52 protein-coding genes and 2 pseudogenes (1 of these 54 only partly in view) are annotated in these 56636 nt (G+C 61.3%); 21 read left to right on the forward strand and 33 right to left on the reverse strand.

Annotated elements, in window-relative coordinates; all coding sequences use genetic code 11:
• The 4 genes from cyoB to hmpA all read right to left on the reverse strand — a co-directional run.
• Positions 1–1660: the 5' portion of a cytochrome o ubiquinol oxidase subunit I gene (cyoB, locus tag ACW9IN_RS10805; protein WP_457365848.1), read on the reverse strand. The gene continues 359 nt to the left of window position 1, outside the view; the window shows 1660 of its 2019 coding nt (coding positions 1–1660); the start codon lies at positions 1658–1660; the stop codon falls past the left edge of the window.
• 3 nt (positions 1661–1663) lie between these two features.
• Complete coding sequence (cyoA, locus tag ACW9IN_RS10810; RefSeq protein ID WP_457365849.1) at positions 1664–2605, reverse strand: ubiquinol oxidase subunit II; 942 nt, start codon at positions 2603–2605, stop codon at positions 1664–1666.
• Between the two features lie 793 nt (positions 2606–3398).
• Positions 3399–3905, reverse strand: a complete 507-nt coding sequence (locus tag ACW9IN_RS10815) for a disulfide bond formation protein B (RefSeq protein ID WP_457365850.1) — start codon at positions 3903–3905, stop codon at positions 3399–3401.
• Between the two features lie 321 nt (positions 3906–4226).
• Positions 4227–5408: an NO-inducible flavohemoprotein gene (gene hmpA, locus ACW9IN_RS10820; protein WP_457365851.1), complete on the reverse strand. Its 1182-nt coding sequence runs from the start codon at positions 5406–5408 to the stop codon at positions 4227–4229.
• Between the two features lie 147 nt (positions 5409–5555).
• On the opposite strand from hmpA, the gene norR reads away from it, so the two are divergent.
• A complete protein-coding gene (norR, locus tag ACW9IN_RS10825) occupies positions 5556–7100 on the forward strand; it encodes a nitric oxide reductase transcriptional regulator NorR (RefSeq protein ID WP_457365852.1) in 1545 nt (514 codons plus the stop codon).
• Between the two features lie 253 nt (positions 7101–7353).
• Here the strand turns inward: norR and ACW9IN_RS10830 are convergent, their stop codons facing one another.
• The gene (locus ACW9IN_RS10830) at positions 7354–8256 is read right to left on the reverse strand and encodes a DMT family transporter (RefSeq protein WP_457365853.1); all 903 of its coding nucleotides are present in this window, start codon (positions 8254–8256) and stop codon (positions 7354–7356) included.
• A 138-nt stretch (positions 8257–8394) separates the two neighbouring features.
• Here ACW9IN_RS10830 and ACW9IN_RS10835 point away from each other — a divergent pair, with 138 nt between their 5' ends.
• Positions 8395–9273 carry a helix-turn-helix domain-containing protein gene (locus tag ACW9IN_RS10835; RefSeq protein ID WP_457365854.1) on the forward strand — a complete coding sequence of 293 codons (879 nt, stop codon included), beginning with the start codon at positions 8395–8397 and terminating at the stop codon, positions 9271–9273.
• A gap of 4 nt (positions 9274–9277) precedes the next feature.
• Here ACW9IN_RS10835 and ACW9IN_RS10840 read toward each other — a convergent pair.
• From ACW9IN_RS10840 to ACW9IN_RS10875, 8 genes and pseudogenes are all read right to left on the reverse strand, one after another.
• Positions 9278–11537: pseudogene (locus ACW9IN_RS10840) on the reverse strand (LuxR C-terminal-related transcriptional regulator).
• A 190-nt stretch (positions 11538–11727) separates the two neighbouring features.
• On the reverse strand, positions 11728–13086 hold the full coding sequence (locus ACW9IN_RS10845) for a DUF1329 domain-containing protein (RefSeq protein WP_457365855.1): 1359 nt from the start codon (positions 13084–13086) through the stop codon (positions 11728–11730).
• 27 nt (positions 13087–13113) lie between these two features.
• The gene (locus ACW9IN_RS10850; protein ID WP_457365916.1) at positions 13114–14886 is read right to left on the reverse strand and encodes a DUF1302 domain-containing protein; all 1773 of its coding nucleotides are present in this window, start codon (positions 14884–14886) and stop codon (positions 13114–13116) included.
• Positions 14887–15383: 497 nt separating this feature from the next.
• Positions 15384–16295: an SDR family oxidoreductase gene (locus tag ACW9IN_RS10855; RefSeq protein ID WP_457365856.1), complete on the reverse strand. Its 912-nt coding sequence runs from the start codon at positions 16293–16295 to the stop codon at positions 15384–15386.
• A 173-nt stretch (positions 16296–16468) separates the two neighbouring features.
• Positions 16469–17374: an alpha/beta fold hydrolase gene (locus ACW9IN_RS10860; RefSeq protein WP_457365857.1), complete on the reverse strand. Its 906-nt coding sequence runs from the start codon at positions 17372–17374 to the stop codon at positions 16469–16471.
• Complete coding sequence (locus ACW9IN_RS10865; protein ID WP_457365858.1) at positions 17374–18156, reverse strand: class II aldolase/adducin family protein; 783 nt, start codon at positions 18154–18156, stop codon at positions 17374–17376. The genes ACW9IN_RS10860 and ACW9IN_RS10865 overlap by 1 nt, the downstream gene beginning before the upstream one ends.
• Before the next feature lie 150 nt (positions 18157–18306).
• Complete coding sequence (locus ACW9IN_RS10870) at positions 18307–18993, reverse strand: LrgB family protein (protein ID WP_457365859.1); 687 nt, start codon at positions 18991–18993, stop codon at positions 18307–18309.
• Entirely contained in the window at positions 18983–19369 is a 387-nt protein-coding gene (locus ACW9IN_RS10875; RefSeq protein ID WP_457365860.1) for a CidA/LrgA family protein, read from the reverse strand. The genes ACW9IN_RS10870 and ACW9IN_RS10875 overlap by 11 nt, the downstream gene beginning before the upstream one ends.
• A 98-nt stretch (positions 19370–19467) precedes the next feature.
• Here ACW9IN_RS10875 and ACW9IN_RS10880 point away from each other — a divergent pair, with 98 nt between their 5' ends.
• Positions 19468–20364, forward strand: coding sequence for a LysR family transcriptional regulator (locus ACW9IN_RS10880; RefSeq protein ID WP_457365861.1), 897 nt, complete (start codon positions 19468–19470; stop codon positions 20362–20364).
• On the opposite strand, the gene ACW9IN_RS10885 is transcribed toward ACW9IN_RS10880, so the two are convergent.
• Entirely contained in the window at positions 20345–20800 is a 456-nt protein-coding gene (locus tag ACW9IN_RS10885; RefSeq protein WP_457365862.1) for a flavodoxin, read from the reverse strand. The two genes, ACW9IN_RS10880 and ACW9IN_RS10885, sit on opposite strands and share 20 nt — an antisense overlap.
• 138 nt (positions 20801–20938) lie before the next feature.
• Between ACW9IN_RS10885 and ACW9IN_RS10890 the strand changes: the two genes are divergently transcribed.
• A complete protein-coding gene (locus tag ACW9IN_RS10890) occupies positions 20939–21406 on the forward strand; it encodes a PAS domain-containing protein (RefSeq protein ID WP_457365863.1) in 468 nt (155 codons plus the stop codon).
• A gap of 58 nt (positions 21407–21464) precedes the next feature.
• Positions 21465–22070 carry a hypothetical protein gene (locus ACW9IN_RS10895; RefSeq protein WP_457365864.1) on the forward strand — a complete coding sequence of 202 codons (606 nt, stop codon included), beginning with the start codon at positions 21465–21467 and terminating at the stop codon, positions 22068–22070.
• A gap of 2 nt (positions 22071–22072) precedes the next feature.
• Here the strand turns inward: ACW9IN_RS10895 and ACW9IN_RS10900 are convergent, their stop codons facing one another.
• Positions 22073–23029 carry a MerR family transcriptional regulator gene (locus tag ACW9IN_RS10900; protein WP_457365865.1) on the reverse strand — a complete coding sequence of 319 codons (957 nt, stop codon included), beginning with the start codon at positions 23027–23029 and terminating at the stop codon, positions 22073–22075.
• Between the two features lie 215 nt (positions 23030–23244).
• Between ACW9IN_RS10900 and ACW9IN_RS10905 the strand changes: the two genes are divergently transcribed.
• Genes ACW9IN_RS10905 through ACW9IN_RS10930 form a run of 6 tightly spaced genes read left to right on the forward strand, consistent with a single transcriptional unit; the run spans position 23245 to position 26180 of the window.
• Positions 23245–23805: an antibiotic biosynthesis monooxygenase gene (locus ACW9IN_RS10905; protein ID WP_457365866.1), complete on the forward strand. Its 561-nt coding sequence runs from the start codon at positions 23245–23247 to the stop codon at positions 23803–23805.
• Between the two features lie 56 nt (positions 23806–23861).
• Entirely contained in the window at positions 23862–24572 is a 711-nt protein-coding gene (gene folM, locus ACW9IN_RS10910; RefSeq protein ID WP_457365867.1) for a dihydromonapterin reductase, read from the forward strand.
• A 20-nt stretch (positions 24573–24592) separates the two neighbouring features.
• The gene (gene folE / locus ACW9IN_RS10915) at positions 24593–25153 is read left to right on the forward strand and encodes a GTP cyclohydrolase I FolE (protein ID WP_457365868.1); all 561 of its coding nucleotides are present in this window, start codon (positions 24593–24595) and stop codon (positions 25151–25153) included.
• 2 nt (positions 25154–25155) lie between these two features.
• A complete protein-coding gene (gene folX / locus ACW9IN_RS10920) occupies positions 25156–25527 on the forward strand; it encodes a dihydroneopterin triphosphate 2'-epimerase (protein WP_003176029.1) in 372 nt (123 codons plus the stop codon).
• A 22-nt stretch (positions 25528–25549) separates the two neighbouring features.
• Positions 25550–25846 (forward strand): DUF1244 domain-containing protein, encoded by a 297-nt coding sequence (locus ACW9IN_RS10925; protein ID WP_457365869.1) that lies wholly within the window; start codon positions 25550–25552, stop codon positions 25844–25846.
• Positions 25839–26180, forward strand: coding sequence for a HopJ type III effector protein (locus ACW9IN_RS10930; protein WP_457365870.1), 342 nt, complete (start codon positions 25839–25841; stop codon positions 26178–26180). The genes ACW9IN_RS10925 and ACW9IN_RS10930 overlap by 8 nt, the downstream gene beginning before the upstream one ends.
• Before the next feature lie 181 nt (positions 26181–26361).
• Here the strand turns inward: ACW9IN_RS10930 and trxB are convergent, their stop codons facing one another.
• Positions 26362–27324 carry a thioredoxin-disulfide reductase gene (gene trxB, locus ACW9IN_RS10935; RefSeq protein ID WP_457365871.1) on the reverse strand — a complete coding sequence of 321 codons (963 nt, stop codon included), beginning with the start codon at positions 27322–27324 and terminating at the stop codon, positions 26362–26364.
• Between the two features lie 293 nt (positions 27325–27617).
• Between trxB and cysZ the strand changes: the two genes are divergently transcribed.
• From cysZ to ACW9IN_RS10950, 3 genes are all read left to right on the forward strand, one after another.
• The gene (cysZ, locus tag ACW9IN_RS10940; protein ID WP_457365872.1) at positions 27618–28382 is read left to right on the forward strand and encodes a sulfate transporter CysZ; all 765 of its coding nucleotides are present in this window, start codon (positions 27618–27620) and stop codon (positions 28380–28382) included.
• Positions 28383–28436: 54 nt separating this feature from the next.
• Positions 28437–29615, forward strand: coding sequence for a glycosyltransferase family 4 protein (locus ACW9IN_RS10945; RefSeq protein ID WP_457365873.1), 1179 nt, complete (start codon positions 28437–28439; stop codon positions 29613–29615).
• Between the two features lie 233 nt (positions 29616–29848).
• Entirely contained in the window at positions 29849–30244 is a 396-nt protein-coding gene (locus ACW9IN_RS10950; protein ID WP_457365874.1) for a hypothetical protein, read from the forward strand.
• Positions 30245–30295: 51 nt separating this feature from the next.
• Here ACW9IN_RS10950 and ACW9IN_RS10955 read toward each other — a convergent pair whose 3' ends face one another.
• From ACW9IN_RS10955 to rplU, 7 genes are all read right to left on the reverse strand, one after another.
• Positions 30296–31399 carry an NADH:flavin oxidoreductase gene (locus tag ACW9IN_RS10955; protein ID WP_457365875.1) on the reverse strand — a complete coding sequence of 368 codons (1104 nt, stop codon included), beginning with the start codon at positions 31397–31399 and terminating at the stop codon, positions 30296–30298.
• A gap of 160 nt (positions 31400–31559) precedes the next feature.
• Positions 31560–32042, reverse strand: coding sequence for a glutathione peroxidase (locus ACW9IN_RS10960; protein ID WP_457365876.1), 483 nt, complete (start codon positions 32040–32042; stop codon positions 31560–31562).
• A gap of 100 nt (positions 32043–32142) precedes the next feature.
• Positions 32143–32607, reverse strand: a complete 465-nt coding sequence (locus ACW9IN_RS10965) for a CreA family protein (RefSeq protein ID WP_457365877.1) — start codon at positions 32605–32607, stop codon at positions 32143–32145.
• A 16-nt stretch (positions 32608–32623) separates the two neighbouring features.
• A complete protein-coding gene (proB, locus tag ACW9IN_RS10970) occupies positions 32624–33742 on the reverse strand; it encodes a glutamate 5-kinase (protein WP_025999729.1) in 1119 nt (372 codons plus the stop codon).
• A 109-nt stretch (positions 33743–33851) separates the two neighbouring features.
• A complete protein-coding gene (cgtA, locus tag ACW9IN_RS10975) occupies positions 33852–35075 on the reverse strand; it encodes an Obg family GTPase CgtA (protein ID WP_457365878.1) in 1224 nt (407 codons plus the stop codon).
• Between the two features lie 193 nt (positions 35076–35268).
• A complete protein-coding gene (rpmA, locus tag ACW9IN_RS10980; protein ID WP_003205738.1) occupies positions 35269–35526 on the reverse strand; it encodes a 50S ribosomal protein L27 in 258 nt (85 codons plus the stop codon).
• 34 nt (positions 35527–35560) lie between these two features.
• On the reverse strand, positions 35561–35875 hold the full coding sequence (rplU, locus tag ACW9IN_RS10985; RefSeq protein ID WP_007950961.1) for a 50S ribosomal protein L21: 315 nt from the start codon (positions 35873–35875) through the stop codon (positions 35561–35563).
• Positions 35876–36114: 239 nt separating this feature from the next.
• Between rplU and ACW9IN_RS10990 the strand changes: the two genes are divergently transcribed.
• From ACW9IN_RS10990 to ACW9IN_RS11000, 3 genes are all read left to right on the forward strand, one after another.
• A complete protein-coding gene (locus ACW9IN_RS10990) occupies positions 36115–37083 on the forward strand; it encodes a polyprenyl synthetase family protein (RefSeq protein ID WP_457365879.1) in 969 nt (322 codons plus the stop codon).
• Positions 37084–37270: 187 nt separating this feature from the next.
• Positions 37271–37612, forward strand: a complete 342-nt coding sequence (locus tag ACW9IN_RS10995; protein ID WP_457365880.1) for a zinc ribbon domain-containing protein YjdM — start codon at positions 37271–37273, stop codon at positions 37610–37612.
• 161 nt (positions 37613–37773) lie between these two features.
• Positions 37774–38031 (forward strand): PA4570 family protein, encoded by a 258-nt coding sequence (locus tag ACW9IN_RS11000; RefSeq protein WP_457365881.1) that lies wholly within the window; start codon positions 37774–37776, stop codon positions 38029–38031.
• A 103-nt stretch (positions 38032–38134) separates the two neighbouring features.
• Here ACW9IN_RS11000 and ACW9IN_RS11005 read toward each other — a convergent pair whose 3' ends face one another.
• A complete protein-coding gene (locus ACW9IN_RS11005) occupies positions 38135–38752 on the reverse strand; it encodes an FKBP-type peptidyl-prolyl cis-trans isomerase (protein ID WP_106578202.1) in 618 nt (205 codons plus the stop codon).
• A 176-nt stretch (positions 38753–38928) separates the two neighbouring features.
• Between ACW9IN_RS11005 and ACW9IN_RS11010 the strand changes: the two genes are divergently transcribed.
• The 3 genes and pseudogenes from ACW9IN_RS11010 (at position 38929) to ACW9IN_RS11020 (ending at position 46710) form a co-directional block, all read left to right on the forward strand.
• Positions 38929–44625: a membrane-targeted effector domain-containing toxin gene (locus tag ACW9IN_RS11010; protein WP_457365882.1), complete on the forward strand. Its 5697-nt coding sequence runs from the start codon at positions 38929–38931 to the stop codon at positions 44623–44625.
• Between the two features lie 300 nt (positions 44626–44925).
• Positions 44926–45807, forward strand: a pseudogene (locus ACW9IN_RS11015) (methyl-accepting chemotaxis protein); the annotation flags it as partial.
• A gap of 198 nt (positions 45808–46005) precedes the next feature.
• Positions 46006–46710 (forward strand): methyl-accepting chemotaxis protein, encoded by a 705-nt coding sequence (locus tag ACW9IN_RS11020; protein WP_457365917.1) that lies wholly within the window; start codon positions 46006–46008, stop codon positions 46708–46710.
• A 139-nt stretch (positions 46711–46849) separates the two neighbouring features.
• On the opposite strand, the gene ACW9IN_RS11025 is transcribed toward ACW9IN_RS11020, so the two are convergent.
• Genes ACW9IN_RS11025 through ACW9IN_RS11040 form a run of 4 tightly spaced genes read right to left on the reverse strand, consistent with a single transcriptional unit; the run spans position 46850 to position 50935 of the window.
• Complete coding sequence (locus tag ACW9IN_RS11025; protein WP_457365883.1) at positions 46850–47218, reverse strand: glyoxalase superfamily protein; 369 nt, start codon at positions 47216–47218, stop codon at positions 46850–46852.
• 29 nt (positions 47219–47247) lie between these two features.
• Positions 47248–48711, reverse strand: a complete 1464-nt coding sequence (locus ACW9IN_RS11030; RefSeq protein WP_457365884.1) for an N-acyl-D-amino-acid deacylase family protein — start codon at positions 48709–48711, stop codon at positions 47248–47250.
• 1 nt (position 48712) lies between these two features.
• Positions 48713–49573, reverse strand: coding sequence for a MurR/RpiR family transcriptional regulator (locus ACW9IN_RS11035; RefSeq protein WP_457365885.1), 861 nt, complete (start codon positions 49571–49573; stop codon positions 48713–48715).
• Between the two features lie 12 nt (positions 49574–49585).
• The gene (locus tag ACW9IN_RS11040) at positions 49586–50935 is read right to left on the reverse strand and encodes a GntT/GntP/DsdX family permease (protein ID WP_457365886.1); all 1350 of its coding nucleotides are present in this window, start codon (positions 50933–50935) and stop codon (positions 49586–49588) included.
• Positions 50936–51193: 258 nt separating this feature from the next.
• Between ACW9IN_RS11040 and ACW9IN_RS11045 the strand changes: the two genes are divergently transcribed.
• Positions 51194–51586: a lysozyme inhibitor LprI family protein gene (locus ACW9IN_RS11045; RefSeq protein ID WP_457365887.1), complete on the forward strand. Its 393-nt coding sequence runs from the start codon at positions 51194–51196 to the stop codon at positions 51584–51586.
• Here the strand turns inward: ACW9IN_RS11045 and ACW9IN_RS11050 are convergent, their stop codons facing one another.
• The 5 genes from ACW9IN_RS11050 to ACW9IN_RS11070 all read right to left on the reverse strand — a co-directional run bounded on the left by ACW9IN_RS11050 (position 51587) and on the right by ACW9IN_RS11070 (position 56623).
• Positions 51587–53032, reverse strand: coding sequence for a SulP family inorganic anion transporter (locus ACW9IN_RS11050; RefSeq protein WP_457365888.1), 1446 nt, complete (start codon positions 53030–53032; stop codon positions 51587–51589).
• A gap of 186 nt (positions 53033–53218) precedes the next feature.
• The gene (locus ACW9IN_RS11055; protein ID WP_457365889.1) at positions 53219–54112 is read right to left on the reverse strand and encodes an NAD-dependent epimerase/dehydratase family protein; all 894 of its coding nucleotides are present in this window, start codon (positions 54110–54112) and stop codon (positions 53219–53221) included.
• A 103-nt stretch (positions 54113–54215) separates the two neighbouring features.
• Positions 54216–55112, reverse strand: coding sequence for a LysR substrate-binding domain-containing protein (locus ACW9IN_RS11060; protein ID WP_457365890.1), 897 nt, complete (start codon positions 55110–55112; stop codon positions 54216–54218).
• Positions 55113–55143: 31 nt separating this feature from the next.
• Positions 55144–55734, reverse strand: coding sequence for an NAD(P)H-dependent oxidoreductase (locus tag ACW9IN_RS11065; RefSeq protein WP_457365891.1), 591 nt, complete (start codon positions 55732–55734; stop codon positions 55144–55146).
• A 124-nt stretch (positions 55735–55858) separates the two neighbouring features.
• A complete protein-coding gene (locus tag ACW9IN_RS11070; RefSeq protein WP_457365892.1) occupies positions 55859–56623 on the reverse strand; it encodes a sulfite exporter TauE/SafE family protein in 765 nt (254 codons plus the stop codon).
• Positions 56624–56636: the final 13 nt, after the last annotated feature.

Consider the following 56636-nt stretch of genomic DNA (forward strand, 5'->3'; position numbering starts at 1 on the left):
CGGCGAAGTTGTAGAACGGCGGTGGCGACGAAGTCGACCATTCCAGGGTGTGGCCATTCCATGGGTCGCCGGAGTCGCAGGCGTTCTGCTTGCGGTCACGGATACTCACGTACAGCTGGATCAGCTGGCAGGCGATACCTACCGCGATCATCACCGCACCGAACATGGCAACGTACAGGTACGGTACCCACTCAGGGTTGGTCGTGGCGTTCAGACGACGGGTCATGCCCATGAAGCCCAGTGCATAGAGCGGCATGAACGCGACGAAGAAGCCCGAGATCCAGAACCAGAATGCAGCCTTGCCCCAGCCTTCGTGCAGTTTGAAGCCGAACGCTTTCGGGAAGTAGAACGCGAAACCTGCGATGTAACCGAATACAGCACCACCGATGATCACGTTATGGAAGTGCGCGATCACGAACAGGCTGTTGTGCAGCACGAAGTCAGCACCCGGAACGGCCAGCAGTACGCCGGTCATGCCGCCGATGGCGAAGGTCACCATGAAGCCCAGGGTCCACAGCACATGGCTGGTGAAGCGCAGACGACCGTGGTAGATGGTGAACAGCCAGTTGAACAGCTTCACCCCCGTCGGGATGGAAATCAGCATCGTCGCCAGGCCGAAGAAGGCGTTGACGCTGGCACCCGAACCCATGGTGAAGAAGTGGTGCAGCCAAACCATGAAGCCCAGTACGGAGATGGCGCCCGATGCGTAGATCATCGAGTGGTGACCGAACAGGCGCTTGCCGGTAAAGGTCGAGATCACTTCGGAGAAGATACCGAACGCTGGCAAGATCAGGATGTACACCTCAGGGTGACCCCATGCCCAGAACAGGTTCACGTACATCATTGGATTGCCACCAAGTTCGTTGGTGAAAATGTGGAAATCCAGATAACGGTCAAGCGACAGCAACGCCATGGTAGCGGCCAGGATCGGGAACGAAGCCACGATCAGGACGTTTGCCCAGGTGCAGGTCCAGGTGAAGATCGGCATGTCCATCAGTTTCATGCCAGGGGCGCGCATTTTCAGGACGGTGGCCAGGAAGTTGACCCCCGTCAGCGTCGTCCCGAGCCCTGATAGCTGTAGCGCCCAGATGTAGTAGTCCACACCCACGCCCGGACTGTATTGCAGGCCCGACAATGGCGGATACGCAACCCAGCCGGTCTTGGCGAATTCGCCGACGCCCAGGGAAACGTTGATCAGCACAACGCCGGAAACCAGCAGCCAGAAGCTCAGGGAGTTCAGGAACGGGTAGGCAACGTCACGGGCACCGATCTGCAGCGGCAAGGCAAGGTTCATCAAGCCGGTGAAGAATGGCATCGCCATGAAGATGATCATGATCACACCGTGGGCGGTGAAGATCTGGTCATAGTGTTCAGGAGGCAGGTAGCCAGGCGAACCCTCGGTGGCCATGGCCAACTGGGTACGCATCATGATGGCGTCGGCAAAACCACGCAGCAGCATGACCATGGCAACGATGACGTACATGACGCCGATTTTCTTGTGGTCGACCGACGTCAGCCACTCGGTCCACAGGTAGGACCATTTCTTGAAATAGGTGATACCTGCTACGAGCGCCAGACCACCCAGCGCGATCATGGCGATAGTCACCATTACGATCGGCTCGTGGAACGGGACCGCATCCCAACTTAATTTACCAAACATCGTTTACTCCTCTGCCCCAGCAGTTGAATGCGCGCCCGTTTCAGAACCTTCAACCGCGGCCACTTCTTTCTTCTCGTGCTTGACCGGCTTGCCTGGCTTCATACCTTCGTACTTGTCGACGATTTTCTGAAACAGGTTCGGCTCGTACGCGGAGTACAGGGCGACTGGGTTGTTCTGGCTTGGTTTGGTCAGGGCATCGTATTCAGCTTGATCAAGCTGTTTAGGTGCGGCCTTGACTTCGGCTACCCAGGCGTTGAAATCGTCCTGGCTCGTCGAGATCGCTTTGAATTTCATGCCGGTGAAGCCAGCGCCGCTGTAGTTGGCGGAGATGCCTTCCATTTCAGCTTTTTCGTTGGCGATCAGGTGCAGGCGAGTCTGCATGCCTGCCATCGCGTAGATCTGACCGCCCAGGGCCGGGATGAAGAACGAGTTCATCACGGCGTCGGAGGTGATCCGGAAGTTAAGCGGGGTGTTCTCTGGGAACTTGATCTCGTTGACCGTGGCGATACCCTGGTCCGGGTAGATGAACAGCCATTTCCAGTCCAGCGCGACCACTTCGATGTTGATCGGCTTGACGTCGGATTCCAGCGGACGGTAGGGGTCCAGCTCGTGGGTCGACTTATAGGTGATGTAACCCAGGGCGATGATGATGAGGACCGGTACCAGCCACACCGCGACTTCAATCTTGGTGGAGTGCGACCACTTGGGCGCGTAGGTGGCGCTGGTGTTCGACGCGCGGTATTTCCAGGCGAAGGCGAAGGTCATGATGATCACAGGAACCACGACCAGCAGCATCAGCAGAGTAGCGGTGATGATCAGGTTTCGTTGATCCAGACCGATCTGTCCTTTTGGGTCCATCAAGGTCCACTTGCAGCCTCCCAGCATTAACAGCATGCCGAGCAGCGGCAAAAAGCCTAGTAATCGGGGGTACCTGTTTTTACTCATCTCACGACCTCTAAAGCAGCTTGCGCAATGCAGTTGGGTTTTGATCGCCAACACTTCACCCTGCCAAGGGTTGGCATTTCTCTTCGATTGAATAAGAGCCTGCCCGTCACGTCATAACCATGCGTTTCACGAGCCTGCGGTGAGTTCTTATTCGATTTCGTGGTTAAAGGCCTTGTTACAGACCAATTCCATTTGGTGCGGATAGTTGAAAGGCTGCCGGAACCTTGGGGTCGCACGGAGCCTTCCATCTGCCCCTCGACCGCTCCGATGCTCAAATATTGAACAGCACCGGACATTCAGTGCGGGCGATTGTAGTGAGCTGGCGATGTATAAACCATGTCTTATAAAGAAATAATTTTTATCGATTACAGCAATAATCCTTCACCAATATTGCAAAGGTTCGCGATCTTATCGCGTTCGATTCTCAACAAAAACCACAAAAATTGCCGTGCTATTGGGTAAATCGACGCTGTCCTTACGCCGCGTAAGGGCATCGCAAACGGATCCAAGCCCCCAGAAAACAAGGCATTCAGACATCACCGAATGCCACGCGCGCCGCCAGCGCCATAGCGGCGCGCGAACGACGAACTGACAGCACAATTCGAGCGGTTGACGCAAATTTATGCCGCCGTCGATCGAGTCGGAAACGTCCTGCGACAGCATCCGTGTGACAACATGTCGCACACTGCGCACACCTGAAATTGCTCCCCGTCACACCCCTTTCACAATTCCCTACGAACAAAAACGCCCCGTCCTTCACTCTATTAAGGACGGGGCGTTTTCCATGACCGGTTCAGGCGTGGCGTTGACGATTCCGATAGATACCCAACGGCACCAGGATGACCGTCAGCACAAACGCTACCAATGCCCATTGGGCGAGGGACAGGCCCAGGATCGGCGGGTACGGGGTGTCGCAGAAACCGTCGACCTGGAAGCCCAGGGGGAACACCTTGGCCAGGGGCAGGTCATCGACGATCGGCTGCAACACATCGATGCCGCAACTGACCTTGGGGAAATACTGGGTGTACACATGGTGACCCGCCGCCGCCACGCCGCCGAGTGCGCTCAGCACCACCAGCCCCTCGAACAGGGTGATCGCGCCTTTGCTGCGCATGGCTGCGCCAATGAATGCGAAGATCGCGATCAGCAGCAAGGCATAGCGTTGCAGGATGCACAGCGGGCACGGCGCCTCGCCCAACACCACTTGCATGTACAGCGCCCCGCCGATCAGCGCCAGGCAGATGATGCCCAACAACACCAGAAAGCGCCGCTCCCTGCCCAAACGCAATTCGTCACTCATCCCCGTTTCCCTTTGCCTGATTATGGTTTTGCCGATGGCGGCCAGTGTACACACAGAGTGTGGTTTAAACAGAGGGGGGTTAACGGGAGATTAATCGCGGTCAATATGGGGGGAGTTTGCCTCCAAGGACAGCGGACTCTTTGTAGTGAGCGGGCTTGTCGAATCGTCGCACCGCCCGCGCCGGGTGGCGCAGCCGCCCCAATAAAAACGCCGCATCCCTTCAGACAGAATGCGGCGCCTGATCTCAGGGCCGCTTCGCGCCCCAGCGCAGGACAAGCCTGCTCACCACAGCAGCCCCGGCCCCACATGTGAGGAAAAAAACTACTCCAGCGCCGACGCCGGACCAAAGAACTCATAACGCGCCTGCCGCTCTGGCACGCCCAACGCCTTGAGGTGACGCTTCATGGCCGCCATGAAACCCTTGGGCCCCAGGAAATAGGCGTCGAGATCACGCTGCTCGGGCAACCACGCCGCCAGTTGCTCCAGGCTCAGCAGGCCAACCTTGTCCGCCGGCGGGCTCACGCCATCGTCCTCGGCATAGCAGTAGAAGCGCTTGAGCTGCGGGTTTTCGGCCGCCAGGGCGTCGACCCAGTCACGGAACGCATGCACCCCGCCATTGCGCGCGCAATGAATGAAGTGAATGGGCCGTGTGGTGGCCAGGGCCGCTTCGAGCATCGGCAATGTGGGCGTGATGCCCACGCCGCCGCTGATCAACACCAGGGGTTTGTCGCTGGCCGCCAGGGTGAACTCGCCCGAAGGCGGGAACAGGTCGATCCGGGCACCGACATGCATCTGGTCATGCAAGTAGTTGGACACGCGCCCGCCCGCTTCGCGCTTGACGCTGATGCGGTACAGACCGGTATCGCTCAGGGCCGACAGGGAGTAGTTGCGGCGCACTTCTTCACCGTCCAGCACCAGCTTCATGCCGATGTACTGGCCTGGTGCAGCCGAGAGAATCGGACCGTCGTCCACCGGGGCGAAGTAGAACGAGATGATTTCGTCACTCTCCACCACGCGCTTGACCACGATGAAGGGCCGCGCACCGCGCCAGCCGCCAGGAGCCTGGGCTTTCTCGTCATAGATCGCCGCTTCCGCGCCAATCAGGATATCGGCGAGCTGGCCGTAGGCCGCCCCCCAGGCGCTCATCACCTCCGGGGTGGCGATTTCGCTACCGAGCACTTCGGAAATCGCCCGCAGCAGGCAGGCGCCGACGATGGGGTAATGCTCCGGCAGAATCTGCAACGCCACATGCTTGTTGATGATCTTGGCCACCAGGTCGCCGAGCTGGTCCAACTGGTCGATATGCCGCGCATACATCAGCACGCCATTGGCCAGCGCACGGGGCTGGTCGCCGCTGGCCTGGTGGGCCTGGTTGAACAACGGGCGAACCTCGGGGTACTCGGAAAGCATCATGCGGTAGAAATGGGTGATCAGCGCTTCGCCGCCGCTTTCAAGCAGGGGTACGGTGGATTTGACGATGGCACGGTCTTGGGCACTAAGCATGGGAGCCTCCTGGGCTGCTTTACTGTTTACCCTTACCTACTCAGTATTCGTGCCAACTTATAAATCGTTATTTTTCAATGAGTTAATTATTTTGTAGTCAGTATGACTTCCTACACCGTATAGTCACAAGGACTACAAGGAGTCATTATGACTGCACAATCGCTGCTCACCACGCTGCTGCCCCTGGTCGCCGACCTGTCCCGCGAGTTGCCCGAAGGCGAGCGCTATCGCCGCCTGCTGCAAGCCATGCGCGCCCTGCTGCCCTGCGATGCCGCCGCGCTGTTGCGTTTGGATGGCGAATGGCTGGTGCCCCTGGCCGTGGACGGTTTGAGCGCCGACACCCTGGGCCGGCGTTTCAAAATCAGCGAGCACCCGCGCTTCGCCCTGCTGCTGAGCAGCCCCGGCCCTACCCGCTTCGACAGCGACAGCGAATTGCCCGATCCCTATGACGGCCTGGTGGACGGTGTGCACGGTCATCTGGAAGTGCACGACTGCATGGGCTGCCCGCTGTTCATCGACGATCGCCCCTGGGGCCTGCTGACCCTCGATGCCCTCGACAATGAGCGCTTCGAACGCGTGGAACTCGACGCCTTGCAAGCCTTCGCCAGCCTCGCCGCCGCCACGGTCAACGTGGCCGAACGCATCGAGCGCCTGGCCCTGCGCGCCGAAGACGAGCACCAGCGCGCCGAAATCTACCGTCAGGCCAGCGGCCAGCAGCACAAGGAAATGATCGGCCAGAGCAAGGCCCACAAGCGCCTGGTGGAAGAGATCAAGCTGGTCGGCGGCAGTGACCTCACGGTGTTGATCACTGGAGAAACCGGCGTGGGCAAAGAACTGGTGGCCCAGGCCATTCATGCCGCGTCATCCCGTGCGGATAAACCGCTGATCAGCCTCAACTGCGCCGCGCTGCCGGAAACCCTGGTGGAAAGCGAGCTGTTCGGCCATGTGCGCGGCGCCTTCACCGGCGCGCTCAACGAACGTCGGGGCAAATTCGAACTGGCCAATGGCGGCACGCTGTTTCTGGATGAAGTGGGCGAGCTGTCCTTGACCGTACAGGCCAAGCTGTTGCGCGTCCTGCAAAGTGGCCAGTTGCAGCGCCTGGGCTCGGACAAGGAACATCAGGTGGACGTGCGCCTGATCGCCGCCACCAACCGCGACCTTGCCCTGGAAGTGCGCAATGGCCGTTATCGTGCCGACTTCTACCACCGCCTGAGCGTGTACCCGCTGCAAGTGCCGGCGCTGCGTGAACGCGGGCGGGACGTCTTGCTGCTGGCGGGATTCTTCCTTGAGCAGAACCGCTCGCGCATGGGGCTGGGCAGCCTGCGCCTGACCAGTGATGCCCAGACGGCGCTGCTGGCCTACAACTGGCCGGGTAACGTGCGGGAGCTGGAACATTTGATCGGCCGCAGCGCCCTCAAGGCCCTGGGCAACTGCCAGGAGCGGCCGAAGATCTTGAGCCTCAACGCCCTCGACCTGGACCTGCCCGACGTCAGCGCGCCGCTCATCGAAGAACCCACCGATGCGCCGCCCCTTGCCACCGGCGACCTGCGCCAGGCCACCGAACACTACCAGCGCCAGGTGATCACGGCCTGCCTGGAACGCCATCAGCACAACTGGGCCAGCGCCGCCCGCGAGCTGGGCCTGGACCGCGCCAACCTGGGTCGAATGGCCAAGCGCCTGGGCCTTAAATAACCCGATCAACTCGGTCAAATGTGGGCTTGCCTGCGATAGCGGTGATTCAGTGAGCGATGAGTTGGCTGGCACGCTGCAATCGCAGGCAAGCCAGCTCCCACATTGGAGCTCTGTTGTTGGCGAGAAAGCGTTCGGCGCGATGGCCCTACTGACAGAGTTCCACCAGTCACCGCCAATTCCCTGTGGGAGCTGGCTTGCCTGCGAAGACGGCGGCACTGCCGGCATAAAATCTGCCAAGACCGCTGCACCCGGATTAGATTGCCTTCGCCTCTAAAACAGGGTCTGCGGCCCTGGGCTTGCGAAACACCAGCACATTGCCCAGCATCACCAGCACCAACCCCACCAATGCCGGCGCCGTCCATTGGTAGCCCTCGGCAAACGCCGACACATTCAGCGCCACCACCGGGAACAGTACGGTGCAGTACGCGGCGCGTTCCGGCCCCATGCGCCCGACCAGCGTCAAATAGGCGGTAAAGCCAATCACCGAACCCGGGATCACCAGGTACGCCAGGGCGCCGACATACCGCGCGCTCCACTCCATCTCGAAGGGAATCCCGCGTAGCACGCAGTAGGTCGCCAGCATCGCCGAACCATAGGCCATGCCCCAGGCGTTGGTGGTCAACGGCTTGAGCCCGGCCTTCTGCTGCAAGCTCGACAGCATGTTGCCGGCGGAAAAACACAGGGTGCCGAGCAGCGCCAAGCCCAGGCCAAGCAAGGTTTGCGGGCTGGCGGCATGCCCGGCCAGTTCCGGCCAGAACAGGCAGCCCAACCCCAGCAAGCCGAGGCCGCCGCCGAGCAACACGTTACGCGCCACCCGCTGGCCAAAGAACACCCGTGCATTCAGCGCGTTCCACAACGTGGCCGTGGAAAACACCACCGCCACCAGCCCGCTGGGGATCCACTGACTGGCGGTCAGAAAGCACATGAAGTTGACGCAAAACAGGCAGAGCCCCTGGGCCAGGCAGATCAGGTGCCCGCGCCGGTTCATCACTTGCAACTTGCGGCTGACCAGCATCAAGGCGAACAGCACCAGCGCCGCCAGGCCAAAGCGATACACGATCGACACGGGAATCGCCACCACACCCAGTTGCCACTTGAGGGCGATCCAGGTGGTGCCCCAGATCAGCACAGTGAGTAAATACAGGGAAAGGTTCATGGCGGGCTCCGGTGATTGAGCCCCAGTGTCACATCCGTCTCAAAAGCCGCGCTTGCAGATTCTTGCGCTTTTGTCGGCCAACGGCAGCACAGCCCCGCCCGCGCGGAGTAGGATGCAAAGCGTCGGAGAATAACCACCATGCCTGAACTGCAATCCCTGCAAGTCTTTCAAGCCCTTAACCGCTCGCCCAACGCACGCCTCGAAGCCTGCGCCGAGCTCGGTGACGGCTTGTCGGCGGCCTTGTGGAGCAACCATCACGACGCCCAGGATTACCAGGCGCCGAGCCATCACACGCTGTCGTGCTACATCAGTGGCGGCACCGGCACGTTCCGGCGTGGCCAGCCAGGCACCAAGGGCGGTCCCGACAAACAGTGCATCCTGCCCGCCGAGCATCAGTCGGGCTGGGTGATCAACGGCGACATCCGCCTGGCCCACCTGTATTTCAGCCCGGAACAATTCGCCCTCGGCTGCGTCACCCTGCTCGACCGCGAGCCCCGCGAATTGCAGTTGCGGGAAAGCACGTTTCTCGAGGACGCCCATCAGGCCCAACGCTTTCGCCAATTGATCGCACTTAACTGGCACGAGCCCGCCGAACGCTTGCTCACCAGCAGCCTCGCCCATGAATTGATCAACCATACCTTGCTCAACCAGGTCGGCGCCCGCGAGGGACTGCGGGTCAAGGGCGGGCTGGCGCCGTACCAGCGGCGATGGCTGGTGGACTACATCGACCAGCACCTGGACGCAGCCCTCAGCCTCGGGCAACTGGCGGCGCTGTGCGCACTGTCGGAATACCATTTTGCGCGGATGTTCCGCCAAAGCTTCGGCCTGCCGCCTCACCAGTATCTGTTGGCACGGCGGCTGACCCGCGCTCGGTCGCTGTTGCGCAGCGGCGGCTTACCTGTGGGTGAAATCGCCCTGATGTGCGGGTTCTCCAGCGCCAGCCACTTCACCCACCGCTTTCGCCAGACCATGGGCGCGACGCCCGGCGAATACCGCCAGGCGTTCGGCGGCGCCTGACCTCTTATCCGCTCATCAACCCCAGGGTCTTGGCCTTGGCCACCGCCTGGGTACGCCGCTCCACCCCGAGCTTGCTGTGGATACGTCGCGCGTGGGTCTTGACCGTGTGCAGCGAAATAAACAACCGGTCGGCGATTTGCAGGTTGGAGTTACCCAGGGCAATCAACTGCAGCACCTCCAACTCACGTTGGCTCAGCAAGCCGTCCCCACCCGCACCCGAGGCGGCCTGCGGTTCAAGACCCAACTCGCTCAACAGCCCCGGCTGGCGCAAACGCAGCTCACGAATCGCCTGCTGCACCTGGCAACGCCCGGCCAGCTCCAGCCCCGTTTGCAATGAACGACGTGCCAGCGCCGGGTCGCCCAATTGCCAGGTCACCTCCCCCAGCACCAGGTGCAGTTCGGTTTCCAGGCAAAGCATGCCGCGCTGCCGGGTGGCTTCCAGCAAAGCCCGAAGGCGAGCCACGGGTTGCTCCGCGCAGCCCAGCTTCACCTCCGCCAGCACCAGCAGGTATTCAAGACGCGGGATCAGCTCCAGCGTGGCCGGCGGCGCCTGCCGCGCCTGGGGCCCACGGAAATGGCGCAGCACGCGGCGCAAGGCTTGCGCTGTCAGTTCGGCGCGGCCCTGCTGCAACCAGAAATGCCCGCTGACCAACAGCAGCACCGCACGGTACACCGCGTCCGGCACTTGCCGCTGCTGCATCAGCCGCTCGGCTTCGCGCAACTGGAAAAAGGCCTGGGCGTAGTCGCCACGGTTGGCCGCCAGCAGCGCCAGCCCCAGAAACCCGTAAAGCACGCGCTTGTCCTGACTGTGCAGGCACATCACCAAACCAGCGTTGAAGCATTCGCCGGCCAAACTGTCCTGGCCCTGGCGCAACGCCAGGTGACCGCGTCGCAGGGCGATACGCCCGACCAGAGGGCCGCTCTTGAGCCGCTGCCGCGCCAGCATCGCCTGGACATTTTCCAGCAGGCTCTGCGCGCGATACGGCGCACCGCGCTGTTCCAGCAACTGCGCGTGGTCCAGCTCGAGCCAAGTGCCGTTGTTGCACAGGCGTCGGTTGCGGTGCGAAGCGTGCCAATTGATCAATGCACAGCGCTGCCTGGTCGAAACGCCCGGCAAACAGCAACGCCGCCGTGACCAGCCCCACCAACTGCGCCGAGCCGAGCATCAACTCGTCGCCATGCTGCTCATGCAAGGTCAATAGCAGCGCGGCGTTGTGCGGACGGAACAGGTCTTCAAAACTGAAATGCTGCAACAAGCTCACGGCCATTTCGTATTCTTCGGCCTGCAACGCCTGCTCAAAGGCCGCCTGCCAATCCTGCTCGGCGGTGAACCACTGGCAAGCGCGCCGATGCCAGGAGCGCTTGGCCGGCCAGGGCTCATCGCGCATCAACTGCGCCAGCGGCGGGAAAACCTGCAACCAGTCCGTGTCTTCCCACGGCTGGATAAACGCGCCAAGGGCCTGCAGGGCCTTGAGGTACTGATCACCCTCGCCGAAACCGAACAAGTGCTCGCACAGCCCGGTGTTGAAACGCGGCAACTGCGCGAGCACCCGCCAGGCTTCGGCCAGTTCAGGAGGCAAGGCGCTGAACAGCTCGTGCTGCAGGTAGTCGAGCAGGGTTCGTTGCGGGTGGCCGTCGCCGAGCAAGGCGATGCGCACGCCAGCGCACCAGCCGGCGCTGAACTGCTGCACGCTGTCGACGCTGTGCCCGGGCGCCTGGCTGAGCAGGTGCTGGATCTCCACCGGGTTGAACGCCAGCTCCGCCCCACACTCCAGCAGCTCATCGTCGAGCAGCAGCCGTGGCCAATTGCACAGCGGGCGGCGCCGAGCGCCCAACCACCAGGTCAGCACCGGGCTGCTGGCGGTGAGCAAGCGGTCGAGCAAAGCGTCGGTCTGCGGCGCGGGCAGGCGACAGAAATCATCGAGAAACAACCACGCCGGCGCTTGCCAGCGGCTCAAGTCCAGCAGCAGCGTGGCCTCATCGATAAACGCCAGCCCCAGGGTTTGCGCCAGGCGCTGGCATACCTCCACGGGGCTGAGCGGCATGCCGTTCAACGCCAGCCAATGCACCTGGCACCCCGTCGGCGCCTGCAACGCGCATTCGGCGAGTAGCGCACTTTTGCCACTGCCGGCCGGCGCGCACAGCAGCTTCACGCGGGCCGGTGCCGCGAGCAGTGGCTCGGCCAGTCGGGGGCGCAGCAGATGGTGGGCGGACAACCTCGGCATGAAGCCAGGACGGTCCAGGCAGCGAGTCATGGCGGTCATTGCTGCATCCTGCTTTTTTATTGTTTTTACAACCTGACGCCTACCCTAGTCCTGGGGTCGGCGGTTGTTGAAGAAGTATTCAGCAGGGTGATTGCCGGCCATAAAATTCAAGGTATCCACAACCCGATGTGGGAGCGGGCTTGCTCGCTCCCACACACGCCCCACATCGGCACTGCATTTCACAGCGCGGTTATCGAACGCCCGAAGCCCTCAGCGCAGCCGGCGTGTAGTCCGCCGCCTTGGCATCGAAGCCGAACACGAAACTGCTCTTTTCTTCGTTTTTCATGCCCAGGGCGATGTAGCGCCCGGCGATGATGTCGTACAGGGTTTCCACGGTATAAGCCGGGGTCTGGTGGTTGTAGTAGAACTGCGCATGGCCTTCGGCGACACGCCACAGCTGGCCGCGACCGTCGTAATGGTCCACCAGCGCCACCTGCCAGCTGTCTTCATCGATGTACATGTGGCGCTTGGCGTAGATGTGCCGTTCGCTCGGCTTGACCGTGCCGACCACTTCCCACACGCGGTGCAACTCATAGCGAGTGAGATCCTGGTTGATATGGCCAGCCTTGATGATGTCGTCGTACTTGAGCGTCGGCTGATCGAGCTTGTAGCTGTTGTAAGGGATGTACATTTCTTTCTTGCCCACCAGCTTCCAGTCATAGCGATCCGGTGCGCCAGAGAACATGTCGAAGTTGTCGGAGGTGCGCAGGCCGTCGGCGGCAGTGCCCGGGCCGTCGTAGGCCACTTGAGGCGCACGGCGCACGCGACGCTGACCAGCGTTGTAGACCCAGGCCAGGCGCGGCTCCTTCACCTGGTCGAGGGTCTCGTGCACCAGCAGCACGTTACCGGCCAGGCGCGCCGGGGCGGTGACCGACTGCTTGAAGAAGGTCAGCACGTTGGCACCCTTGGCCGGGTCCATGTCCGGGATCAGTTGCGGCACCGCCACTTCCTCTTCGAAGCGGATCGGCGTGTAGCTGCCATTGGTCTGCGGCGTAGCCTGGGTAATGATGCGGCGCAGGTTGCCGCCGTGATAACGGGTGATGTGATTCCAAAGCACTTCCACACCGTTCTTCGGAATCGGGAACGCGTAGTAGCGGTTGCCAGTGAAATTATCCAGACCATTGCCGTCGTTGATCGCCTTGACGTTCAGCGCGCTGCGCTTGATCGACTCGTAGATCTCCGGCGGCAGGTTGACCGTGCGGTGGGTCGGGTACACCGGGATCTTGTAGGTCTCGGGGTAGCGCTTGAACATCGCCACCTGGCCGTCGGAAAGCTTGTCCTTGTATTTGTCGACCGTGGCCGCAGTGATCACGAACAGCGGTTTTTCATTGGCGAACGGGTCGGCGAGGAAACCCTTGCTGTCCACCGCGCCGGCATTTTTGGGGATGCCACCGGTCCAGGCCGGGATGGAGCCGTCGGCATTACCGGCCTTTTCGGCGCCGATGGGGGTCAGGGTCGTGCCGAGCTTGGCGGCTTCTTCCGGTGACACAGCGGCCATCACATGGGTTGCCAGGAGACTGAGGGCCATCACCGCAATCATCTTACGCATAGGTGCTTATCCTTGATTTAAGCCGGATCAGAAGTTCACGCCGAAGCTGAGGGCGAGGAAGTCGCGATCGGTCAGGGTGTTGTAGTCGCCGCCAAAGAAGTCGGTGTAGCTGAGGCTGGCGGTGTAGGTGTTGCGGTAGTCCGCATCCACGCCGACGCTGATGGCCTTGGCGCCCTGGTTGAACAGGCCGTTGGGGCCGTAGCCGTTCACGTCGTGGGACCAGGACAGGTTGGGCTTGAGGTTGATCCCGGCGAACACGTTGTTGTAGTCCAGGATCGCCCGGGCGCGGTACCCCCAGGAAGTAGCGGTGACGAAGCCGCCGGTATCCCCTTGAAAACCGTAGGCGCCGTACACCGAATCACGCCCGTAGCGCAGCCTGGATTTGGCCTCCAGTCCGCCAACATGCACGATGGCCGCTTCACCAACCAAGGTCAGGCGTTCGGCCCCCAGGACCTGGTCGAAGAACTGCGTCATGCTGCTTTGAATCTGGGTGATTTCCTTGCGGCGGTAACCGGCGTTGTCGGCACCCGGCGCCGTGCGGATCGGTGAGGCGGTGCCACCCGCGATCGGGTTGACCAGGGCCAGGGTCAGGTCGGTGGTGTTGAGCTGCACCGGCGCGTTGGGCCGGTAGCTGATTTCGCCGGTCCAGGCCGTACCGGTGGGCAAGGTGGTGGAGAAACTGGCACCGTAAAGACGGATGTCTTCCGGGTAATCGAGGTAGTACTGGCCACGGCCAAGCATGATGCTCTGGGCCAGACCCGAGCGGAAGGCCGCCGGGGCCAGCGGGAGGATGCTGTTCAGGGCGGTAAGGGTGCTTTGGCCGGCGGTGGTGGTGCCTACCGTCGGTGTACGACTGTGATAGTTCATGAAGTACAGGCCGTACTCGGTGTCGTCCCCGAGCCAGCGCAAGGCAGCACCGAACTGGCCACCGTCACGGGCTTCACGGTCTCGCCCGCGCTGTACCACCACGCCTTCGTTGGTCACTTGGAAACCTTGCCCGAACGCCGCGGCCAGGGGCTGCAACGGCGCAATCGCCGGGTTGCCGACCGTGTAGTTGCTGTTGCAACCATGGGCTACCACGTCATTGCCGAAGAAGGTGCCGCAGTTGTCCACCACGGTGTTCTGCCAATTGAGTTGGTAGAAGCCTTCCACAGTCAGTTGGTTGGTCAGGCTTTGCGAGGCGAACAGCATGTTGACCGGAATCAGCCCTTCCTTGATCTCCGCACCCGGGCGACGGAATGCCGAAACGTCGATCGGGTTGATGCTGTTGATGGAGTTGCCGATGAAGGTGCTTTCGCCCCAGCTCACCACCTGCTTGCCCACACGCACGTTGCCCGGCAGGTCGGCGATGGAATAGTTGTGGTAGACGAACGCATCGAGCAATTCATAGCCGGATGAACGCGCGCCTTCGTCACGGTGGTGGTTGCTGATCGGCTTGAATTCGCGGTCTTCATCCTGCAGTTCGAAGTCGTACCAGTACTTGCCGCGCACAAATACACCGCTGTCCCGGTACTTGAGCTCCAGGTCGTGGATACCCTTGAAGATCTTGGAAAAGGTCTCACCCTTCTTGAAGTTCAGTCGCCCGTCATCCCCGGTGGATGCCTGGCCGGTGCCGCCATTGGGCGTGCCCACCAGTTTCTTGTCGGCATCGCGCATGCCCCAACTGGCGCCGACCGACAGCGAAGAGTCGAATTGCCCTTCGATCTCATCGCCTATGTTGAACGAAACAGCCTGTGCCTGGACACAGCAGCCCAGTGCGACGGCAGCAGCCAGCGCCTGTGGCGTGAAGATGGCGCGCATTGTTGTTTTTGTCATGCGTCTTCCCCGGTGAGTGACAGAAGGTCCCACCCTACTGCCGGCCATCAGGGGCGATAAGCGCACCAAGGAGGTATTCGTGTTGTCGCTCGAAAGGATGATCCGGGCTCTGGCACGGGCTCCCAGGGGGGTCATGCATGGGGTGGATGGCGGATTATCAGGACCGTGGATAATCTCGGTCGCCACTGTTTCATTATCTGTAACAGTCCTTGTCTGGATTGGGTATTACTCATTCGTCGTCCAGGGGCTATGCTTGCCGGGCTTTCAGGGCAGACCGCCCGCTTCCAGGTTCGGAAGAAAAGCCGAATTCCGATGGATTGATCTCTATTTTCAATCTGTTACCCGCGCTCAATGACGTTGATTTATCGCTCCTTGATCCAACGTCTTACTTCGGCCGCTGCGTTTGCAGCGGCCTTTTTTATGCCTCGAATAAAACGGGGCGCCCTGGGCGCCCCGCGTCATTGGATCCTTTTCAGCAATGATCAGAGGCTGAATTTCTGCAAGTTGGCCATCATTTCCTTCAAAGCCTCGATATTGTCCCTGGGGTGGGCCGCCCCCTCGAAGTCGCAGATCTGCTGCCAGTGCGCGGCCACGTCGTCGGGCGAGAACCCGACCTCTGGATCGAAGCCCACACCCAGGCTGCGCTCCCAGCGGGTCTTGCCGATCCAGCCACCGCCCACTTCGAACAACCCGGAGGTTTCCTGGCAGGCCTCGCTGCCCAGGTACACCACCAGCGGGCTGACCAGTTCGGGCTTGAGACGCTCGAACACCTGCGGCGGGATCAGGCCTTCGGTCATGCGCGTGCCGCCGGTGGGCGCGATGGCGTTGACCAGGATGTTGTTCTTGCGCCCTTCCAGCGCCAGGGTGCGGGTCAAGCCATACAGCCCGAGCTTGGCCATGCCGTAGTTGGATTGGCCAAAGTTGCCGTAGATACCCGAGGTGGAGGCCGTGAAGATCACCCGTCCGTAACCTTGTTCACGCAGATGCGGCCACGCGGCGCGGGTGACTTTATAGGCACCTTCGACATGCACCCGGTAAACCAGGTCCCAGTCGCTGTCATCCATCTTGTGAAAGGTTTTGTCCCGCAGGATCCCGGCATTATTGACCACCACATCGACGCGCCCGAAAGCGTCCAGCGCGTTCTGCACGATCTTGTCGCCGTCGGTGACGGAGTCATGGTTGGCCTCGGCGATGCCGCCTGCCTCACGGATCTCGGCCACCACGCGGTCGGCGGCCGAAGCATTGGCACCTTCACCCTGGGCCGAGCCGCCCAGGTCATTCACCAATACCCGCGCGCCGTGCCGGGCGAACAGCAGCGCATGGGCCCGGCCCAACCCGCCGCCGGCGCCGGTGACAATCACGACCTTATCTTGAAACTGCACCGACTCACTCATACCGAACTCCAAGGACGACAATGGGAATAGGTCGAGTGTCGGGCACGGGTGCGCGGGTCACAATCAACACGGCCGAGGCTGAATGGTGCGCGATAAGGCAGGGGGATGATCCTGTGGCCGCAGGCTCGCCTGCGATGCAAACGCCTCGGCGTTTCAGTTGAGCCGCAGCGATGCTAGCGCAGGCACGCCACTTCCCACACTGGGCCGGCAATGCGCTCGCGAAACGCCAGGTAGTGCCTGAGCACCTGCACGGGCGCTTCGATCTGCGGGTAGTGGCCGATGTTGGCCAGCAGTACCGTGTCGGCGTGGGGCACCAGCTCGCGGTAGCGCGCCACCATATGGGCGCCGGAGATCGGGTCCAGCTCGCCATCGATGACCCGCATCGGCACCTCATCACGCTGCATCGCCGTCACCCAGCGTTCACGCAGGCGCCGGCGCTGGGGAATGTAGGCAATGAGTTTGTGCAGGATGCGCGTGCCATCGTTGCAGTCGATCAGGCTCCAGAAATCATCCAGGGCGCTTTCGCTGGGGCGCGTGTCGGGGCCGAAAATCTGGCTGAAGCTGTTCGACAGCGCGTTGCGCCCGAAGGCGCGTCCGATCATCCAGCCCAGGGGGCTGAGCAAGAGTTTCTGCACCAGTGCCGGGCGATGGGTTTCGGGAAACAGCCCGCCATTGAGGAACACACAGCTGGCCATGTGAAAACGCCCCTCGTAATGCCGGGCCAGCAACTCTTGCGCGACGCTGTCGCCGTAGTCGTGGGCCAGCACATGCACCGGTTGCCGCACGCACAGGTGTTCCAGCAACGCCTGCTGCAAATCCGCCTGCTCCAGCAGGCAATAGCCGTGATCCAGCGGCTTGTCCGAGTCGCCGAAACCGAGCATGTCGCAAGCGATCACCAGGTTGCGCTGGGCCAATGGTTGCCACAGGTAGTGCCAGTCCCAACTGGCGGTGGGGAAGCCATGGATCAGCAGCAGCGGCTCGCCCTGCCCGGCCACCCAGTAACGGATGGTGCGGTCACGAAAGACGAAACTCTGGGCGCGCTTGCGCCAGGCTCTGAGCGGGATCTCGGCGAGTGGCATCAGCTTTTATACCCCGGGTCCTGGCTGTCCAGCTTGCGCAGCAACGCCGGCCAGGCCAGCGCGCCGCCCATGCCCTGGGCGCTCTTGGTGACCGCCGCCACCATCGCCTTGGCACCGGCGAGAATCGGAGGGCCGATCGGGATCAACTCGGCTGCGCCACTTTGCGCCAGCACCTGGATTTCGCAGGCACGCTGGAAGGTGAACATCATCAGGAAAGTGTCGGCGATGGTCCCGCCGCAGGTCAGCAGGCCATGGTTGTGCAGCATCAGGAAGTTGTTCTCACCGAGGTCGGCCTGCAAGCGGGCCTTTTCTTCGTGGTTCAACGCTACGCCTTCGTAGGCGTGATAGGCCAGGCTGGACAGCACGAAGATCGATTGCTGACTGATGGGCAGCACGCCTTGCTTCTGCGCCGCCACCGCGACGCCGGCGGCGGTGTGGGTATGCAGCACGCAAGTCACGTCGTGGCGTACTTCATGGATGGCACTGTGGATGGTGTAGCCTGCTGGATTGATCTCGTAGGGGCTGTCCATCAGCTTGTTGCCGGCCCCGTCGATCTTGACCAGGCTCGATGCGGTGATCTCGTGGAACATCAGCCCGTAGGGGTTGATCAGGAAGTCTTCGGTCCCCGGCACCTTGGCCGAAATGTGCGTGAAGATCAGGTCATCCCAGCCATGCAGCGCCACCAGGCGATAGCAGGCTGCCAGGTCGACACGGGCTTGCCATTCGGCAGCGCTGACCTGGTCTTTGACATTCTGTGTCGATAGAACGGGGGCTAGGCTCACGGCAATGACCTCCTTGGCGCACTTTCTTATTGTTTTTTTGAGTGAAGGGCCAGTCTAGTCAGACGTCGTGGTTGCCGGAGTTGCCTTCGCAGCCAGCTTGATGACCGAGCGAGTCAGTCTCGAGAATAGTTCAAATACAGGCGCAGCGTGTCAGAGAAGTGCCGCCAATAAAGGCACGGCAAACAGGTTGAGCAAGCCGGTCAACACCATCACCAGCCCCGCTACCGAGCCCTCCTCGCCACCCACCTCCCGGGCCCGGCTGACGCCCGCGCCATGGGCGCCCACGCCAAACAATGCACCGCGTGCCAGGGGCGTACGCAACGGCAGCCACTTGAGCAGGATGCCGCCGAGCATGGCGCCGAACACGCCGGTGAACATCACGAACACGGCGGTGAGTTCAGGCACGCCGCCGAGGTCGGACGATACTGGCATGGCGAACGGTGTGGTGATCGAACGCGGCACCAGGGACATCGTCACCGCGCTGTCCAGCGCCAGCGCCCTGGCCAGGCCGAACGAGGTGGCGATGGACGCCACGCTGCCGGCCACCATGCCCAGCAACAAGGCCGACCAATGCCGCGCCAACAACCGCCGCTGCTGCCAGATCGGCACTGCGAAGGCCACGGTGACCGGGCCCAGCACCAGCATCAGCCAGTGGGTGTCGGCCGCGTATTCGGCGTAGGCGGTCTTCATCGGCACCGCCACCGCCAGCAACAGCGCCGGCACCAGGATCAACGGCGATAACAGGTAACGCCCGGTACGCTGGTAGATCCAGCGGCTGAAGATGTAGGCGCCCAGGGTCAAGGCGAGCCAGAACACCGGCATCAGCTCAAGCTTCACGACGCAGCCTCCAGCGACAGACCATTTCCACGGTGAAGGCGGTCACCAGCATCACCGCCAGGGTGCTGAAGCCGATCACCAGCAGGATGCGCCAGCCGTCATTGCGCAGCAGCCCGCCGTAATCCAGCAGACTCATGAGGGCCGGGATAAAAAACAGCAGCATCTCGGCCATCAGCACGCCGGCGCCCAGTTGCAGCGCCGCCGGCTTGAGCAGGCCGCTGGCAAACGTCGCCAACAGCAGGCCCAGGCCCACCACTCCGCCCGGAATCGGCCAGGCCAGCCACACGGCCAACCGGCAGCCGAGCAAATAGATCGCCAGCAGTACGACCAGCTCGATGAGCAGCCGGCCAAGGTGTTTGAGGGTGAGACGGTTCATGGGCTTTGGGTCCTCGCAGGCGTCCATTTTAGAGAGGCCGTGCCCATCCCCGAAGCGAATTGTTAGACTTGCAACTATTCCAGACTGGAATTTCGATCATGGAACTCAAACAACTGCGCAGCTTCGTCGAAGTCATTCATCGGGGCGGTTTCACCCAGGCCGGAAAGACCCTGTACATCAGCCAGTCCGCCGTCAGCAAGCAAGTGGCCCAGCTGGAACAGAGCCTGGGCACGCCGCTGCTGGAGCGCTCCGGCTCGCAGATCCGCCTGACCGCCGCCGGCCAGGTGGTGTTGCACAAGGCCGAAGCGATGCTGCGGCTACAGACCGAATTGCTCAGCGAGCTGGATGACATGCAGCAGCTCACCCGCGGCGAGTTGCGCCTGGGCCTGCCGCAACTGGGCGGCGACACGCTGTTTGCCGGCTTGTTCGCCGAATACCGGCGGCGCTATCCGAACGTCAACATTCAATTGCTCGAAGGCGGCAGCCGTCACATCGAACAGGCGATTCTCAGCGGTGAACTGGAAGTCGGCGGCGGCCTGACGCCCAGCGATCCAGCCTTCGCCTGGCAAGCGTTTTGCGATGAGCCTTTGGATGCACTGCTGCCGATGGACCACCCGCTGGCGGAAAACGCGCACGTGCGCCTTGAGGAATTGGCCGACACGCCCTTTCTGATGTACCAGCGCAGTTTTGTGCTGAACGACCGCCTGATGCAGGCGTGTCAGCGAGAAGGCTTTACCCCGAAGGAAGTCGGGCGCAGCGGGCAGGCGGATTTTCTCGCCGCCCTGGTCGCCGCCGGCCAGGGCGTGGTGCTGTTGCCCAGCGTGGTCGCGCGCGGGCTGGTGCGGCCGGGCGTGGTACGGCTGACCCTCAAGGCACCGGACTATCTGCGCTGGGACATCGCCTTTATCTGGCGCGAGGGCGCCTATCTGTCGAAGGCCGCCCAGGCGTGGCTGGCGTTGCTGCGCGAGTTTCCGGTCAACCGCGCAGTGCAGTGACCAGTTCGGCCAGCCAGGGTTCGGCATCCGCTTCGGGAGTGACGCTTTCACTGGCGTCCAGGCGCAGCATCGGCAGCACTTCGCGCACGCCCAACTCGCCAAACAGTTCGCGCATTTGCTCGCCGCCGCCACAGAAGGTATCGCCATAACTGGCGTCGCCCAGGCCGATCACGGCACCCGGCAGGCCACGCCAGGCAGCGGGCAGTTGGTCGCGAATCATCGAATACAGGGGTTGCAGGTTGTCAGGCAATTCACCCATGCCGGTCGTGGACGTCACCGCCAGAAACGCCTCGGGCGCGTAAGCCAGCACCTCGGCCAGGGTCGCACGCGGGTTGTACCAGGTTTCGAAACCGGCAGCGTCGAGAATGCCCTTGGCGTGGCGGGCGACTTCTTCTGCGGTGCCGTAGACCGAGCCGGAAAGGATGGCGACTTTCATCAATCTGATCCTGTAGTTGAGCGAAAGCGTGGGATATTACCAGCTCAGCCCAGGACCACGAAAAAACCTCGCCCCGGCATGGACAGACAAGCGCCTTGCCTTAGACTCTCAACGCTCAAGACACATGGATTTGCCGACATGATTAACGCCCAATTGATGCAAATGGTCATCGACGCGTCCAACGAAGGGATCGTCATCGCTGAGCGCGAAGGCCAGGATTTACCGCTGATTTACGTCAACCCGGCGTTCGAGCGACTGACCGGCTATACCCGCGATGAAATCCTCTATCAGGATTGCCGCTTCCTGCAATCGGGCGACCGCGACCAGCCGGCGCTGATCGCCATTCGCGAGGCCCTGGGCAATGGTGCAAGTTGCCGGGAAACCCTGCGCAACTACCGCAAGGATGGCACGCACTTCTGGAATGAGCTGTCGTTATCAACAACTTACAACCCCGCCGACAAACAGACCTACTTCGTGGGGGTGCAGAAAGATGTCACCGCCCAGGTGAAAGCCCAGCAGCGCGTGGCCCAACTGGAAGCCCAGGTGGCTGAGCTCAAGGCCGAACTGGCGGCCCTGAAAGCGACGAGCGGGCCTAACAAAAATTAGGAAAACCGGTCATTAAGAGGATAATGGCGTTTTAACACCCTCCCGTTGAGCAAGCCCCATGCAACGCGACGCACTCCTGACGCAAGACGAGCTGGATTTCATTCAGACGATGCATCACAACCCGCAGCTCAACGTGCGGGATGGCATGTCGAGCCTGACCGTCAACGGCGGTGCACAGATTCGCGACTTGCTCACGCGGCTGGCCGCCCACGACCACCTCACCATCCAGGCCCAGTTCGATAACCAGCAACTCACCTTCCCGCTGCACCTGGTGGAAGACGAGTTTCATGCGGTTCACCTGCGCCTGGGCGTACCGACCATTTTTGAAGACGGGCCGATGATCCGGCCCTGGCGCCTGGCGCTGGAAAATCCGGTTGCGCTGGAGAACATCAAGGGACACGCCGGGGCGTTATGGGTGCATGAAGTGTCGTTCAAAGGCGTGCTGGTAGAGATCCGCGGGCGGATCAAGCCGCCGAAGAGTTTTTCCCTGTGGTTCAGCCCCTCGGGCTACGAGCGCATTGCTTTGCGTGGCACCTTCGAGCGTGAAACCGCGCGCGGCCTGTTCGCTTACCGGTTGAGCCAGGGCGATGCCGATGAAACCGAACGTCTGCGCCAGTTCATCCTGCATCAGCACCGGCTGATTCACCCTGAAGTCCACGCCTGAGATCAGGTGTCCAGGCCGCCGTTCAAGTATTGCTGCAAGCGCTGCTGCATCCACGGCCCTTCGTTGCCCAGACAGCCAATCGATGAACCGGCCAGGCTGGCCTCGGCCAAATCCGACGCATCCCCGGCCAACAGCAACGGACACTCCAGCGTCAGCGCCAGGCGCTTGAGGCGCAACGGCAGCTCACTGGAAGGCGCGCGATTGGAGAACAGCACCAGGGCTTTGGGACGGGTCTTTTCACAAATCAACGTCAGCTCGTCGAAGGGTTGGCCGACACCGATGACCTTCACCGCCAGCCCGTCGGTGGCGAGCAGCACGCCGGCGACCATCAGTTCCAGTTCACGGCATTCGCCGGCAATGGCCGCCAGCAGCACCCTGGGCGCAGGCGAGGCACACGCTATCTGCAAACGCTGGGCGATGCGTGCGCGCAGGAAACTGTCGAAGAACAGCCATTCACTGACCTGGCCAAAATGCCCCTGATGACGCAACAACTGCCGCCACAACGGCATGAGCACATCCTGGAACACCACCGGAGTGGGATAAGCGGAGAAAATCCGGGTGTAGAGCCTGTCCAGTTGACGGTCGTCGAAGGCGCTGATGGCGGCACGCACCTGCGCTTGCCATGGGTTCCATTCCTGTTCGGGCGACAGTTGTGTCAGTGCGCCAGCGTCGCCTGCAAGCCCATCACGGGCGAGGATCTTGCCCACTTTGCTCACCGCGACGCCGCGCTCGATCCAATCGAGAATGCGGTGCACGGTGTCGATATCGGCACTCGAGTAGAGCCGATGCCCGCTTTCGGTGCGCGTGGGCTGGATCAAACCATAACGGCGCTCCCAGGCCCTGAGGGTGACCGGGTTGACACCGGTCAGTCGCGCGACCTCACGAATCGGAAACAACATCTCGCCATCAGCGTGGTCTGCACCGCTGGTTTCGCGAAAAGGAGCAATGATTTCGGGCATCTGCGGTTTGAAAACGTCCGGCTGGAGGTGGAGGCATTTAACGCCGATTCTGGTAGCGGGTTCAACCTTTCGGGCAAACCGATCAACGCCACTGGTGTATTTGTGTAAATCAGGAATAATTCTTGCCACACAGAACAGCGTAGCCGCATTACCCCGCCGCTACGGCTGGCGCACCTCCTACCCGGACACCTGCGCCCTATCCCTGGAGATACACAATGTCTACCTCACCCGTCACCCTGATGGTTGCGCGCCGCGTGGCCAAAGGGCGTTATGAAGAATTGATGGCCTGGCTGCGCGAAGGCGAGCAACTGGCCACCGACTTCCCCGGTTACCTGGGTTCCGGCGTACTCGCACCGCCCCCTCACGACGATGAATTCCAGATCGTTTTCCGCTTCGCCGATGAAAAGACCCTGCATGCCTGGGAATTCTCGGCCTCCCGCAGTGCCTGGCTGAGCCGTGGCAGCGAGCTGTTTGCCAACCCGTCCGAGCACCGCGTGCGGGGCATTGATGGCTGGTTCGGCGCTGTGGGCGCAAGGCCGCCGCGCTGGAAGCAGGCAGTGGCGATCTGGTTGGCGTTCTTTCCGGTGTCGCTTCTCTTCAACTTTGTGCTGAGCCCACTGCTGAGCGAACTCGACCTGGTCCCACGCGTATTGGTCAGCACCCTGGCGCTGACGCCACTGATGGTTTACTGGTTCATCCCGCTCTCGACCCACCTGTTGGCGAACTGGCTGCACCCGGCCCCAACATCCCGCAAGGCGACGCAAGCCGCAGCGTGAGTACAGGCACGCGCGTCGCTGGTATGATTTGAGCCTGCCAGCGACGCGAGCCTCCCATGACTGCAACGAACGCCCCGATCCTGATCACCGGCGCCGGCCAGCGTGTCGGCCTGCACTGCGCCCAGCGGCTGCTGGATGACGGCCATTCGGTGCTGTTCAGCTACCGCAGCGACCGCCCCGGCGTGCAAGCCTTGCGTGAACGCGGCGCGACCGGCCTGTTTGCCGACTTTTCCAGCGAGGCCGGGATCCTCGCGTTTATCGCCGAGCTGAACACCCATACCGACAGCCTGCGCGCCATCGTCCATAACGCCTCGGCCTGGGTCGCTGAAGCCCCGGGCGACGAAAGCCGTGCTTTTAGCGACATGTTCAGTGTGCACATGCTTGCGCCCTACCTGATCAACCTGCATTGTTCACCCTTGCTGCAACGCGCCACACCTGCCGATATCGTGCATATCAGCGACGACGTGGTGCGCAAGGGCAGCCGTGAGCACATCGCCTACTGCGCCACCAAGGCCGGGCTCGACAGCCTGACGCTGTCGTTCGCCGCGCAGTTGGCGCCGTCGATCAAGGTCAACGGCATCGCGCCGGCGATGGTGATGTTCAACGAAGGCGACGATGCGGCCTACCGCAGCAAGGTGCTGGCCAAGTCGGCGCTGGGCATCGAGCCCGGGGCCGAGGTGATCTACCAGAGCCTGCGTTACCTGCTGGACAACCCCTATGTCACCGGTACCACCCTGACCGTCAACGGCGGGCGGCATATCAAGTAAGCCGTTTGTGAGGATGTTGTATGACCTTGTCCCTGCCCCAACACTACCGCGAAATTCTCAAAGGCCTGGGCGAAGACCCGGAGCGCGAAGGGCTGCTCGACACGCCCAAGCGCGCGGCCAAGGCCATGCAATACCTGTGTCATGGCTACGAGCAGAACCTGGAAGAGATCGTCAACGGCGCGCTGTTCTCCTCGGACAATGACGAGATGGTGATCCTCAAGGACATCGAGCTGTATTCGCTGTGCGAGCATCACTTGCTGCCCTTTATCGGCAAGGCTCACGTGGCCTATATGCCGACCGGCAAGGTGCTGGGCCTGTCGAAGCTGGCGCGCATCGTCGACATGTACGCGCGCCGGCTGCAGATCCAGGAAAACCTGACGCGGCAGATTGCCGACGCCATCCAGCAAGTGACCCAGGCCGCCGGCGTGGCCGTGGTGATCGAAGCCCGGCACATGTGCATGATGATGCGCGGCGTGGAAAAACAGAATTCAACCATGAACACTTCGGTGATGCTCGGCGCGTTCCGCGAGTCGAACACCACGCGCATGGAGTTCCTGCAACTGATTGGACGGAGCAAGTAGCAATGCCACAACTTCAACCAGGCATGGCACGTATCCGGGTCAAGGACCTGTGCCTGCGCACCTACATCGGTATCAACGAGGATGAGATCCTCAACAAGCAGGATGTGCTGATCAACCTGACCATCCTGTATGCCGCCCAGGAAGCCGTGCGCGACAATGACATCGACCACGCGCTGAACTACCGCACCATCACCAAGGCGATCATTGCCCATGTCGAAGGCAATCGCTTTGCCCTGCTGGAGCGCCTGACCCAGGAACTGCTGGACCTGGTGATGAGCAACGAATCGGTGCTGTACGCCGAGGTCGAAGTGGACAAGCCCCATGCGCTGCGCTTTGCCGAGTCGGTGTCGATTACCCTGGCGGCCAGCCGCTAATCCCTGAACCTGCGTGAGCCTTATGAACGATCAACAACGCCTCGAACTCGAAGCCGCCGCCTTCCGCCGGCTGGTGGCCCACCTGGACAGCCGCAAGGATGTGCAGAATATCGACCTGATGAACCTCTCCGGTTTCTGCCGCAACTGCTTGTCCAAGTGGTACAAGGCCGAAGCCGACGAGCGTCACATCGAGCTGAGCCTTGATGACGCCCGTGAAGTGGTGTACGGCATGCCGTACGCCGAGTGGAAAGCCCAATACCAGAAAGAAGCCAGCGCCGACCAACAGGCGGCGTTCGCCAAAGGAAAAGCCCATGACTGATCTGAACACCCTGCGCGCCAGCCTCACCAGCGGCGAACACGTCTTTGCCGATACCCTGGCGTTTGTCGCCGCAGGTTACGACTATCAACCGCAAGCGTTCACCAATGGCGCGGTGGAAAACGCTGCCGGGCAGAACGAAGGCTCGTGCAAGACCCTGGGCCTGGCGTTGCTGGAAGGCTTGAGCGATCAGGAAGCGTTGCTGGCGTTTGGTGAGCACTACCGTTCGGTGCTGGCGACGCCCGAGGGCAGCGATCACGGCAATATTCGCGCACTGATCGCCCATGGGTTGGCGGGTGTGACGTTTGCAGCGCAGCCGCTGACCCGCAAATCCTGAGTCAGAAACAGACCAAAATGTGGGAGCGGGCTTGCTCGCGAAAGCGGTGGATCCGTCGCCTTGTTCGGTGACCGGCAATCACCATTCGCGGGCAAGCCCGCTCCCACATTGCTCTGCGGTGTTGCTTGAATCGCGGGCATAAAAAACCGGCCTTTCAGCCGGTTTTTTCGTTTCAGCGGGTTCAGAACGCGGCGTTCTGCAGGCCGTCGAGGTAACGCTCGGCATCCAGTGCCGCCATGCAACCGGCGCCAGCGGAGGTGATGGCCTGGCGGTACACGTGGTCCGCCACGTCACCGGCCGCGAAGATGCCTTCGATGTTGGTCGCGGTGGCGTTGCCTTCACGACCGCCCTGGACAACCAGGTAGCCGTCTTTGGCTTCCAGCACGCCTTCGAACAACGAGGTGTTCGGAGTGTGGCCGATGGCGATGAACACGCCGTCGACTTTCAGCTCGTCGAAACTGCCGTCGTTGTTTTTCAGGCGGGCACCGGTCACGCCCATGTTGTCGCCCAGGACTTCGTCCAGGGTGGCATTGAGTTTGAGGATGATCTTGCCTTCAGCCACGCGCGCATGCAGCTTGTCGATCAGGATCTTCTCGGCGCGGAAGGTCTCGCGACGGTGAACCAGGGTTACGGTGCTGGCGATGTTGGCCAGGTACAGCGCCTCTTCCACGGCGGTGTTGCCCCCACCGACCACGGCGACCGGTTTGTTGCGGTAGAAGAAACCGTCGCAAGTTGCGCAGGCGGAGACGCCCTTGCCCATGAACGCTTCTTCCGACGGCAGGCCGAGGTAGCGGGCGCTGGCGCCGGTCGCGATGATCAGTGCGTCACAGGTGTAGACTCCGCTGTCGCCGGTCAGGCTGTAAGGCTTCTTGGAGAAGTCGACTTTGTTGATGTGGTCAAAGACGATCTCGGTTTCGAAGCGCTCGGCGTGTTCTTTCATGCGCTCCATCAGCACCGGACCGGTCAGGCCGTGGACGTCGCCCGGCCAGTTGTCGACTTCGGTGGTGGTGGTCAACTGACCGCCCGCCTGCATGCCGGTGATCAGCAGCGGCTTGAGGTTGGCTCGGGCCGCGTAGACGGCGGCGCTGTAACCGGCAGGGCCGGAACCGAGAATAATCACTCGCGAATGACGGGTATCAGACATGACTCACTCCTGTCGACCGCCCGGACTACAAGGCGGCTGGAATAAAAAAGGACCGCGAAGCACTTGGGGAAGGCTTGAACTCGCAGGCCCTGAAAAATAATGGGTGCAGCGTATCGAGGGGGGCAAGATTAAGGAAATACGGAATAACAATCCAGCTCATAGGTGGTCTCTATGTTGTCGAGCCGGTTGATCGACGCCTTTGTTACCGTTGATGTCGTCGTGCTGGCCATGCTTTCGTCCTGAAGGCAAAGCCGGTAAGGTCGGCGCGTTCGCCATCCTGCTCGGAGTTTTCCATGCCCGCCCCTGCTCTTTCCGGCCCGCAATACCTGCGCGAAGGCCTCAAACTGGTACTGAGCCCAGGCCTGCGGTTGTTCGTGCTGCTGCCGCTGGCGGTCAACCTGGTGCTGTTCGTCGGCCTGATCTACTTCGCCGGTCATCAATTCAGCCTGTGGGTCGACCACTTGATGCCGACGCTGCCAAGCTGGCTGAGCTTTCTCAACTACCTGCTGTGGCCGCTGTTTGTGGTACTGGTGGTGCTGATGGTGTTTTTCACCTTCACCATGCTGGCCAATATCATCGCCGCACCGTTCAACGGCTTTCTCTCGGAGAAGGTGGAAGTGGTGGTGCGTGGCACCGATGACTTTCCGGCCTTCAGCTGGGGTGAATTGATCGCCATGATTCCGCGCACCCTGGGCCGGGAAATGCGCAAGCTGGGTTACTTTCTGCCCCGTGCCATCGGCTTGTTTATCCTGTCGTTCATCCCGGTGGTCAATCTGATCGCAGCGCCGCTCTGGCTGCTGTTTGGCGTGTGGATGATGGCGATCCAGTACATCGACTACCCGGCGGATAACCACAAACTGGGCTGGAACGAGATGCTCGCCTGGCTGCGCCAGAAGCGCTGGCAGAGCATGAGCTTCGGCGGCATCGTTTATCTGGTGCTGCTGGTGCCGGTGGTCAACCTGTTGATGATGCCGGCGGCGGTGGCCGGGGCCACATTGTTCTGGGTGCGCGAGCAAGGGGCCGAGGCGATGGCGCGGCAGACTGTGATCAAGTCATAAATCCATCATCCTGATGACACAATGACGACATGGCCCGCAGCGACACTGTGGGTCATGACGACAGCTTCGCTTCACATCACCCTGATCACCGAAACCTTCCCGCCAGAGATCAACGGGGTGGCCAATACCCTTGGCCGCTTGTGCGATGGTTTGCGCGCCCGCGGCCATCAGGTGGAATTGGTGCGCCCGCGCCAGGGGACGGACCACAGCCGGGCGAGCGACGATGAATTGCTGCTGTGCCGTGGTTGGCCACTGCCGGGGTATCCGGGCCTGCAATGGGGTCAGTCGTCGATGCACAAACTGTTGCGCCGCTGGACCCGCCAGCGCCCCGACGTGCTGTATATCGCCACCGAAGGCCCCCTGGGTTTGTCGGCATTGCGCGCGGCGCGACGCTTGGGGATCCGAGTGGTCAGCGGTTTCCACACCAATTTCCAACAGTATTCGAACCAGTACGGCTTGAGCCTGTTGAGCCGGGTAGTCACCCACTATTTACGCTGGTTCCACAACCGCTCCACGTTGACCCTGGTACCCAGCGCCAGCCAGCGCATGGAACTGGAGCGCCGGCATTTCGAGCGCTTGGGCATGTTGTCCCGTGGCGTGGACAGCCAGTTGTTCCACCCTGCCCGACGAGACAATGCCTTGCGTGAAAGCTGGGGCCTGGAGGCTGATGATATTGCGGTGCTGCACGTCGGACGCCTGGCCCAGGAAAAGAACCTCGGCTTGCTCAAGCGCTGCTTCGAATCCCTGCGCCGCACATATCCACAGCGCCAGCTGAAACTGATCATCGTGGGTGACGGGCCACAACGCCCGTTGCTGGAACACGATCTGCCCGAGGCCTTGTTCTGCGGCACTCAACGGGGTGAGGAACTGGCACGGCATTACGCCTCGGGCGACCTGTTTCTGTTCCCCAGCCTGACCGAAACCTTTGGCAATGTGGTGCTCGAAGCCATGGCCTCCGGCCTGGGGGTGGTGGCTTACGACCAAGCCGCCGCGAGCCAGCACATTCGTCATGGCTACAACGGCGCGCTGGCGATGCCGGGAGATGAGGAAGCATTCTGCGATGCAGCCTGTTGGCTGCTCGAAGAGCGCGAAACGTTGCGCAGAGCGCGACTCAATGCCCGTCAACATGCCAGCCGTCAGGGTTGGCCGGCGGTTATCGAGCAATTCGAGAAGCAGTTACTAGGTGTGTGCGAGGAGCATTTCGTGGCTCCAGTACAGCCTTACGTTCGCTGAACGGTCTGCCAATGGTGTGGGGCTATTCTCCCGCCCACCCACCTACCCCTTGAAGACTGGCTTCGACAGTAGGCAGTTTCCTGTAAAGCCGCCCGAAAGGCCGCCCCACAACAGGATATTTCCGGAACGTCGTGGGTTTTATCGCCACCCATAGGATACCTGCCACATGAAAGGTGTGTTCCGGATGGAAGACGCAGTGGCAGGCCCATGACGAAAAACTGAACGAGACCACTATGTCGAATCTGATAAATGGATCAATGGCGTTGCGCTACATGCCTTTCAACACGTCGACGCAAGGGAATGACTGGAACTACCCTCAGGCTACGCGGCCGGATCCCAGCTGGAATCGCCCCCAGCCAAGCCGTCCGGACCACAGCTGGACTCGCCCCCAGCCCAGCCGTCCGGACCACAGCTGGACTCGCCCCCAGCCAAGCCGTCCGGACCACAGCTGGACTCGTCCGCAGCCCAGCCGTCCGGATCCAAGCTGGAATCGCCCGCAACCTACAAGCTCTTACGACCAATACAACCAGCATCACTCACAACCCGCTGACCGTTACCCCACGCACAACGATGACTATCCCTACCCGTCATATGACTATGGCCAGACGAACAACGACTACTACGCCTGACGTCAACTGACGCAAAACGCTCCCTGTGACTTTCACAGGGAGCCCAGCCACTCACACCAGGGTCATCAATGCCTCACGACTGAACGGCAGGATGTCATCCTCACGACCATCACGCACCTTCACCGCCCAATCCGGGTCTACCAGCAGCGCACGCCCCACCGCGACCAGGTCGAACTCGTCGTTGTTCAAACGCTCCAGCAGTTTTCCCAGGCTCGCCGGTTGCGCGACCTTGTCGGTATTGACCATGAACTGCAGGAACTCGCCATCCAGGCCGACACTGCCCACGGTGATGGTTGGCTTGCCGGTGAGCTGACGGGTCCAGCCAGCCAGGTTGAGATCGGAGCCTTCGAATTCCGGCTCCCAGAAGCGACGGGTGGAGCAGTGGAAAATATCCACACCGGCATCAGACAATGGTTTGAGGAACTCGCCCAGCGCCTCCGGGGTTTGCACCAGGCGTGCGGTGTAGTCCTGCTGCTTCCACTGGGAGAAGCGGAAGATGATCGGGAAATCCGGGCCGACGGCGGCGCGGGTGGCCTGGATCAGCTCAATGGCAAAACGCGAGCGGTTGGCCAGGCTGCCGCCATACTCGTCGGTACGCTGGTTGCTGCCCTCCCAGAAAAACTGATCGATCAGGTAGCCGTGGGCGCCATGGATCTCCACACCGTCCATGCCGATGCGCTGGGCGTCACTCGCGGCCTGGGCGAACGCATTGATCACATCCTTGATGTCTTGGGTGGTCATGCCGTGGACAACTACGTTGCCATCCTTGAGTTTTTCCACCGGCCCGTAGCCCGGCACGCTGGCATCAGGCTCGGTGCCGATGCGACGCACATTGCCCACATGCCATAGCTGAGGCACGATCTTGCCGCCTTCGGCGTGTACCGCGTCGACAACTTTCTTCCAGCCGGCCAATGCAGCCTCGCCGTAGAAATGCGGGACGTTCGGGTAGCCGTTGGACGCTTGATGGCCGACTACCGTGCCTTCGGTGATGATCAGCCCCACGCCTGCCGCAGCACGGCGACGGTAGTATTCGATGACTTTGGAATTGGGTACGCCGCCCGGCGAGAACGACCGGGTCATGGGCGCCATGACGACACGGGTCGACAGTTGCAGTGCGCCGAGCTGGAAAGGTTTGAACAAGGCTTGGACAGGCATGGGAGCACTCCACGTCAGAGGATTTATGATGCGGATAATATGGAGAGTGCAGAGCGCTGGATAGCACTATTGATCTGGGTGATTAAGGTGCAAAAGCGTGACGCGGAGCGTCCGGGGGGAGGCATTCCCACGCAAGCGTGGGAACGATCAGATCAGAAGCTCAGGCCAGGGCTTTTTCAATGGCCTGGACGATGGTGGGATCATCCGGCGCAGTGCGCGGCGAGAAGCGTGCCAGCACGCGCCCATCCTTGCCCAGCAGGAATTTCTCGAAGTTCCAAGTGATGTCCCCGGGAAACTCCGCCCCCTCGCCCGCCAACAGTCGGTACAGCTGGTGACGATCAGGGCCGTTCACGTCGAGCTTGCTGCCCAGGGGAAACGTCACGCCGTAGTTGAGGCTGCAAAACTCACGGATCTCATCCTCGGTTCCTGGCTCCTGCCCGGCAAACTGGTTGCACGGCAGGCCCAACACGGTAAATCCCTGATCCTTGTACTGCTGATAAAGCTTTTCCAAAGCCCCGTATTGCGGGGTCAAACCACACTTGGAGGCCACGTTGACCACCAGCACCACTTGCCCCTTGAAGGGCGCCAGCGGCAGCTCTTGTCCGTCCAAAGCTTTGAGTTTCAGGTCGTGGAAAGCACTCATGACGAACTCCAGATATCCCATGTTTTCGCATTGCGACTGTTCGAGAGTACAACTCGCAAGCCTGCAATCATAGACGCCGATGACAAAACCCGCGCGCAAGTTACTGAGCGGTCGGCCACGGCAAAATCGGAATCGCGGTCACGGCATTCTGCGGGCTGCCTTCGATCAGGCGGTCGCTGTAGACCAGGTACACCAGGGTGTTGCGCTTCTTGTCGAGGAAGCGCACCACCTGCATGGTCTTGAACACCAGCGAGGTGCGCTCCTTGAACACTTCGTCGCCGTCCTTGAGCTCGCCCTTGAAGCGGATCGGGCCGACCTGACGGCAGGCGATCGAGGCTTCGGCACGGTCTTCGGCAAGGCCCAGGCCGCCTTTGACGCCGCCAGTCTTGGCACGCGACAGGTAGCAGGTCACACCATCGACCTTGGGATCATCAAAGGCTTCCACGACGATCCGATCGTTGGGGCCGACGAACTTGAAGACCGTCGACACCTGGCCGATTTCTTCGGCCGAGACCAGCAGCGGCATGGCCAGCAGCAGGCCGAGCAATCCCTTCATCACACGCATCGTGTATTCCCTTTGGTTAAACCAGGATCAGGTTGTCGCGGTGAACCAGTTCAGGTTCAGCCATGTAGCCCAATAGTCCGACAATCGCATCGGACGATTGTCCAATGATTTTCTGCGCTTCCAGGGCGCTGTAGTTGGCCAGGCCGCGAGCGATTTCGCGACCGTCGGGTGCCACGCATACCACCATCTCGCCACGGCGGAAGCTGCCCTGCACCAACTTGACGCCCACCGGCAACAGGCTCTTGTTGCCTTGGGACAGCGCCGATACAGCGCCATCGTCCAACACCAGGGTGCCACGGGTTTGCAGATGACCGGCCAGCCACTGTTTGCGCGCCGCCAGCATGCCGCGCTCCGGTGACAGCAGCGTACCGATGCGCTCGCCGGCCTTCAGACGATCCAGCACGCGTTCGATGCGCCCGCCGATGATGATGGTATGGGCGCCTGAACGCGCTGCCAGGCGCGCAGCACGCAGCTTGGTCTGCATGCCGCCACGGCCAAGGGCGCCGCCGACACTGCCAGCCACGGCGTCCAGCGCAGGGTCATCGGCACGCGCCTCGTAAATAAGCTGGGCTTCGGGATTGTTGCGCGGGTCGGCGTCGAACATGCCGTCGCGGTCGGTGAGGATCACCAGCAGGTCGGCTTCCACCAGGTTGGCCACCAGGGCGGCCAGGGTGTCGTTGTCGCCGAAACGGATTTCGTCGGTGACCACGGTGTCGTTTTCGTTGATCACCGGGATGACTTTCAGCTCCACCAGCGCGCGCAGGGTGCTACGGGCGTTGAGGTAGCGCTTGCGGTCGGACAGGTCGTCGTGGGTCAGCAGGATCTGCGCCGTGTGGCGGCCGTGCTCGGCGAAGCTGGACTCCCAGGCTTGCACCAGGCCCATCTGGCCGATGGCGGCGGCGGCTTGCAGCTCGTGCATCGCGCTGGGTCGCGCGGTCCAGCCGAGGCGGCTCATCCCGGCGGCCACAGCCCCGGAAGAGACCAAGACCAGTTCCACGCCGGCCTCATGCAAGGCCACCATCTGCTCGACCCACACGCTCATCGCCGCGCGGTCCAGCCCCTTGCCGTCCGCCGTCAGCAGCGCACTGCCGATCTTCACGACCCAGCGCTGCGCACCCGTCACTTTGCTCCGCATCATCTTCAACCTTGGCTAGAGGACCGCGCGACCCAGCGCGGCCCATAACGTTATACCCGGATACCAAAACGCCGCTCCAGGGAGCGGCGTTCAAGTTTATCGCAACGGATCAGTCGCGCACGTAAATGATTTCCGGACCATCTTCATCATCCACGTCTTCCTCGTCCCAATCGTCGTCACCGATGTCATGGACCGACTTCACGCCACTGCGGCGCAGGGCACGCTGGTCGTCCAGAGCCTGCAGTTGAGCGCGGGCTTCGTCTTCGATGCGCTGGTCGAGATCGGCGAGTTCGGCCTTGAACACCGGGTCGGCCGCCAGGCGGTCGGCACGGTCTTCGAGGTAGCGCATGATGTCGCGGGTCAGGCGCTCGGTGCCTTCTTTGGCGATGGCCGAGATCACGTAGACCGGGCCCGTCCACTCCAGGCGGTCGACGATTTCCTTGACGCGCGCTTCGTGCTCTTCTTCAAGGATCTGGTCGCATTTGTTCAGCACCAGCCAGCGATCACGTTCGGCCAGGGAGGGGCTGAATTTGGCCAGTTCGTTGACGATGACTTCGGCGGCATCCGGCGCGCTGCTTTCATCCAGCGGCGCCATATCCACGAGGTGCAACAGCAAACGAGTACGCGCCAGGTGCTTGAGGAAGCGGATACCCAGGCCTGCGCCGTCGGAAGCGCCTTCGATCAGGCCAGGAATGTCGGCGATCACAAAGCTTTTCCAGCGATCGACGCTGACCACGCCCAGGTTGGGTACCAGGGTGGTGAACGGGTAGTCGGCAACTTTTGGCTTGGCGGCCGATACCGAGCGGATAAAGGTACTTTTGCCGGCGTTCGGCAAGCCCAGCAAACCGACGTCTGCCAACACTTTCATTTCCAGCTTGAGGTCACGCTGCTCGCCCGGCTTGCCTGGCGTGGTCTGGCGTGGCGCACGGTTGGTGCTGGATTTGAAACGGGTGTTGCCCAGGCCGTGCCAACCGCCCTGTACCACCATCAGTTTCTGACCGGCCTTGGTCAGGTCACCGATGACTTCCTGGGTGGCCGAGTCGATGATCGTGGTACCGACCGGTACGCGCAGGATCAGGTCTTCACCCTTTTTGCCGGTGCAGTCGGTGCTGCCACCGTTGGAGCCACGCTCGGCATCGAAGTGCCGTGTGTAGCGGTAGTCGACCAGGGTGTTGAGGTTTTCATCGGCCATCATGAAGATGGACCCGCCGTCACCGCCGTCACCGCCGTTCGGGCCACCGTTTTCGATGAATTTTTCGCGACGGAAACTCATGCAACCGTTACCGCCGTCGCCAGCTTTTACTCGGATGGAAACTTCATCAACGAACTTCATAACAAAACGCCTCTCGTCGCATGGACGAGCTTAAGAAACCAAGACATAAGACTCTTGCAAAAATGAGCGCAGCGACCTCAATCAACGACCGCAAATCCAGCGCTTGAGCTCATTACAGACAGCTTTGCAAGAGACTCACTCCACAAACGAAAAAGCCCCGTCGCAAGACAGGGCTTTTCCAGCGATCTCGCAATTAAGCTGCGATAACGCTTACGTAACGACGACCGAAGGCGCCTTTTACTTCGAACTTGATCACGCCTTCGACTTTAGCGAAGAGAGTGTGATCTTTACCCATACCAACGCCGTAGCCAGCGTGGAATTGGGTGCCGCGCTGACGCACGATGATGTTGCCCGCTTTGATAGCCTGGCCGCCATACATCTTCACGCCAAGGCGTTTGGCTTCTGAGTCGCGACCGTTACGGGTACTACCACCAGCTTTTTTGTGTGCCATGAGTCAATTCTCCTAGTGAGGAATTAGGCTGAAATTAAGCCTGAATACCGGTGATTTTGATCTCGGTGTACCACTGGCGGTGGCCCATACGCTTCATGTGGTGCTTACGACGACGGAACTTGATGATGCGGACTTTATCGTGACGACCTTGGGAGATCACTTCAGCCACAACGGTAGCGCCAGCAACGACTGGAGCGCCGATGTTCACGTCATCGCCATTGGCGACCAACAGAACGCGATCAAAAGTAACGGATTCGCCAGTAGCGACTTCCAGTTTTTCGATCTTCAGGTATTCACCTGGGGCGACCTTGTATTGCTTGCCACCAGTAACAATTACTGCATACGACATGGTATTTCTCCGATAATCCTGCTCACCCAGCGCTTTATAAGAAAAGGTATTGGCTGGCATGGCTGCATGGGATGGACGTCCCGAATGCAATTGCGTAAGGCAGGTGCTGCCCAGGAAGTTCAGGGTGCGCGATTGTACGCAAGGCTTTGATACGTTGCAAGTAGCCGCCCATCGCGCCTTGACACCCGGGGGTCAGGGTCCTAGCATGCCGCGCAACCCTTCTGGAGCGACTGTCGCTGATGCAACCCCAAGCTTTCTACCGCGCGGTCGCGGACGATTTTAGCGCCGTCGACGGCATCATCAAGCAGCAGCTGACGTCCAAAGTGCCGCTGGTCTCCAAAATCGGCGACTACATTACGTCGGCGGGCGGTAAACGCCTGCGTCCTTTATTAGTGTTGCTGTGTGGCAAGGCCTTGGGTCGCGAAGGCGATGACCTGCGCTTGCTCGCCGCCACCATCGAGTTCCTGCACACCGCTACCCTGCTGCATGACGATGTGGTCGACATGTCCGGCATGCGCCGTGGCCGCGAGACCGCCAACGCCATGTGGGGCAACGCACCCAGCGTGTTGGTGGGCGATTTCCTGTATTCGCGCTCGTTCGAAATGATGGTTGAACTCGGCTCGATGCCGGTGATGAAGATTCTTTCACAGGCCACGCGCATCATCGCTGAAGGTGAAGTGCTGCAGCTGTCGAAGGTCCGCGACGCCAGCACGACCGAAGAAACCTACATGGAAGTGATCCGCGGCAAGACCGCAATGCTTTTCGAGGCATCGACCCACAGTGCCGCCGCACTGGCCGGCGCCACGACCGAACAGGCCGAAGCGCTGCGCACCTTTGGCGACCACCTGGGCGTGGCCTTCCAGTTGGTGGACGACCTGCTCGACTACCGTGGCGATGCCGAAACCCTGGGCAAGAACGTCGGTGACGACCTGGCCGAAGGCAAACCGACCCTGCCGCTGATCTACACCATGCGCGAAGGCACGCCGGAACAGGCGGCCCTGGTGCGCAAGGCGATCCAGAAAGGCGGGATCGAGGATCTGGAAAGCATCCGCGCCGCCGTGGAAGCTTCGGGCTCCCTGGACTACACCGCACAACTGGCGCGTGACTATGTGGCCCGTGCCATCCAGTGTCTGGAAGTGATTCCAGCCAGTGAATACCGGGATGCCCTGGTCGAGCTGAGTGAGTTTGCGGTAGCCCGTACGCACTGATACTCCCCCTGCTTCATGTGGGAGCTGGCTTGCCTGCGATAGCATCGCCTCTGTATTGCTGATACACCGTGGTGCCTGCATCGCGGGCAAGCCCGGCTCCCACAAGGTCCTGAGGCGCCTCCCCCTAACTGCAATAAACCCTATACAATGTGCGCCCTTTAGCCATCCTGACTCTCAAGGAGACTTAGTGAGCACGCTGCCACCCTGCCCGAAATGCAATTCCGAATACACCTACGAAGACGGCGCCCAGCTAATCTGCCCGGAATGCGCCCATGAGTGGTCCGTCAACGGCGAGGCCGAAGCCGCTGGCGATGAAACCGTGAAGAAAGACGCTGTAGGCAATGTGCTGCAGGATGGCGACACCATCACCGTGATCAAGGACCTCAAGGTCAAGGGCACTTCGCTTGTGGTCAAGGTCGGAACCAAGGTCAAGAACATCCGCCTGTGCGACGGCGACCACGATATCGATTGCAAGATCGACGGTATCGGCCCGATGAAGCTCAAGTCCGAGTTCGTCCGCAAGGTCTGAACCTGCTGCTTCCATCCCGCGCCCGTCGCGGGATGGCGTTTCGCCCTCCCCGTTGATCCCGCGCAATATCCACACAGAAAAATCCAGAATCCGCCAATAGGCACTTGCTATTCTACGAATAAGAATTATTCTCATTGAAACCCATCAAGGAGATGCGACCCATGACTTATTTGATAGATGCCTGGCTGGACCGCCCTCATCCTTACCTGCGGATCCTGCACCGGGAAACCGGCGAAGTCTGTGCGGTACTGGAAGAAGAAGCGCTGCATGAGCTGCAGGATCAGGGTGATCTGGACGTCAGCGGACTGAGCTCCAGCGAACCTGGGGTGCTCAAGGAAGTGGTGCGCAACCTGTTTCTGTTCTGCTATGCCCGAGCGTTGCGCCCGGCCACGGAGTTGAATGGCAAGTTCCATCCATGAAGCACACTGTCCACTCTTTGGGAATGGGCTTTATGTGGGAGCAAGTCGAATCGTCGCACCGCCGCTCCCACACAAGCCCAACACCTGCAGAAATCAGCAGGTCTTACAGAACGTCAAGCAACTCGACGTCAAACACCAGCACGCTGTGCGGCGGGATGCTGCCAACGCCTTGAGCGCCGTACGCCAGTTCGCTCGGCACGTACAGGCGCCATTTGCTGCCGGCATTCATCAGTTGCAGGGCTTCAGTCCAGCCGGCGATCACGCCGCCGACCGGGAATTCTGCAGGCTGGCCGCGCTCGTAGGAGCTGTCGAACACAGTGCCGTCGATCAGGGTGCCGTGGTAGTGAGTACGCACTTGGTCTTCACGGGTTGGTTTGGCGCCAGTACCAGCGGTCAGCACTTCAAATTGCAGACCGGAAGCCAGGGTGGTGATGCCATCACGCTTGGCGTTTTCAGCCAAAAATGCCAGGCCAGCGCCAGCAGCCGCTTCAGCCTTGGCAGCCGCTTCGGCTTGCATGATTTCGCGGATGACCTTGAAGCTGGCAGCCATTTGCTCCTGGTCCACACGGCTTGGCTTGCCGGCGAAAGCATCGGTCAGGCCGGCGAGGATCGCGTCGATGCTCACGCCCGGTGGCGGGTTGTCGCGCAGTTGGTCGCCCAGTTGACGGCCAATACCGTAGCTGACGCGGGTTTCATCGGTGGACAGATTAACTTCGGACATGAAGGTGCTCCGCTGTAGGAGGGCACGATTTACCGTGCCCTCCAGATCTAAAAGGGCCAGCAGACTAGCACACAACACCCAACCTTGATGAGCGTCACGGCATAGCTATCTACAGCCGGGCACAAGCCGCCGCCGACCATGCTGGTGATTCCATTCATCACCCTGGGACCGTACCGATGAGTACGCAGAATAACCCGCTTGCCCTGCAACAAATCCATAGCCATCTGCTGGAAATCGATCCGACACTGCGCCCTTACAGTCGGCGCCCCGTCACCCTGCCAGCCGAGCGGCTGGCACTGGACACCCTCAACACCACACTCAAGCGCATCAACCTCGCCTACATGACTCAGGCCAGCGCCTTTTACCAGGCACTGGACCTGAGCGACCCCAGCCAACTGAGCCAACTGAAAACCCGCCTCGACACCCAACTGCAAGATCTGGATGACATCAGTACCGTCAATGGCCAGAGCCGCAAGATCTACCTGACCGACACCGCCGGCATCAAAGCGCTGGAACAGGAAACCCGGCTTAACGTCAGTGATGCCCTGCTATCCCCCTCCGACTTGCAGATACTGGAAGACTGCTCCCGCCCTCCGGCGTTACGCCCCGGCCTGTACGCCTTGACCTTCGATTACCAGGACGAGCGCATCGAGTTCGCCGGGGCGTTCGTGCTGACACGCCAGGCCAACCCACGTGTTGACAGCCTGAGCGGCGACGCGAGCGTCGGGCCGGTGCTGCTCTTCACGCCCTCACGTGGGCTGGAAGCCTTCGCTACCTTGCAAGAACTCGACCGCGGCCTGCTGCAAGCCATGACACTGCGCAGCAGCCACGCTGAATTCAGTCGTCATTTGCCAGTGCGCTATCAACACTTGACCGTCACCGATATCTGGCCGCTGGCACTGCAACCGATCACAGGTCAACCGCTGTTCGAATACGCCTATCAAGCCCTGCTCGACAAGCGCAAAAAAGACATCCACCACGCCTTGGCCTTGGCCGAGAACGCTCAACTGAACGCCACCCAGCTCAAACAGCACCTCGACAGCGCTCTCCACGCCACGCTGCCCGACCTCACGGCGCGCCTGGACTTTCGCGCGCAGCGCCTGCTGGAACGCAACCTGTTCAACGCCCTGCCCGACTGGTATCGCAGCGCCAACAAGCTCGAGCGCACGACCATCGACCAGCACCTGCACCACTACAACAGGGCTCGCCTGGCGTTCCTCGATCTGCTCGGCCCCGCCGCGACACCTCAAGCACTGGCCCGCCATCAATGGGCCGAGCAGTTGGCAGATGAGCTGGATATCCACGACCTGGACCCAGACCTGCTGCACATCACCACCGTTCGTACGGTGCCTCAGGTCGGCACCTACAACCAGCAACGCTCATTGGTGGAATTGGCCCTGCGCGGTCTGCACCCTGGCGACAGCACACCCGGCTCGGCGTTCCTCCAGCGCAGTACCCTGAGCTACGCCGGTGCGCCACTGGGTGTGGCCCACGCTCACCTCAACGTGCAAACCCTGCTCATGCTGCTGCAAGACCTGCAACCGCGTCTGGACTACGCCAGCACGCTGAAAACAGCATTGGCCACTCCACAAATCAAGCTGGCCGCACGCAGCTTCTTTGATCAACGCCTCGTACTCATGGCCCACATCGCCAGGCTGCAAGGCCATCTGGCCCCGGATGATTTCCGACGCTTCGAAGACCTGCAAAAACAGCCGAGCCAACAGTTGCACGCCCAAACCGTGTGGCTTCACGGCGCACAACTAAAGGACCTGTGGCTGCTGCGCGAAGCAGACGGCCAGGGCCGGATCACACGCTTGCTGCTGTGTACGCCCGATGCGCCGAGCGCCCAACAGTTCATTGCGTTCAGCACGCTACGTGAGTGCCAGACCCACATCATCGGCTGGACAGGCAGTACGGCTCGCCTCAAGGGGCGCACCATGATCGATTACCTGCTGGAGCAAGTGCCGCAGCGTTTCAAGCCAAAAATGCACGACTTCCTGCGCAGCATCAGCCGGCGCCCTGACGCCAACGAGCACCTGGAGGTGACCTTTGGCAAACCGAGCTCCTATACCGATTGCCTGGAAGCGATAACTGCGCACCGGTTGGCAATACTGTTGGATGACTACGAGTTCAGCTCGCCGGCCTGGTACCGCAGGGCCTCTGTCAATGATCGCAGCCGCCTGGCAAGCCTGGCCGACGATGTGGCCGGCGCACTGCGTGTCTATAACGCAAGGCCAGATGCTGAATCCAGCGTCCCCACGTTTGAACGCTACCTGCATGAACAAGCCAGGCTCAGCCTCAACCGACTGTTAGGTCGCCAGCAAAACGATATTGACCCGGACACCGTATTTGCCTACGCCCCCAAACCACTGATCGGCGCTGGGCCGGCGCCGGTGTCTTACACCACGCTGTATCGCGACGGGTATGAGGATGGCATCGGCTTTATCAATGAAAAATTTTCAGCCTCCGCGACCTTCCGCGGCCCGCCCGGCGTTGACCTGAGCCCATTGACGGCGCAGAAGGTTGCACGCTCCGTCACGGGCGTGTGGATCGGCCAACGCTACACCGACGAAATCCGCCGGCGCCTGCAAAACAGTGACAGCCCGGGTTATGGCGAACGACGCAATGCCGTGCTGGCAATCGTGCAGCTACAAATGAAAGGCGCCGCTCTGGAATCCTGCCTGCAAGGGCACCTCACTCAGGCTGACCTGGCCTGGCTGGAGAAAGCCATTGAGGGTCTGTGCGACAGCAGCCCCCTCGAGCGCAACACTTACAGGGTGCACCGGCTGTCCATTGATGGGGACTGGGTCATCGGCAACTACCTGTTCAGCCACGGCGACAACCCGATATTGCTTTACACCCCCAATGCGCCAGACGGCATTGGTTGGCGCGAGGCCAGGCTGTTCAACTACCTGCTCAAAAAAGTCGAGGGCATGCCTGCTTACTGGGGCGCGCGGGTACCGTTGCCGTCAGTGGCGCGAGTTGCGCTGTTCCTGAAAACCGCTCGCGAAGGGTTGCCCGCCGAAATCGACCGCTCCACCCCGAGCCCTGCACGGCATGACAGCATCCGGCCCAGCAACACACTGACCGATCTGCGCCATGAGTTCTACAACATGAACCTGCAGCGCAAGGTTGATGACGTGCACGCCACTACGGCCAATCGGCTTCAGATGATCACCGGTATTCTGTGGACCTGCGTCGAGTGGCTGACCGCCGTGGCCACCATGCCCTTCCCGTTACTCAGCCTGACCCTGGGCGGGCTGCTGGCCTTCAAGGACGCCATGCTCGCCCTGAATGCCTACCACCAGAACGACAAAGACAGCGCCCTGCAACACTACCTCGGTTACCTGGCCAACGTGGGTGGCGCGCTGTTGTTCGACGTGCGTCCGGCGTTGAAGGGCGTCTTCAAGTCACTGCGCCCGACCATCCGCACCAGCACGCATGCCGTCGACAACGCGCTGATCAGCCAGATGGCGGTGCTCAAGCCCGAGGACATGCAACCGGTGTTGTTTGACGGGAGTTCGCTGTGGGCGTCAAACACCCCGGATGCATTGGGTCGCTATTTGCTGTATCGCCATGACCCGCAGAGCGGCCAGTTGCTGTCCACTGCACGGTTGGTCAGCCGCAATGCCGACGGCCAATGGGTACGTTCCGGTGTGATCGGTGGCGGGCGCAAGAAGTACGAAAAACTGCTGGCCGATGAGAGCAGCCCGCTGGAAGTATTCGACGTAGAGCCCGACCAGGCCAAGACCTTCCGCGCGCTGCTCGACCCGGAGTTCAAGACCCATTTTCAGCATATGGAGGCCGACTTTGCCGGTGCAGCCCAAGGTAAGGCCTTCACCGAAGCGGCCCCCTTGCGCACGGCGTACGCCAAACAGATCGAGCTGCTGAACCAGCGCGCCGAGGCGTTCTTTTCGGCGTTGCCCGTTGCCGCGCCCAAATCCCCCTTGCCCGTATTCGCGGTCGAAGCCGCGCCTGTGGATATCCTAAAAACCCTGTTCAATCGCAACAAGCGCCTGATCATCGGCGCCCTCGACAGCTCCATTGCCAGCAAACAACTGTTGATCGAACAATTGCCTGCGTTGGCCGAACAGGGGCTCAAGCGCGTCTACATCGAAAACCTGCCTCGCGACCTGTTCCATCGCAAGCTGAAGATTCTTAACAACCAGCTCGGCGGCAGCAAGGCTCAGGCGCTGGCACAGATCGAACGGCATCTGATGCAAGTCGATCAAACCCTGGGGCTCACGGCCGATGCCCCGTTCACTTATCGAAAATTGCTGCTGGAAACCCAACGCTTGAATATCGCCATCGATGGCATCGACGGGTCCGCCTCGTACCATATGGAGCACGTACTGGCTCTGGAGGATGGTCCGCGCTTCATTCCCCGCAGCAGCAAGCTGCGCAATTTCTACTCCCACTCGGTGATTGAACAAAACCTGAAAAACAACCCCGGCGAAGGCTGGGTGGCGCTGGTGGACTCCAGCCGCCTGGGCACTAATGAACAGGCCGCGGGCCTGGCAGATCTGCAAAACACCCCGGCCCTGCGGGTTGAAGACGCCGCACCCGGCCAACGCATCGGCGTGTGGCCCGACACCGCCACTGGCGCACAGTCCCGCGGTGACTTCACCCTGGCCCTGCCAACCACCCACGTCACATTGCGCACATCCGGCACATCGGGCACGCCAGCAATCGCTGTCAGCCACTATGCCGTGTTCGACCTCCCCCCGGGCATTCGCAGCGATATCAACCTGATCAGGCAGACCCATCGCGGCCTCGACACTCGCTATTCAATTTCCACTCCCCGACATGCTGCCGCGCAATCCACCTTCAGCCAAACCCGGCAGCGGCTTTCGGAAGAGGCCAAAGCATTTTTCAGCGATTTCACAGTGCCCCCACGCAATGTGCCGGCAAACCTGGCCACGACCAGCAGTGAAACCGTGTTCATCGAGCGGCTGTACCAACAAAAACTCGGGCTGGTCATCGGCGAAGCCCACAGTGCCCGCGCCAGCAAGCGGCTGCTGATCGACAACTTCAAGCACCTGAAAAAACAGGGGGTCAAGACGCTATACATGGAGCATCTGCTCACCGACCTGCACCAGGCCGCACTGGAGACTTACCAGCGCACGCTGAAAATGCCGCCCATTCTGGAAAATTACCTGCTCGGTATGGACGCCGGCCATATGCCGCGATACCAGGGCCCGGACAGCTTCACCCAGGTGGTCAAGGCTGCCAATAAACACGGGATCCGCATCCGCGCGCTTGACTGCACCGCCAGCTATTACATCAAGGGGCTCAGTGGGGATAACAACCGTGCCCGGCTGTTCAGCTACTTTGCCAACCAGGTAATAAGTGCAGACCAGCAGGCCATAGGCCCGCATAAGTGGGTGGCGTTCATGGGCAGTGCACACACGGACATGTATGTCGGTGTACCGGGCATCGCGCAGTTGCAGGATGCCGTCAGCCTCCATGTGCGTGACACCACACCGCAATTGGCCAAGCCATTGCACAGCGCTGGCTGGCAATCGGTTGATGACAGCTACGGCGTGGCCTTGCGCAGCGACTACCGCGTCGAAGTGGGCATTGCAGGGCGGCCGCTGCCTCTCCCTGTCGAACCGCCGCCGGACCGCAGCAAGCTGACGGCACCCGGGCACTTCTTCATCGAGCGCCCCAGCGCCAACGAGGTCAACCTGGTGCATTTTTCGCGTAGTCATGAAATTCTCACCACACCGATTCAAATCGACGAAAAGGGCCAGTATTTCGTTGAGCGCTGGGAAGCCTTTAGCCGATTACGCTTCTACTACCTTTCTCAATTGGTCGAAGCGCTCAAGGCCTCCCCTCCAAGAGGCATGGGGCTGACACTCGTGGCGGGATAGGCCGCCAGCCCCCTGCCCGTTCATCGGGCAGGGGGTCTGTTTTACCCCCCCAGCCGAAAAAGTCATTTCAGAATCATGTATCGCCGCCGATACCCATCTACATACTTTGGCTGGCTCAAACAACAAGACCGTCCAGCAGACAGACATCAACTTGCGGAGCATTCGATGAATAGCTGGTTCGGCAACATCAGCGTCAACCTCAAACTCGGCCTGGGCTTCGGCCTGGTGCTAGTCCTTACCTCCATCCTGGCGCTGACCAGTTGGACCAGCCTGGGTGGCCTGATCGACCGCAGCAACTGGATGAGCGACATCACCCAGCTCAACTCCTCCCTGACCAAGCTGCGCGTGGCTCGCCTGCAATACATGCTGGCCAACGGCGACGAAACCACCGCGCAGAACGTGCAGACCAACCTGGACGCCTTCATCGCCCTGCAACAAAAACTGCTGAACAGCTTCAAGAGCCCTGAAAACCTCAAGCTGCTCAATGAGCAGAAGGCAATCATCACGGCGTACCAGCAGTCCTTGAACAAAATGCGCGAGGCCTACCGTAATGGCAACGCCTCCCGGCAAACCATGGGCGACAAGGCCGATATTGCCAACGCTCAGATCACCACGCTGGAAACCAGCGTGAAACAAATGGACGACAGCGCGGAGCGTTTTGCCCAATTCCAGGCAGTGGCCGACGCAAAAATGCAGTTCCAGCTGTCGCGCTACGAAGTGCGCGGCTACACCGGCAACGTCAATCCAGACACCGAAGCCCGCGCCGCCGCACAGATCGAAAAAACCATCAACGGCTTGAAAGACCTCAGCGCCGTCTTCGGTGCCAGCCAGCAAAGCGCGCTGACCTCGCTGGAAACCGCGTTGGGCGCCTATCGCACCGCCGTGCAGAACTACAAGGCAGCCAACGCCAACATCGTGGCCGCCCGTGCGGAAATGACCACCCAAGGCAACGAAATCGTCACCATCAGCGACAAGCTCTACGACATCCAGTTGGAGCGCCGCGACGCTGAAAGCAGCCAGGCGCGCAGCCTGCAATTGATCAGCACACTGCTGGCACTGCTGGTGGGCATCATCGCGGCCGTGGTCATCACCCGCCAGATCACTCACCCGTTGCAGGAAACCCTGGTCGTGGTCGAACGCATCGCGTCCGGCGATCTGAGCCACAACATCCAGGTCACCCGCCGTGACGAGCTGGGAGTGCTGCAACAAGGCATCCAACGCATGGGCACGACCCTGCGTGAACTGATCAGCGGGATTCGCGATGGCGTGATGCAGATATCCAGCGCCGCTGAAGAGTTGTCGGCCGTGACCGAACAGACCAGTGCCGGCGTGAACAGCCAGAAAGTCGAGACCGATCAGGTCGCCACCGCCATGCATGAAATGACCGCCACCGTGCAGGAAGTGGCCCGTAACGCTGAACAGGCTTCACAAGCCGCCTCCGATGCCGACGGCCAGGCCCGCGAAGGCGACAAGGTGGTGGCCGAAGCCATCGCCCAGATCGAACGCCTGGCAGACGAAGTGGCGCGCTCGACCGATGCCATGACGCACCTGCAGCAGGAGAGCAACAAGATCGGCAGCGTGATGGACGTGATCAAGGCGGTGGCCGAGCAGACCAACCTGCTGGCCCTCAACGCCGCCATCGAAGCCGCCCGTGCCGGTGAAGCCGGACGCGGGTTTGCCGTGGTCGCCGACGAGGTCCGTGGCCTGGCCCAGCGCACGCAAAAATCCACCGAGGAAATCGAAGGCCTGGTGGCCGGTCTGCAAAACGGCACCCAGCAAGTGGCCACTGTGATGAACAACAGCCGCAGCCTCACCGACAGCAGCGTCGAGCTGACGCGCAAGGCCGGCGCCTCCCTGGAAAACATCACCCGTACCGTGTCGAATATCCAGTCGATGAACCAGCAGATCGCCGCAGCCGCCGAGCAGCAAAGTGCTGTGGCCGAAGAAATCAGCCGCAGTATCGTGAACGTGCGCGATGTGTCCGAGCAGACCGCCACCGCCAGTGACGAGACGGCCAAGTCCAGCGTGGAGCTGGCGCGTCTGGGCAGCCAGTTGCAGCAGATGGTCAGCCATTTCCGCGTTTGACAAACCTTGCGCGATAAAATGACCGGCGGTAGTATCGGCCTGCGGGTCAACGCATCTTTGAGACAGCAACCCCAGCCACTAACTGGGTTTGCAAAAAAACCGCCCTACCAGGCGGTTTTTTATTGCCTGGGATTCCCCCTCAGCCCTCGCCTTCCTCGACAAACACCACCCGGTTCCCGAACGGATCCTTGATGCTCATCTCACGCGAGCCCCAAGGCGTTTCTTCGACCCCGGGCTTGGCATAACGGTAATCCTTGCTCAGCAACTGCTGCTGGTACGCGTCCACACCCTGCGCCTGAATCCGCACCGCCGCGCCCGGCGACGCATCGCCATGGTGCTCACTCAAATGCAGTACGCATTCACCCAAGGACACTTGCAGATACAGCGGGAAATTCGCCTCGAAACGATGTTGCCAATCCACCTTGAATCCCAGGAAATCGACGTAAAACTCCAAGGCCTTGGCCTCGTCGAAAATCCGCAGGATGGGGATGACTTTTCCTAAGTGCATGGCAACCGCTCCGTTTTTGAGAACGCCCACTATAGAGACGAAAACCCACGCCGCAAATCCCCGCTGCGCGCCAGGAACCGGCCTGGCCGCTGACCGTTCGCCTGCCCGTCGCGGTAGCTCAACACGCCGTTGACCCACACCCCGTCAATGCCCTCCGCGGCTCGCTGCGGCGCCTTGAAATCGGCCACATCGCGCACGCGTACCGGGTCGAACAACACCAGGTCAGCCCAATGCCCTTCACGGATTTCGCCACGCTCGGCCAAGCCAAATCGCGCCGCCGACAAGCCGGTCATCTTGTGTACGGCCGTATGCAGTGGAAACAACCCCACATCCCGGCTGAAATGGCCGAGTACCCGTGGGAACGCGCCCCATAAGCGGGGGTGCGGGAACGGGTCCTCCGGCAACCCGTCCGAGCCCACCATCGACAACGGATGCGCGAGGATACGCCGCACATCCGCCTCATCCATCCCGTAGTACACCGCCCCCGCAGGTTGTAGCCGGCGGGCGGCGTCCATCAGCGAAACGTCCCACTCGGCGGCAATGTCCTGCAAATCGCGCCCGCCCATTTCCGGGTGAGGCGTCGACCAGGTGATGGTGATCCGAAACGCATCGGTCACCTGTTTGAGATCCAGGGTCGAGGAACTGGCCGCATAGGGGTAGCAGTCACAGCCCACCGGATGAGTTTTCGCCGCCTGCTCCAGCGATGCCAGCAACTGCGGACTACGCCCCCAGTTGCCCGCGCCGGCACATTTGAGGTGGGAAATGATCACCGGCGCCTTGGCATGCCGACCGATCAGGAACGCCTCGTCCATGGCCTCCAGCACCGGTTCGAACTCACTGCGCAAATGGGTGGTGTACACCGCGCCGAACGCGGTGAGCGCTTCACTCAGTTGCAGCACCTCGTCGGTCTCGGCGTTGAAAGCGCTGGCGTAGGCCAGGCCGGTGGATAAACCGAGGGCACCGGCTTCGAGACTCTCTTGCAACTGCACACGCATGGCGGCGATTTCATCCGCTGAAGCCGTGCGATGGAGATCGTCCATATGGTTGCTGCGCAGCGCCGTGTGGCCGATCAACGCAGCGACGTTGACCGCCGGATGAGCCTTTTCGACAGCCGCCCGATAATCGCTGAAGCGCGGGTAGACAAATGCCGAAGCGCTGCCCAACAGGTTCATCGGGTCCGGCGGATCACTGCGCAACGTCACCGGCGACGCACTGATGCCACAGTTGCCGACAATCACCGTGGTCACGCCCTGGCTGAGCTTGGGCAGCATCTGCGGCTGGCGGATCACCACGGTGTCGTCATGGGTGTGCACGTCGATGAACCCCGGCGCCAGCACGCGGCCACGGGCGTCGATTTCGTCCGTCGCCGTCGCCGCAGACAAGTCGCCGATCGTATTGATGCGCCCATCAAGCAAGCCCACATCAGCCACATAGCCGGGCGTGTTGCTGCCATCGATGATCAGCGCCTGACGGATCAACGTGTCGTACTTCATATCAGTCTCCCAGCGGCAGGTTGTCGGGGCCGCCGCGATAATCGTCCAGGGCCAGCTTGATCCGGCGCAGACGCTCCTGGTTGGCGTCCGGCAACGCCAGCGCCAGTTCGGTGGCGAGCAGGTCGATGGCCAGCAGCATGCCGTAGCGCGCGGCGGTCGGTTTGTAGATAAAACTGGTTTCGGCCGGTTGCAGCGGCAGCACTACGTCCGCCAATCGCGCCAGAGGCGAATCGGCCAGGGTGATGGCAATGATGCGCGCGTCATAGTTGCGCGCCAGCGCCACCACGTTCAGCAGCTCGGGGGTGAGGCCGGTCAAGGAACACAGGATCAGCGCATGTTCCGGTCCCAGCGTCGCCGCGGTGACCCGCATCATGACCGGGTCATGGCAGGCGGCTATGGCATAACCCAGGCGCACCAGGCGTACCTGCAACTCATCGCTGCACATACTCGACGGGCCGCCCATGCCAAACGCGTGGATCATCCGCGCCTTGCCCAGCACGCTGACGGCATCGGCAAAACTTGCCTGATTGAACCCCGACAAGTGCTGACGCAGGGTCGTCTCGATATCGCCCAGAATCTGCCGGTGAAACGCCGATTGCTCCGGCAGCCCCGCCGGGTCCAGGAAGCGGCTGCCCACACCGCTGGCCTGGGCCAGTTGCAGGCGCAAATCGCGCAAGTCCCGACAACCCACACTGCGGGCAAAACGCGACAGGGTTGCCGTGCTGACCTCGGCCCGTTGAGACAACGCTTCCAGACTGGCAGACGCGGCAAAGCCCACGTCATCGAGCATCAGCCTGGCGATGCGCCCCTCACCGGCGCTGAAGGCGTCCTGTCGGGCGCGGATCTGGTAGAGGATGTCCATGGGGTCTCCGAATCACAAAATGCACGACAAACCATAAGTAAGACCGAAAGCGACCACGGAAATCAGGGTCTCCAGCACGGTCCAGGTCTTGAAGGTCTGGATCACCGTCATATTGAAGTATTCCTTGATCAGCCAGAAGCCGCCGTCATTGACGTGGGAAAAGATCACCGAACCCGCGCCGGTAGCCAGCACCAGCAATTCAGGGTGTGGATAACCCAGGCCCATCGCAACCGGTGCCACCACGCCGGATGCAGTCGTCATGGCCACCGTCGCCGACCCCGTGGCCACCCGCATCAACGCCGCGAACAGCCAGCCCATCACCAGCGGCGACAGATGGAAAGCATGGGCCAGACCCAGGATTTCGCTGGTCACACCGGCATCCACCAGGATGCGATTCAAACCGCCGCCTGCCCCCACCAGCAACGTAATGCTCGCGGTCGGCGCCAGGCATTCGTTGGTGAACTTGAGGATCGACTCACGGTTGAAACCCTGGGCCAGGCCCAGCGTCCAGAAACTCACCAACGTGGCTACCAGCAGCGCAATCACCGAGTTGCCGATAAACAACAGGAACTGGTTAAAGCCGGTGCCCGGCGTGGAGATCACATTGGCCCAACCGCCGATCATCATCAGCACCACTGGCAGCAGGATGGTGCCCATGGTCAGCGTGAAGCTCGGCAGACGGGTACGCGGCTCGCGCTCGATAAATTGGCGTTCCAGCGGGTTTTCCGCCGGCAACTGAATACGCGGCACGATGAATTTGGCGTAAACGGGGCCGGCAATGATCGCCGTGGGAATCCCGATCAGGATCGCATACAGCACGGTCTGTCCCACGGACGCGTTGTACGCCAGCACCGCCATCATCGCCGCCGGGTGTGGCGGCACCAGCGCGTGCACCACCGACAAACCGGCGACCATCGGCAAGCCGACCATCAGGATCGACACGCCCACGCGGCGCGCCACAGTGAAGGCAATCGGCACCAGCAAGACAAAACCGACCTCGAAAAACAGCGGCAGCCCCACCAGGAAGGCGATGCACACCATCGCCCAGTGCGCATTGCGCTCGCCAAACCGCTGGATCAGCGTACGCGCCACCTGCTCGGCACCGCCGGACTCGGCCATCATCTTGCCGAGCATGGTGCCCAGTGCCACCACCAGCGCGATATGCCCCAGGGTCTTGCCGACCCCCGCCTCGTAGGAACCCATGATGGTGTCCGCCGGCATCCCGGCCATCAGCGCAAGCCCGATGGACACCAACGTGATGACGATAAACGGGTTGAGCCGGTAACGTGCAATCAGCACGATCAATGCAATGATGGCGATGGCAGCGTATGCCAACAGCCCGAAGCCCGGTGATGCGGCCATGCGGTACTCCTCGGAAAGGGTCACGTCGAATTGGTTGTGAAACTCATAAATCATTACCGAGGTAGTTTTTCAATTTTAATGAAAGTAATTTTCGCGCACAGGCACGCCCTGTCGCAGTGGGATATGTGCGACAGCCCTGCATGAAAATTCGAAGGGCGTTCTTACATGAAATTCAAGCGGCGCTGAAACTAGAAACGACAGGTCCAGTCATAGAAGGCGGACGCACTGTCGTCCACCCTCCAACCAGGAAAACCAACAATGAATCGTCAATCCCTGCTTGTTCCTTTCATCGCCAGCGCCCTGTTCCTGGGCCTGAGTGGTACTGCGTCGGCCGCCGACAACCCGGCACTGACCAAATGCCCGGATGGCGCCAACACCACGGCCGCGATGGTCACCTGCAACGTCAACGAAACCAAGGTGCAGGACGCGCGACTGAACAAGGCCTACCAGGCCGCGATCAAGCTTCAGCAAGGCGATAAAAAGCAGCAATTGCAGAACGTTCAGCGCCTGTGGATCAAATACCGTGACGCCAACTGCGGCTTCATGGGCTCGGCCAGCGGCGGCACCATCGATCAGGTCAACGGCGCCGCCTGCGTGCTGGACATGACCCAGACCCGTGCTGCCGAGCTGGAAAGCCTGCTGCCACTGTGATCAGTCGTGCTGTACCCGGGCGCGCTTGAGCAGTTTCTTGCAGCGCTCGGACAAGTGCAGCACACGCAGGTGCTTGCCTGCCTTGGCATAGCGTTCGCGCAGGGTCATCAGCGCAGCAATCGCCGAATAATCGACAAAGCGCAGGTGACGACAGTCCAGGGTCACCTGCGCCGGGTCGTTGGTTGGGTCGAAGCGGTTGAGAAACGGTGTGGTCGAGGCAAAAAACAGCGTGCCATGAGCCAGGTAGAGCTTGCTGCCGTCGGCTTGCAGATGCTCATCGGCATACAGTTCGCGCGCCTGTTGCCAGGCGAAATTCAGCGCCGCGATCACGATCCCGCACAGCACCGCCGTGGCCAGGTCGGTGAACACCGTGATCACGGTGACCGCCGCAATCACCAGCACATCGTTGAGCGGTACCTTGTTGATCACCCGCAACGATGCCCAGGCGAACGTCTGCTGGGACACCACGAACATCACCCCCACCAGCGCCGCCAGCGGGATCCGCTCGATCAGCGGTGACAGAAACAAAATGAACAGCAGGATCATCACCCCCGCCAGCACCCCGGACAAACGCCCGCGCCCGCCGGAACTGAGGTTGATCACGGTTTGCCCGATCATCGCGCATCCGCCCATGCCGCCAAACAAGCCCGAGACCATATTTGCGGCGCCCAAGGCCACGCTTTCACGGTCGGGGTAGCCACGGGTCTCGGTGATTTCGTCGGTCAGGTTCAAGGTCAGCAGGGTTTCCAGCAGGCCGACCATGGCCATCAGGAACGCATAGGGCGCGATGATGCCCAGGGTTTCCAGGGTCCAGGGCAATTGCGGCAAGGCAAAGGTCGGCGGGCCTCCGGCAATGTGCGCCATGTCGCCGAGGGTGCGGGTGGGCAGACCGAGCAGGTACACCGCCAGGCCCACGCCGAGGATCGCCACCAACGCCGGCGGCACGGCTTTGGTGAGATGTGGCAACACATACACGATGGCCATGGTTGCTGCGACCAACCCGACCATCACATACAACAGTGTGCCGCTGAGCCAGGCTTCACCGCTTTTGAAATGCTCCAGTTGCGCCAGGGCAATGATGATTGCCAGGCCATTGACGAAGCCGAGCATGACCGGATGCGGCACCATGCGCACCAGTTTGCCCAATCGCAGCAGGCCGAAGGCGATCATGATCAACCCACCCAGCAGCACCGTCGCCAGCAAGTATTCCACACCGTGTTGCACCACCAGCGCGACGATCACCACCGCCATCGAACCGGCGGCACCCGAGACCATGCCCGGCCGGCCGCCGAACAACGCCGTGAGGGTACAGATGATAAACGCGCCATAGAGCCCCATCAGCGGGTTGAGGTGGGCCACCAGGGCAAAGGCGATGCATTCGGGCAACAACGCAAAAGACGTGGTGAGCCCGGCCAGGGCATCGGCGCGCAGACGGGTGAGGTTCATGGGGGTACCAGGGTAATGCGGGGGATGAGGCGGGGAATGGTACGGAATTGAAGGGGTTGCGGCTAGCGTTGAAAACCGCGTCGCCTGGATCGCAGGCAAGCCAGCTCCCACACTTGACCGTGTTCACAGTTCAAAATGTGGGAGCTGGCTTGCCTGCGATGGCAGCACCCCGGTCTCAAGCGAACATCAGACCATCTCGTGGCGAATCCACTCCACCACCGACGTCCGCTTCGGCGCCCAGCCCAGCAATTCACGCGCATGCTTGCCACGCACCCGGCTGTTGGAGCCCAGGCCGTAGTTGGCCATTTCATAGCCCCACTCGGCTTCCGCCTCGGCCAGTGGCCAATCCTGTGGCTGGCCGAGGTTCAGGGCCTGGGCAATCGCGGTGGTCATATCGATGAACGAGGCTTCGCTGCTTTCCACAAAGTAGAACGTGCCCGGTACATTCCTGGTCAGCGCCAGCAGGTACAGCGCCACCACGTCTTCGATGTGCACGTTGGACCAGATGTTCTGTCCGCTGCCCACATGGCGCACCACGCCGCTCTTGCGCGCCTGCTTGAGCAAGCGCGGCAGTTGCACGCTGTCGCGTTTCACGCCCAGGCTGTGACCGTAGATCAGGGTGTTGCAGATCACTGCCGAGTTCACCCCGTCTTTCGCAGCGGCGAGGATCAGGTTGTCGATGGCCACGCGCGCCGCTTTGTCGACGGTTGGCTCCGGCAGGTTGTCTTCGAAGTAGATCACGTCGCTGGATTTACCACCCGACGCATCCCCGACGATGCTCGAACCGCTGGTGTGCAGGAACGGCTTGTTCGAGCCTTTCAATGCCGCCAGCAGTGTTTCCACGGCTGCACGGTGATCGCTGCTGGCGGCATTGATCACCGCATCGGCCTGCTGCGCCTGCTCGGTCAATACGCCGGCATCGTCGAGCGTGCCGATCACCGGGGTGATGCCCAGAGCGGTCATTTCAGCCGCTTGCTCGGCACTGCGCACTAGGCCGGTGACACGGTGGCCGGCCTGGACCAGACCGGTGGCGATGGAACCGCCGATAAAACCTGCAGCGCCGGTAACGAATACGTTCATGGAAGGTTCTCCTGACTGGGTAAGTGATGGGCCCAGTATCAAGGCCCATGCGCCGCCGAATAAGCCCTCGTCGCCCAAATCAGTCTTGCGCGATAGTCACGAATCAGCAGGCATAGCGCACCAGCTTGGCTTGAATGAAGTCCAGGAAGCACTGGATGCGCAACGCCAACTGCGAGTTGCGATAAAACACCGCGTGGATCGGCTGGCGGTAGCCGCTGTTGAACACCTCCAGAACCGGCACCAACCGCCCGGCCTCGATATCGGCGATGGTCATGAAGTTCGACAGGCAGCAAATGCCCTGCCCCTCCAACGCCAAGTGACGCACGGTTTCGCCGCTGGAGGCCGCGATGCTCGGCTGGATCAGCCAGCGGTCGCCTTCCACATGGCGCAGCGGCCAGTGGTTGAGGGTGTCGCTCTGGGTGAAGCCGAGCAAGGTATGCTGCGCAAGCTCGGCCACGGTGGTCGGCGTGCCGTATTGCTCGAGGTATTCAGGGCTGGCGAGGATATGCAGCGGCGTGCACCCGAGGGAGCGCGCGTGCAAGGTGGAGTCGGCCAGGACGCCGATGCGGATCGCGATGTCGGTGCTTTGTTCCAGCAGGTCGATGATCAGGTCATCGCTGTTCAACTCCAGCTGGATATCCGGGTAGAGGCTGCGAAACTCGGCGATGTACGGGATCAAGCCATGCAGCACGAACGGCACGGCGGCGTTGATGCGCAGCCGCCCCGCCGGTTTTTTGTGACGGGATGACAGGCGCTCTTCCAGCTCGTCCATCTGCGCCAGGATCACCTTGGCCTGCTCGAAGAAATACTTGCCCTCTTCGGTCAGGTCCATGCGCCGCGTGGTGCGGTTGATCAACGTGGTGTCGAGCTTGGCCTCCAGGCGCGACAAGGTGCGACTCACCGCCGACGGCGTCTGCCCGACCTGCTCCGCCGCAGCGGAAATCGAGCCGCACTCAATCACGCTGACGAAGATCTGTAGCTCATCGGATCGGGCTTTCACGGGCAGTCCTCTGTATTCGGTGGGTAGCAGCTTACACCGAGAAACTGAACACCTGCGCCAGGTGCTGTTCGTAACGCACCACGTCGGCCTCGATGGCCGGGCGCTTCATCACGTCAACGCACAAGAAGGTCGGCAGGCCGGTCATGCCCAGAAACTGGTTGGCCTTGTGGAACGGGAAGTAGACCGCGTCCACGCCCTTGGCTTCGAAGAAATCGGTCGGGTCATCGAAGGCTTGCTGCGGTGCGTTCCAGGTCAGGGACAACATGTACTGTTTGCCTTGGATCAAGCCGCCGCTGCCGTACTTCTGCGACGCATCGGACCGGGTACGGCCATCGCTGGCATAGAGGCTGCCGTGACCTTCGGTGAACACTTCATCCATGTACTTCTTGACGATCCACGGCGCGCCCATCCACCAACCGGGCATCTGGTAGATGACCACGTCGGCCCAGAGGAACTTGGCGACTTCTTCGGCCACGTCATAGCCTTGGTCGATATGGGTGACTTTGACGTCGATCCCCGCGCGGTCCAACAGGGCCACGGCGGCGTCATGCAACGTGGTGTTGTAGCGGCCGTCGGAGTGTGCGAATTGTTTGCCGCCGTTGAGCAGGAGTACTTTTTTCATGGGAGGGTATCCAGAAGGTTGAAAATTTCTGGAGGCAGGCTATCGGCATTGCCCCTGCGGAATAAGCAGGGGCACGGCAAAACACCTTTGATCAAAAAGCACGAATAGCGCCGTACTTTTGATTTTAGCCACTGATCAACAGATGTCCCCCCAGCACTGCCATACCGATGAAAAACACCCGTTTGAACAACACTGCGCTGATGCGCTGACGCACTGCCTGACCCAGCCACATGCCCAGCAACGCGGGCAACAGTGCCAACAGGGACGCATTGATTTCGCCACCGCCCAGGGTTCCGCGCCAGGCCAATCCAGCCGCCAGCGCCAGGGTCGATACCGTGAACGACAGCCCCAGCGCCTGCACCAATTGATCACGGTTCAAGCCCAGGGCTTGCAGATACGGCACTGCCGGAATCACGAACACACCGGTCGCCGAAGTAATGATCCCGGTGATCAGTCCACACAGCGGACCCAGCCAGCGCTCGGCCGCGGGCTTGACCTTGAGCACCGGCAGGAACAACCCGCTCAGCGCGTACAGCAGCAAGGCTGCGCCCAGGGCATGTACCACCCAAGTCGTGCCGTTCATGCCCAGCCCCAGCGTACCCAGCCCGGTCCCGAGGAAAATCAGCAACAGCATCGGCCATAGCCGCTTGAGCAGCGCGCCCAAATGCCCGCCGATCGCCAACTGCCAAAGGTTGGTCACTGTGGACGGAATGATCAGCAAGGCCGCAGCCTGCGCCGGGAGCATAGCCAGGCCAAGCAAGCCCATGGCAACGGTGGGCAGGCCCAGGCCGATCACCCCCTTGACGGCGCCGGCCAGCAGGAAGGTGCCGATCACCAGCAAAGTCAGGGCTGGGCCAATGTCTTGGTAAAACGCCAGGAAGGTATTCATGGGGCGATTGTGG

It is taken from the genome of Pseudomonas sp. SDO5271_S396 (assembly GCF_054071795.1).

Excerpts from the sequence above, each read along its gene's own strand:
- cyoA (WP_457365849.1), bottom strand. The coding sequence starts at position 2,605 with ATGAGTAAAAACAGGTACCCCCGATTACTAGGCTTTTTGCCGCTGCTC.
- ACW9IN_RS10815 (WP_457365850.1), bottom strand. The coding sequence starts at position 3,905 with ATGAGTGACGAATTGCGTTTGGGCAGGGAGCGGCGCTTTCTGGTGTTG.
- hmpA (WP_457365851.1), bottom strand. The coding sequence starts at position 5,408 with ATGCTTAGTGCCCAAGACCGTGCCATCGTCAAATCCACCGTACCCCTG.
- norR (WP_457365852.1), top strand. The coding sequence starts at position 5,556 with ATGACTGCACAATCGCTGCTCACCACGCTGCTGCCCCTGGTCGCCGAC.
- ACW9IN_RS10830 (WP_457365853.1), bottom strand. The coding sequence starts at position 8,256 with ATGAACCTTTCCCTGTATTTACTCACTGTGCTGATCTGGGGCACCACC.
- ACW9IN_RS10835 (WP_457365854.1), top strand. The coding sequence starts at position 8,395 with ATGCCTGAACTGCAATCCCTGCAAGTCTTTCAAGCCCTTAACCGCTCG.
- ACW9IN_RS10845 (WP_457365855.1), bottom strand. The coding sequence starts at position 13,086 with ATGCGTAAGATGATTGCGGTGATGGCCCTCAGTCTCCTGGCAACCCAT.
- ACW9IN_RS10850 (WP_457365916.1), bottom strand. The coding sequence starts at position 14,886 with ATGCGCGCCATCTTCACGCCACAGGCGCTGGCTGCTGCCGTCGCACTG.
- ACW9IN_RS10855 (WP_457365856.1), bottom strand. The coding sequence starts at position 16,295 with ATGAGTGAGTCGGTGCAGTTTCAAGATAAGGTCGTGATTGTCACCGGC.
- ACW9IN_RS10860 (WP_457365857.1), bottom strand. The coding sequence starts at position 17,374 with ATGCCACTCGCCGAGATCCCGCTCAGAGCCTGGCGCAAGCGCGCCCAG.
- ACW9IN_RS10875 (WP_457365860.1), bottom strand. The coding sequence starts at position 19,369 with ATGAACCGTCTCACCCTCAAACACCTTGGCCGGCTGCTCATCGAGCTG.
- ACW9IN_RS10880 (WP_457365861.1), top strand. The coding sequence starts at position 19,468 with ATGGAACTCAAACAACTGCGCAGCTTCGTCGAAGTCATTCATCGGGGC.
- ACW9IN_RS10885 (WP_457365862.1), bottom strand. The coding sequence starts at position 20,800 with ATGAAAGTCGCCATCCTTTCCGGCTCGGTCTACGGCACCGCAGAAGAA.
- ACW9IN_RS10890 (WP_457365863.1), top strand. The coding sequence starts at position 20,939 with ATGATTAACGCCCAATTGATGCAAATGGTCATCGACGCGTCCAACGAA.
- ACW9IN_RS10895 (WP_457365864.1), top strand. The coding sequence starts at position 21,465 with ATGCAACGCGACGCACTCCTGACGCAAGACGAGCTGGATTTCATTCAG.
- ACW9IN_RS10900 (WP_457365865.1), bottom strand. The coding sequence starts at position 23,029 with ATGCCCGAAATCATTGCTCCTTTTCGCGAAACCAGCGGTGCAGACCAC.
- ACW9IN_RS10905 (WP_457365866.1), top strand. The coding sequence starts at position 23,245 with ATGTCTACCTCACCCGTCACCCTGATGGTTGCGCGCCGCGTGGCCAAA.
- folM (WP_457365867.1), top strand. The coding sequence starts at position 23,862 with ATGACTGCAACGAACGCCCCGATCCTGATCACCGGCGCCGGCCAGCGT.
- folE (WP_457365868.1), top strand. The coding sequence starts at position 24,593 with ATGACCTTGTCCCTGCCCCAACACTACCGCGAAATTCTCAAAGGCCTG.
- folX (WP_003176029.1), top strand. The coding sequence starts at position 25,156 with ATGCCACAACTTCAACCAGGCATGGCACGTATCCGGGTCAAGGACCTG.
- ACW9IN_RS10925 (WP_457365869.1), top strand. The coding sequence starts at position 25,550 with ATGAACGATCAACAACGCCTCGAACTCGAAGCCGCCGCCTTCCGCCGG.
- ACW9IN_RS10930 (WP_457365870.1), top strand. The coding sequence starts at position 25,839 with ATGACTGATCTGAACACCCTGCGCGCCAGCCTCACCAGCGGCGAACAC.
- trxB (WP_457365871.1), bottom strand. The coding sequence starts at position 27,324 with ATGTCTGATACCCGTCATTCGCGAGTGATTATTCTCGGTTCCGGCCCT.
- cysZ (WP_457365872.1), top strand. The coding sequence starts at position 27,618 with ATGCCCGCCCCTGCTCTTTCCGGCCCGCAATACCTGCGCGAAGGCCTC.
- ACW9IN_RS10945 (WP_457365873.1), top strand. The coding sequence starts at position 28,437 with ATGACGACAGCTTCGCTTCACATCACCCTGATCACCGAAACCTTCCCG.
- ACW9IN_RS10950 (WP_457365874.1), top strand. The coding sequence starts at position 29,849 with ATGTCGAATCTGATAAATGGATCAATGGCGTTGCGCTACATGCCTTTC.
- ACW9IN_RS10955 (WP_457365875.1), bottom strand. The coding sequence starts at position 31,399 with ATGCCTGTCCAAGCCTTGTTCAAACCTTTCCAGCTCGGCGCACTGCAA.
- ACW9IN_RS10960 (WP_457365876.1), bottom strand. The coding sequence starts at position 32,042 with ATGAGTGCTTTCCACGACCTGAAACTCAAAGCTTTGGACGGACAAGAG.
- ACW9IN_RS10965 (WP_457365877.1), bottom strand. The coding sequence starts at position 32,607 with ATGCGTGTGATGAAGGGATTGCTCGGCCTGCTGCTGGCCATGCCGCTG.
- proB (WP_025999729.1), bottom strand. The coding sequence starts at position 33,742 with ATGCGGAGCAAAGTGACGGGTGCGCAGCGCTGGGTCGTGAAGATCGGC.
- cgtA (WP_457365878.1), bottom strand. The coding sequence starts at position 35,075 with ATGAAGTTCGTTGATGAAGTTTCCATCCGAGTAAAAGCTGGCGACGGC.
- rpmA (WP_003205738.1), bottom strand. The coding sequence starts at position 35,526 with ATGGCACACAAAAAAGCTGGTGGTAGTACCCGTAACGGTCGCGACTCA.
- rplU (WP_007950961.1), bottom strand. The coding sequence starts at position 35,875 with ATGTCGTATGCAGTAATTGTTACTGGTGGCAAGCAATACAAGGTCGCC.
- ACW9IN_RS10990 (WP_457365879.1), top strand. The coding sequence starts at position 36,115 with ATGCAACCCCAAGCTTTCTACCGCGCGGTCGCGGACGATTTTAGCGCC.
- ACW9IN_RS11000 (WP_457365881.1), top strand. The coding sequence starts at position 37,774 with ATGACTTATTTGATAGATGCCTGGCTGGACCGCCCTCATCCTTACCTG.
- ACW9IN_RS11005 (WP_106578202.1), bottom strand. The coding sequence starts at position 38,752 with ATGTCCGAAGTTAATCTGTCCACCGATGAAACCCGCGTCAGCTACGGT.
- ACW9IN_RS11010 (WP_457365882.1), top strand. The coding sequence starts at position 38,929 with ATGAGTACGCAGAATAACCCGCTTGCCCTGCAACAAATCCATAGCCAT.
- ACW9IN_RS11020 (WP_457365917.1), top strand. The coding sequence starts at position 46,006 with ATGACCGCCACCGTGCAGGAAGTGGCCCGTAACGCTGAACAGGCTTCA.
- ACW9IN_RS11025 (WP_457365883.1), bottom strand. The coding sequence starts at position 47,218 with ATGCACTTAGGAAAAGTCATCCCCATCCTGCGGATTTTCGACGAGGCC.
- ACW9IN_RS11030 (WP_457365884.1), bottom strand. The coding sequence starts at position 48,711 with ATGAAGTACGACACGTTGATCCGTCAGGCGCTGATCATCGATGGCAGC.
- ACW9IN_RS11035 (WP_457365885.1), bottom strand. The coding sequence starts at position 49,573 with ATGGACATCCTCTACCAGATCCGCGCCCGACAGGACGCCTTCAGCGCC.
- ACW9IN_RS11040 (WP_457365886.1), bottom strand. The coding sequence starts at position 50,935 with ATGGCCGCATCACCGGGCTTCGGGCTGTTGGCATACGCTGCCATCGCC.
- ACW9IN_RS11045 (WP_457365887.1), top strand. The coding sequence starts at position 51,194 with ATGAATCGTCAATCCCTGCTTGTTCCTTTCATCGCCAGCGCCCTGTTC.
- ACW9IN_RS11050 (WP_457365888.1), bottom strand. The coding sequence starts at position 53,032 with ATGAACCTCACCCGTCTGCGCGCCGATGCCCTGGCCGGGCTCACCACG.
- ACW9IN_RS11055 (WP_457365889.1), bottom strand. The coding sequence starts at position 54,112 with ATGAACGTATTCGTTACCGGCGCTGCAGGTTTTATCGGCGGTTCCATC.
- ACW9IN_RS11065 (WP_457365891.1), bottom strand. The coding sequence starts at position 55,734 with ATGAAAAAAGTACTCCTGCTCAACGGCGGCAAACAATTCGCACACTCC.
- ACW9IN_RS11070 (WP_457365892.1), bottom strand. The coding sequence starts at position 56,623 with ATGAATACCTTCCTGGCGTTTTACCAAGACATTGGCCCAGCCCTGACT.